The sequence below is a fragment of the Methylobacterium sp. 391_Methyba4 genome, assembly GCF_029691625.1.
Taxonomy (GTDB): Bacteria; Pseudomonadota; Alphaproteobacteria; order Rhizobiales; family Beijerinckiaceae; genus Methylobacterium; species Methylobacterium fujisawaense.
This window is the reverse complement of record NZ_CP121475.1, coordinates 6,495,321-6,552,285: the sequence shown is the minus strand read 5'-3', so window position 1 is coordinate 6,552,285 and position 56,965 is coordinate 6,495,321. Positions and strand designations below refer to the sequence as shown.

At 66.6% G+C, this 56,965-nt stretch carries 53 protein-coding genes, 2 tRNA genes and 1 pseudogene; 36 read left to right on the top strand and 20 right to left on the bottom strand.

What is annotated here, in order from left to right:
• Positions 1-441: 441 nt before the first annotated feature.
• The 3 genes from P9K36_RS30925 to P9K36_RS30915 all read left to right on the top strand — a co-directional run bounded on the left by P9K36_RS30925 (position 442) and on the right by P9K36_RS30915 (position 5,064).
• On the top strand, positions 442-2,274 hold the full coding sequence (locus P9K36_RS30925; RefSeq protein ID WP_236961677.1) for an ATP-binding protein: 1,833 nt from the start codon (positions 442-444) through the stop codon (positions 2,272-2,274).
• On the top strand, positions 2,271-3,941 hold the full coding sequence (locus P9K36_RS30920; protein WP_043760550.1) for an EAL domain-containing protein: 1,671 nt from the start codon (positions 2,271-2,273) through the stop codon (positions 3,939-3,941). Before P9K36_RS30925 ends, P9K36_RS30920 begins: the two co-directional genes overlap by 4 nt.
• A gap of 469 nt (positions 3,942-4,410) precedes the next feature.
• Entirely contained in the window at positions 4,411-5,064 is a 654-nt protein-coding gene (locus P9K36_RS30915; protein ID WP_043346135.1) for an ABC transporter ATP-binding protein, read from the top strand.
• A gap of 416 nt (positions 5,065-5,480) precedes the next feature.
• Here P9K36_RS30915 and P9K36_RS30910 read toward each other — a convergent pair.
• Positions 5,481-5,570: transfer RNA gene (locus P9K36_RS30910), tRNA-Ser, on the bottom strand.
• 174 nt (positions 5,571-5,744) lie between these two features.
• On the opposite strand from P9K36_RS30910, the gene P9K36_RS30905 reads away from it, so the two are divergent.
• Positions 5,745-5,818, top strand: a tRNA-Gln gene (locus P9K36_RS30905).
• Between the two features lie 607 nt (positions 5,819-6,425).
• On the opposite strand, the gene P9K36_RS30900 is transcribed toward P9K36_RS30905, so the two are convergent.
• From P9K36_RS30900 to P9K36_RS30875, 6 genes are all read right to left on the bottom strand, one after another.
• Positions 6,426-9,452 (bottom strand): PAS domain S-box protein, encoded by a 3,027-nt coding sequence (locus tag P9K36_RS30900; RefSeq protein WP_347568061.1) that lies wholly within the window; start codon positions 9,450-9,452, stop codon positions 6,426-6,428.
• A gap of 617 nt (positions 9,453-10,069) precedes the next feature.
• Positions 10,070-10,333 carry a hypothetical protein gene (locus tag P9K36_RS30895; protein WP_100794059.1) on the bottom strand — a complete coding sequence of 88 codons (264 nt, stop codon included), beginning with the start codon at positions 10,331-10,333 and terminating at the stop codon, positions 10,070-10,072.
• A 444-nt stretch (positions 10,334-10,777) separates the two neighbouring features.
• Positions 10,778-11,500 carry an ABC transporter ATP-binding protein gene (locus tag P9K36_RS30890; RefSeq protein ID WP_043380492.1) on the bottom strand — a complete coding sequence of 241 codons (723 nt, stop codon included), beginning with the start codon at positions 11,498-11,500 and terminating at the stop codon, positions 10,778-10,780.
• Complete coding sequence (locus tag P9K36_RS30885; protein ID WP_278306392.1) at positions 11,493-13,541, bottom strand: branched-chain amino acid ABC transporter ATP-binding protein/permease; 2,049 nt, start codon at positions 13,539-13,541, stop codon at positions 11,493-11,495. The genes P9K36_RS30890 and P9K36_RS30885 overlap by 8 nt, the downstream gene beginning before the upstream one ends.
• 38 nt (positions 13,542-13,579) lie before the next feature.
• Positions 13,580-14,452 (bottom strand): branched-chain amino acid ABC transporter permease, encoded by an 873-nt coding sequence (locus tag P9K36_RS30880; RefSeq protein WP_043345455.1) that lies wholly within the window; start codon positions 14,450-14,452, stop codon positions 13,580-13,582.
• 132 nt (positions 14,453-14,584) lie between these two features.
• Positions 14,585-15,796, bottom strand: a complete 1,212-nt coding sequence (locus P9K36_RS30875; protein WP_043345452.1) for an ABC transporter substrate-binding protein — start codon at positions 15,794-15,796, stop codon at positions 14,585-14,587.
• Positions 15,797-16,249: 453 nt separating this feature from the next.
• Between P9K36_RS30875 and P9K36_RS30870 the strand changes: the two genes are divergently transcribed.
• The 9 genes from P9K36_RS30870 (at position 16,250) to P9K36_RS30830 (ending at position 26,684) form a co-directional block, all read left to right on the top strand.
• Positions 16,250-16,561, top strand: coding sequence for a hypothetical protein (locus P9K36_RS30870; protein WP_246410720.1), 312 nt, complete (start codon positions 16,250-16,252; stop codon positions 16,559-16,561).
• Between the two features lie 39 nt (positions 16,562-16,600).
• Positions 16,601-17,983, top strand: a complete 1,383-nt coding sequence (locus P9K36_RS30865) for a PepSY domain-containing protein (protein WP_278306391.1) — start codon at positions 16,601-16,603, stop codon at positions 17,981-17,983.
• Positions 17,984-18,002: 19 nt separating this feature from the next.
• Positions 18,003-18,398 (top strand): DUF2946 domain-containing protein, encoded by a 396-nt coding sequence (locus P9K36_RS30860; protein ID WP_278306390.1) that lies wholly within the window; start codon positions 18,003-18,005, stop codon positions 18,396-18,398.
• Between the two features lie 57 nt (positions 18,399-18,455).
• Complete coding sequence (locus P9K36_RS30855) at positions 18,456-20,765, top strand: TonB-dependent receptor (protein ID WP_043760539.1); 2,310 nt, start codon at positions 18,456-18,458, stop codon at positions 20,763-20,765.
• Between the two features lie 139 nt (positions 20,766-20,904).
• The gene (locus P9K36_RS30850; RefSeq protein ID WP_043761769.1) at positions 20,905-21,876 is read left to right on the top strand and encodes an ABC transporter substrate-binding protein; all 972 of its coding nucleotides are present in this window, start codon (positions 20,905-20,907) and stop codon (positions 21,874-21,876) included.
• Positions 21,877-21,923: 47 nt separating this feature from the next.
• Complete coding sequence (locus P9K36_RS30845; RefSeq protein ID WP_236961696.1) at positions 21,924-23,900, top strand: ATP-binding protein; 1,977 nt, start codon at positions 21,924-21,926, stop codon at positions 23,898-23,900.
• Positions 23,897-24,295, top strand: coding sequence for a response regulator (locus P9K36_RS30840; protein ID WP_043760537.1), 399 nt, complete (start codon positions 23,897-23,899; stop codon positions 24,293-24,295). Before P9K36_RS30845 ends, P9K36_RS30840 begins: the two co-directional genes overlap by 4 nt.
• On the top strand, positions 24,292-25,557 hold the full coding sequence (locus P9K36_RS30835) for an adenylate/guanylate cyclase domain-containing protein (protein ID WP_043760534.1): 1,266 nt from the start codon (positions 24,292-24,294) through the stop codon (positions 25,555-25,557). The genes P9K36_RS30840 and P9K36_RS30835 overlap by 4 nt, the downstream gene beginning before the upstream one ends.
• A gap of 140 nt (positions 25,558-25,697) precedes the next feature.
• On the top strand, positions 25,698-26,684 hold the full coding sequence (locus P9K36_RS30830; RefSeq protein WP_043345432.1) for an ABC transporter substrate-binding protein: 987 nt from the start codon (positions 25,698-25,700) through the stop codon (positions 26,682-26,684).
• A gap of 63 nt (positions 26,685-26,747) precedes the next feature.
• Here the strand turns inward: P9K36_RS30830 and P9K36_RS30825 are convergent, their stop codons facing one another.
• The 5 genes from P9K36_RS30825 to P9K36_RS30805 all read right to left on the bottom strand — a co-directional run bounded on the left by P9K36_RS30825 (position 26,748) and on the right by P9K36_RS30805 (position 31,713).
• Positions 26,748-27,224, bottom strand: coding sequence for a YidB family protein (locus P9K36_RS30825; RefSeq protein ID WP_043760530.1), 477 nt, complete (start codon positions 27,222-27,224; stop codon positions 26,748-26,750).
• Positions 27,225-27,288: 64 nt separating this feature from the next.
• The gene (locus P9K36_RS30820) at positions 27,289-28,704 is read right to left on the bottom strand and encodes a TAXI family TRAP transporter solute-binding subunit (protein WP_043345428.1); all 1,416 of its coding nucleotides are present in this window, start codon (positions 28,702-28,704) and stop codon (positions 27,289-27,291) included.
• A gap of 95 nt (positions 28,705-28,799) precedes the next feature.
• Positions 28,800-29,003, bottom strand: coding sequence for a CsbD family protein (locus P9K36_RS30815; RefSeq protein ID WP_111473181.1), 204 nt, complete (start codon positions 29,001-29,003; stop codon positions 28,800-28,802).
• A gap of 106 nt (positions 29,004-29,109) precedes the next feature.
• Complete coding sequence (locus P9K36_RS30810) at positions 29,110-30,033, bottom strand: hypothetical protein (protein WP_043350219.1); 924 nt, start codon at positions 30,031-30,033, stop codon at positions 29,110-29,112.
• Between the two features lie 219 nt (positions 30,034-30,252).
• Positions 30,253-31,713 (bottom strand): helix-turn-helix transcriptional regulator, encoded by a 1,461-nt coding sequence (locus tag P9K36_RS30805; RefSeq protein WP_043759706.1) that lies wholly within the window; start codon positions 31,711-31,713, stop codon positions 30,253-30,255.
• 211 nt (positions 31,714-31,924) lie between these two features.
• On the opposite strand from P9K36_RS30805, the gene P9K36_RS30800 reads away from it, so the two are divergent.
• The gene (locus tag P9K36_RS30800; protein ID WP_111473182.1) at positions 31,925-32,599 is read left to right on the top strand and encodes a sigma-70 family RNA polymerase sigma factor; all 675 of its coding nucleotides are present in this window, start codon (positions 31,925-31,927) and stop codon (positions 32,597-32,599) included.
• Between the two features lie 663 nt (positions 32,600-33,262).
• Here P9K36_RS30800 and P9K36_RS30795 read toward each other — a convergent pair.
• Positions 33,263-33,535: a hypothetical protein gene (locus P9K36_RS30795; protein ID WP_158498483.1), complete on the bottom strand. Its 273-nt coding sequence runs from the start codon at positions 33,533-33,535 to the stop codon at positions 33,263-33,265.
• 796 nt (positions 33,536-34,331) lie between these two features.
• The gene (locus P9K36_RS30790; protein WP_052083783.1) at positions 34,332-34,676 is read right to left on the bottom strand and encodes a hypothetical protein; all 345 of its coding nucleotides are present in this window, start codon (positions 34,674-34,676) and stop codon (positions 34,332-34,334) included.
• Between the two features lie 181 nt (positions 34,677-34,857).
• On the opposite strand from P9K36_RS30790, the gene P9K36_RS30785 reads away from it, so the two are divergent.
• The 3 genes from P9K36_RS30785 to P9K36_RS30775 all read left to right on the top strand — a co-directional run bounded on the left by P9K36_RS30785 (position 34,858) and on the right by P9K36_RS30775 (position 37,110).
• On the top strand, positions 34,858-35,469 hold the full coding sequence (locus P9K36_RS30785; RefSeq protein ID WP_043761764.1) for a PAS domain-containing protein: 612 nt from the start codon (positions 34,858-34,860) through the stop codon (positions 35,467-35,469).
• A gap of 238 nt (positions 35,470-35,707) precedes the next feature.
• Positions 35,708-36,019 carry a hypothetical protein gene (locus tag P9K36_RS30780; protein WP_043350233.1) on the top strand — a complete coding sequence of 104 codons (312 nt, stop codon included), beginning with the start codon at positions 35,708-35,710 and terminating at the stop codon, positions 36,017-36,019.
• 326 nt (positions 36,020-36,345) lie between these two features.
• Complete coding sequence (locus P9K36_RS30775) at positions 36,346-37,110, top strand: BA14K family protein (protein WP_043760524.1); 765 nt, start codon at positions 36,346-36,348, stop codon at positions 37,108-37,110.
• Between the two features lie 211 nt (positions 37,111-37,321).
• Here the strand turns inward: P9K36_RS30775 and P9K36_RS30770 are convergent.
• A pseudogene (locus P9K36_RS30770) lies at positions 37,322-37,609 on the bottom strand (IS3 family transposase); the annotation flags it as partial.
• Positions 37,610-38,125: 516 nt separating this feature from the next.
• On the opposite strand from P9K36_RS30770, the gene P9K36_RS30765 reads away from it, so the two are divergent.
• The 13 genes from P9K36_RS30765 to P9K36_RS30705 all read left to right on the top strand — a co-directional run bounded on the left by P9K36_RS30765 (position 38,126) and on the right by P9K36_RS30705 (position 47,959).
• Positions 38,126-38,317: a hypothetical protein gene (locus P9K36_RS30765; protein WP_278306389.1), complete on the top strand. Its 192-nt coding sequence runs from the start codon at positions 38,126-38,128 to the stop codon at positions 38,315-38,317.
• A 3-nt stretch (positions 38,318-38,320) separates the two neighbouring features.
• Positions 38,321-39,127: a helix-turn-helix domain-containing protein gene (locus P9K36_RS30760; protein ID WP_278306388.1), complete on the top strand. Its 807-nt coding sequence runs from the start codon at positions 38,321-38,323 to the stop codon at positions 39,125-39,127.
• Entirely contained in the window at positions 39,120-39,761 is a 642-nt protein-coding gene (locus P9K36_RS30755; protein WP_278306387.1) for a hypothetical protein, read from the top strand. The genes P9K36_RS30760 and P9K36_RS30755 overlap by 8 nt, the downstream gene beginning before the upstream one ends.
• Positions 39,758-40,144 (top strand): hypothetical protein, encoded by a 387-nt coding sequence (locus P9K36_RS30750; protein ID WP_278306386.1) that lies wholly within the window; start codon positions 39,758-39,760, stop codon positions 40,142-40,144. Before P9K36_RS30755 ends, P9K36_RS30750 begins: the two co-directional genes overlap by 4 nt.
• A 61-nt stretch (positions 40,145-40,205) precedes the next feature.
• On the top strand, positions 40,206-40,412 hold the full coding sequence (locus P9K36_RS30745; RefSeq protein WP_278306385.1) for a hypothetical protein: 207 nt from the start codon (positions 40,206-40,208) through the stop codon (positions 40,410-40,412).
• Positions 40,413-40,524: 112 nt separating this feature from the next.
• Positions 40,525-41,004, top strand: a complete 480-nt coding sequence (locus P9K36_RS30740; RefSeq protein ID WP_278306384.1) for a hypothetical protein — start codon at positions 40,525-40,527, stop codon at positions 41,002-41,004.
• Positions 41,005-41,007: 3 nt separating this feature from the next.
• Entirely contained in the window at positions 41,008-41,469 is a 462-nt protein-coding gene (locus P9K36_RS30735) for a hypothetical protein (RefSeq protein WP_278306383.1), read from the top strand.
• A 211-nt stretch (positions 41,470-41,680) separates the two neighbouring features.
• Positions 41,681-42,310 (top strand): hypothetical protein, encoded by a 630-nt coding sequence (locus tag P9K36_RS30730; RefSeq protein WP_278306382.1) that lies wholly within the window; start codon positions 41,681-41,683, stop codon positions 42,308-42,310.
• A gap of 35 nt (positions 42,311-42,345) precedes the next feature.
• Positions 42,346-43,332: a hypothetical protein gene (locus tag P9K36_RS30725; RefSeq protein ID WP_278306381.1), complete on the top strand. Its 987-nt coding sequence runs from the start codon at positions 42,346-42,348 to the stop codon at positions 43,330-43,332.
• A complete protein-coding gene (locus tag P9K36_RS30720; protein WP_278306380.1) occupies positions 43,329-43,604 on the top strand; it encodes a hypothetical protein in 276 nt (91 codons plus the stop codon). The genes P9K36_RS30725 and P9K36_RS30720 overlap by 4 nt, the downstream gene beginning before the upstream one ends.
• Positions 43,601-44,017, top strand: a complete 417-nt coding sequence (locus P9K36_RS30715; RefSeq protein ID WP_278306379.1) for a hypothetical protein — start codon at positions 43,601-43,603, stop codon at positions 44,015-44,017. Before P9K36_RS30720 ends, P9K36_RS30715 begins: the two co-directional genes overlap by 4 nt.
• 12 nt (positions 44,018-44,029) lie before the next feature.
• A complete protein-coding gene (locus tag P9K36_RS30710) occupies positions 44,030-47,494 on the top strand; it encodes a phage tail tape measure protein (RefSeq protein ID WP_278306378.1) in 3,465 nt (1,154 codons plus the stop codon).
• Positions 47,495-47,539: 45 nt separating this feature from the next.
• On the top strand, positions 47,540-47,959 hold the full coding sequence (locus tag P9K36_RS30705) for a hypothetical protein (protein WP_278306377.1): 420 nt from the start codon (positions 47,540-47,542) through the stop codon (positions 47,957-47,959).
• Positions 47,960-48,210: 251 nt separating this feature from the next.
• Here the strand turns inward: P9K36_RS30705 and P9K36_RS30700 are convergent, their stop codons facing one another.
• Both P9K36_RS30700 and P9K36_RS30695 read right to left on the bottom strand, forming a co-directional pair.
• Positions 48,211-49,638, bottom strand: coding sequence for a hypothetical protein (locus tag P9K36_RS30700; RefSeq protein ID WP_278306376.1), 1,428 nt, complete (start codon positions 49,636-49,638; stop codon positions 48,211-48,213).
• Between the two features lie 146 nt (positions 49,639-49,784).
• Positions 49,785-50,504: a thermonuclease family protein gene (locus P9K36_RS30695; RefSeq protein ID WP_278306375.1), complete on the bottom strand. Its 720-nt coding sequence runs from the start codon at positions 50,502-50,504 to the stop codon at positions 49,785-49,787.
• Positions 50,505-50,573: 69 nt separating this feature from the next.
• Between P9K36_RS30695 and P9K36_RS30690 the strand changes: the two genes are divergently transcribed.
• Positions 50,574-51,101, top strand: coding sequence for a hypothetical protein (locus P9K36_RS30690; RefSeq protein ID WP_278306374.1), 528 nt, complete (start codon positions 50,574-50,576; stop codon positions 51,099-51,101).
• Positions 51,098-51,373 (top strand): hypothetical protein, encoded by a 276-nt coding sequence (locus P9K36_RS30685; RefSeq protein WP_278306373.1) that lies wholly within the window; start codon positions 51,098-51,100, stop codon positions 51,371-51,373. Before P9K36_RS30690 ends, P9K36_RS30685 begins: the two co-directional genes overlap by 4 nt.
• An 81-nt stretch (positions 51,374-51,454) precedes the next feature.
• Here P9K36_RS30685 and P9K36_RS30680 read toward each other — a convergent pair whose 3' ends face one another.
• From P9K36_RS30680 to P9K36_RS30670, 3 genes are all read right to left on the bottom strand, one after another.
• A complete protein-coding gene (locus tag P9K36_RS30680) occupies positions 51,455-52,516 on the bottom strand; it encodes a hypothetical protein (protein ID WP_278306372.1) in 1,062 nt (353 codons plus the stop codon).
• 308 nt (positions 52,517-52,824) lie between these two features.
• Entirely contained in the window at positions 52,825-53,208 is a 384-nt protein-coding gene (locus P9K36_RS30675) for a hypothetical protein (protein ID WP_278306371.1), read from the bottom strand.
• A 166-nt stretch (positions 53,209-53,374) separates the two neighbouring features.
• Positions 53,375-53,695, bottom strand: a complete 321-nt coding sequence (locus P9K36_RS30670) for a hypothetical protein (RefSeq protein ID WP_278306370.1) — start codon at positions 53,693-53,695, stop codon at positions 53,375-53,377.
• 436 nt (positions 53,696-54,131) lie between these two features.
• On the opposite strand from P9K36_RS30670, the gene P9K36_RS30665 reads away from it, so the two are divergent.
• From P9K36_RS30665 to P9K36_RS30650, 4 genes are all read left to right on the top strand, one after another.
• A complete protein-coding gene (locus tag P9K36_RS30665; RefSeq protein ID WP_278306369.1) occupies positions 54,132-54,794 on the top strand; it encodes an HNH endonuclease in 663 nt (220 codons plus the stop codon).
• 339 nt (positions 54,795-55,133) lie between these two features.
• The gene (locus tag P9K36_RS30660) at positions 55,134-55,400 is read left to right on the top strand and encodes a hypothetical protein (RefSeq protein ID WP_278306368.1); all 267 of its coding nucleotides are present in this window, start codon (positions 55,134-55,136) and stop codon (positions 55,398-55,400) included.
• A 257-nt stretch (positions 55,401-55,657) separates the two neighbouring features.
• Positions 55,658-56,605 (top strand): hypothetical protein, encoded by a 948-nt coding sequence (locus P9K36_RS30655; RefSeq protein ID WP_278306367.1) that lies wholly within the window; start codon positions 55,658-55,660, stop codon positions 56,603-56,605.
• On the top strand, positions 56,602-56,847 hold the full coding sequence (locus P9K36_RS30650; protein ID WP_278306366.1) for a hypothetical protein: 246 nt from the start codon (positions 56,602-56,604) through the stop codon (positions 56,845-56,847). The genes P9K36_RS30655 and P9K36_RS30650 overlap by 4 nt, the downstream gene beginning before the upstream one ends.
• Positions 56,848-56,965 lie beyond the last annotated feature (118 nt).

Below are 56,965 nucleotides of genomic sequence, written 5' to 3'. Positions count from 1 at the left end.
CAGGGACGATCCCCGGTGCTTCCGATGGATCATCCGCAGCCACGGCGGCACGGTCGTCGAAAAGTCGCCCTACGCCTTCGTAACGCGGAACGGAGCCCGCATTTCCGGCGAGTGCTGGATGCGTGAGCATTTCGGCGACGGGCAGGCCGCCTAGCTGCGCGCCCGACATCCGCGATCGACCGCACCGTCCGATTCTGTACTCTCGGTGAGGTGGCCCGCTTTCAGGCTGCGTCCAATACCCGGAATCCCTGAGACACCGAGATCGCGAAGGGTGGCGGCCGCCCGTATCCCGAGCCGATGCACAGGACGCACGCAACCTGGGCGATAATACTGAGACAAAAAGCATCGGTTAAGCATTACGCTTTTGCGCGAATTCCTTTGTCAGAACTTTAATGACCACCCTGCAGTATCGTGTCGATTCTGTTTCAGAGCAGGGCGCGGATGATGCTGAGCGGCGACGGGACGTTCCGGGACGACGAGTCCGCGTCGCAGATGGGGTCTGTGACTTCCATCGAGGGGTCGAAAGTTCATCTTGAGCTCGGGCTCCGGAACGGGCGACCGAGCGTGCGGGTCACGGTCGGCAATCTGGTCCGGATCCGTGCGGGCGGGGCCATCCTCGTGGGCATCGTCACGACGTTGGCCTCGGCCCACGAGCGCGGGCGAGAACCCGGGGCCTTTGCGAGCCTCGACCTGCTCGGCCAGATCATCGAGACGAACGGGGTGCCTGGATTCTGCCGGGGCGTGACCTGCTACCCGGCGATCGGCGACACGGTCGAGCTGCTGTCCCCCTCCGAACTGCGAATCGTCCACCAAGTGTCTGTGGCCAACACGGCGGCCGTCGGGGCGCTCTACCAAGACCCCGAAACCCCCGCCTGCATCAAACTCGACGACCTTCTCTCCAAGCACTTCGCCGTTCTCGGCGCCACGGGGGTCGGCAAGTCGAGCGGCGTGACCATCATCTTGGACGAGGTGATGCGCGCCAAGCCGGCAGTGCGCATCTTCCTGCTGGACGTACACAATGAATACGCCGCCAGCTTCGGCGACCGCGCGAGCGTGATCAATCCGCGGACGCTCAAGCTGCCGTTCTGGCTGTTCAACCTCGAAGAGATCGCCGACGTGATCTACGGCGGGCGTCCAGCCGTGGACGAGGAGATCGAGATCCTCGCCGAAGTCATCCCGCTCGCGAAGAGCAAGTACGCCCAGTACAAGGAGGCGAGCGACCGGCAGATCGTGAAGCGGACACTGGGCAAGGCCGGCGGCTACACGATCGACACGCCCGTGCCCTACGTGCTCCAGGACCTGATTGCCCTCATTGACGAGCGGATGGGCCGGCTGGAGAATCGCGTCTCCCGGATGCACTATCACCGTCTGATCACGCGGATCGAGGCGATCCGGAACGATCCGCGGCACGGCTTCATGTTCGACAACGCCAATGTCGGCGGCGACATGATGGGCGAGATCCTGGCGCACCTGTTCCGCCTCGATCCGGATGGGCGGCCGATGACGATCATGCAGCTCGCCGGCCTGCCGAGCGAGGTGGTGGACGCCGTCGTCTGCGTCCTGTCCCGGCTGGCGTTCGAGTTCGGCATCTGGAGCGAGGGCGCGATCCCGCTGCTGTTCGTGTGCGAGGAGGCGCATCGCTTCGCCTCGGCCGATCGCTCCGTCGGCTTCACGCCGACCCGCCGCGCCCTGTCGCGCATCGCCCGCGAGGGCCGGAAACATGGCGTCCATCTCGGCTTGGTCACGCAGCGTCCGGCCGAACTCGACGCGACCATCATGTCGCAATGCAGCACCCTGTTCGCCATGCGGATGACGAACGCGCGCGATCAGGCCTTCCTGGCCGCAGCGGTATCGGACGCCAGCAACCTGCTCACCTTCATCCCGTCGCTCGGGACGGGCGAGGTCATTGCCTTCGGTGAAGGCGTTCCGATCCCGGTCCGGATGACGTTCCGGCGCCTCCCGTCGATCCGCCAGCCGCGCAACGACACGAGCGGCGCCGCGGCGGGGGACGGCGCGGCGGTCGCCGGCGCCGGCTTCATCGGTGCCGTCGTGGAGCGGTGGCGGGGCGCGACCATGAACAAGGTCGGCGGCCAAGACCACGATCCGATCGGCGCCGTGCGCCTCGGACGCGAGACGGGTCCGGAGGGGGCTCAGGGCGCAGCGCTCGATCACGTGCATCGTCGGCTGCTCCGCCGCCCCCTCGAGGCCGGCGACACCGTCTCGCAGGCCGGACCACACGCTGCCACGCCGCTCTGGCAGCAGGGCGGAGTATGAGCGCCCCGACTTCCCCGACGCCTCAGACCCTGCTCGAAGCCGTGATCCAGACGCTCCCCGTGGGCGTCGTGGTCTTCGACGAGCAGGGAGGGTGCACCCTGGCCAATGCCGCCGCGCGCGCTCTCGGCGACAGGGCCGTCCACGCGCTCGCCGCCGCGGCGGGCTCGTCTCGGGAGGCCGCGCATGTCGAGGCCATCGGCGATCGTGTCGTCGAGGTGCGCACCCACCCGATCGCGGAGGATCACGGCAGCTTCACGCTCACCACGGTCACCGATGTCACGCGTCATCACAGGATTCAGCGGGAGCTGATCACCAAGGCCTTCATCGACGCCCTGACCGGGCTTCCCAACCGGACGATGTTCGAGCAAAGCATCGCCGAAGTCCTGGCCGGATCACGACCCGGGGACCGTTTCGCCCTGGCCTTCATCGACCTCGATAACTTCAAGCACATCAACGACTATTACAGTCACGCCGCGGGCGACGCCCTGCTGCGCAAGATGTCCGACCGGATCCGCGCGACGTTGCGCCCGAGCGACCTGCTGGCCCGCATCGGCGGCGACGAGTTCGTGCTCTTGCTCGATCCCGTCCTCGATCGGGACGACGCGCTGGCAGCCGTGCGCGCCATCTCGGAGCGGCTCAAGCAGCCGTTCTTCATCGACGGGCACGAGATCTTCGCCTCCGCCTCCATCGGCGTGAGCCTGTTCCCGGACCACGGCGACACCTATGAGGTCCTCGCCCGGCAGGCCGACAACGCCATGTACCGGGTGAAGGGCGAGTTGAAGGGCGGCGTCAGCCTATTCGACGACGCGATGAGCCAGGCGGCGACGGCCCGGATGGCTGTGGAGCAGCGGCTCCGGCTGGCGATCCGCGACCGCTGCTTCTGCTGCGCCTTTCAGCCGAAAGTCGACATGCGCACCCATGCCGTCACCGGCGTCGAGGTGCTTCTGCGCTGGCGGGACGAACTCGGCATGATCCAGGCGCCGGGCGATTTCATCGCCCTCGCCATCGAGCTCGGCCTGATCAACGAGATCACGCTCCAGGTCCTGGCCGAGACCGTTCGGTCGATGCCCGATATCGATGAGGTGTTTGGCCCGGACGTCACCGTGAGCCTCAACATCGCCGCGAAGCAAGCCTGCGATGTGCCCTTCATGACCGCCTTCTGTGCCTCCCTCGGCGAGACCGGGCTCGCGGAGCGTTTCGTCCTGGAGCTGACCGAGGAGGCCTTCTTCACGGCGGGCCGCTTTCAGCGAGACGTGCTCCCGCGGATCCGGGCGATCGGAGCGCGGGTCTCGATCGACGATTTCGGCGTCGGCTACTCGTCCCTGTCGGCCTTGGCGGACATCACCGCTGACGAGTTGAAAATCGATCGCTCCTTCATCACCGACATCGACAAGCGACCGCGCAGCCAGATCGTCCTGAAGGCGATCGAGTCGCTCGGCGCGGCGCTCGGCATGTCGGTGGTGGCCGAAGGCGTCGAGACCTACGAGGAGGTCGCCTACCTTCTCGGGGCGACGCAGATCCGCTGCGCGCAGGGCTATTACTTCGCTCGCCCGCTCCTGCTCGATCAGATCGGTCAGGTGGAGCCGCGCCTGTCCGGATCACGCCATCCTTCACCGCGCAGCCGCGCCTCGGAGTTGCGGATGCCCAGCCTGCTGCGGCGGGCGTAAAGGGCCACAGGCCGCGAAAGCCATCCTCTCCCCGTGGCCGAACGCTGCCGGGACAGACTGGGAGGACGCGACTCCGCCGCGAGACGGATTCCGGCGCATCGCCACCTGGCCCAGCGGCGATTACGATCGCCTGTCCCCGGCTACCCCCATGGGCCGCGTCGCAGGGTAGTCGCTGAAGCAGGCTGAGGCGGCCTGCGCGCTAGGTTCCGGCGCACTGGCCTCGGCGCCGGCCGAGCCAGGGCCTTTTGTCCTCTGGAGGCATCCGAACGGCCCACGCTGCCGCACGCGGTCCCCAAGCGGGCGGCCCAGACACCGGGCGCAGATCCGAATGACCGGTGTCGATCGGGGCGGCCCCAGGGGGAACGCCAACGGCTTGACCCGACCGCTGTCATTCCCAGTTTTGGCCACCTTCAGGTGCTCTACCTCCGACCCAAAGACCATCAGGCCGCTGTGCCGTACGAGCAGTCCCGTGATCCGATTCGAGAACGTCACGAAAATCTACCGCGCCAACGGCGCGCCGCGAATCGTCCTGGACCGGGCATCCTTCACCCTGAAGCAAGGTATCTGTTACGGCATCCTCGGCATCAACGGTGCCGGCAAGTCGACGACGATGCGGATCCTGGCGGGCACCGAGGAACCGACCAAGGGCAAGGTCTATAGAGGCCGGCGTGTGTCGTGGCCGCTCGGCTTCGCGGGCGGATTCCATCCCAAGATGACCGGCCGCGACAACGTCATGTTCGTAGCCCGGATCTACGGCGAGGATCCGCGGAAAGTGCTTGATTTCGTGGAGGATTTCTCGGAACTCGGGAGCTATCTGGAGCAGCCGATCTACACCTACTCATCGGGCATGGGCGCACGGCTCGCCTTCGGCATGAGTATGGCAATTCCGTTCGAGACCTACCTGATCGACGAGCTCACCTCGGTCGGCGACGCGCGCTTCTCCAAGCGGTGTGACGAAGTCTTCTCCGCCCGTCGCAAGAATGCCGACATCATCATGATTTCCCACTCGATGGAGCAGCTCCGCGAGTGGTGCACCCAAGGCATCGTGCTGCTGAACGGGCGGGCAATCGTCTACGAAGACATCAACGACGCGATTGAGGTCTACAGACGTCTCAATGCCTGAGTTTCAGCGCAGACTATGATCGGCCGACGCATAGATTTTTGAATTCAACGGGCTCGGTGCTCGAAATCCGTTTCCCGAGATCATTTTGCTGCTGACACAAAGCAGCAGCACCAAGCCATCCGATCTGGGCAAGCACACAGGGGCCAAGAGGCCGATCATCGCCCGCCTTTCTGCAGCTTGCCGGCGCGACTCGTCTGGACGTGGTCGAAGTCTCGACCCTGCGCGGACGCATCGCCCTCTGTCGCCAGATCGACGCGCGCGGTGCCGCCCCCCGGAACCAGCGCCTCGATCGGAGACGACCGCATTCCAACCGGAAGCGGCTTTTTCGTACGCCCTCGATCCCGGTCTGCGCCTCGATCCGATGACGGTACCGCCCCTCCCCGGGGAATGCGTTGGCCGCCACAACCGAAACCCGCTGGCGGAAGGGGTGGGATTCGAACCCACGGTGGAGTTGCCCCCACGGCGGTTTTCAAGACCGCTGCCTTAAACCACTCGGCCACCCTTCCGGACGGGTCTGCGGCGTTACGGTTACGGCCGCGGCGGAGGCTGCGTCAACAGGAGAACAACCGGTTGACCTTCCGAAGCATTCCGCCTATCTCACCGCCCACGCCCGGCGCCGCTCGATACGGAACGGGTTTCACCCAGCCCCATCCGGTAGGGATGCGCTCGGCTGCAGGCTTTGGGGGATAGTTTAACGGTAGAACGGTGGACTCTGACTCCTCTAGTCCTGGTTCGAATCCAGGTCCCCCAGCCACCTGTCACCGCTCCGTAGTTTCCGCTTTTGACTGAGATTGGACTGGCCCGTTGGCCGGACCGACCGGACGCATGGAGTCGTGTTTGCGCGTCCCGGTGATGGTCTCAAGCTGAGCTGTTTCTCGCCTCGGGAACACGCATCGCCAATCGAGCGTGGCCAATCGCAGGCGCAGTCGGGTCTCCCCGGCAAACGCCCCTTCTGAGCAGCCAATAGACACCGTATCCGTGACGGCGCTCTCAGGCACACTCATCAAATGGTCAGATCGCCGGTCCCGGCCGCGCAAAAGCCCTGCGCTCTGAGGAGCGGAAGCCCGGTAGAACAAGCAATGCCGACCAAGCTCGGCCTGACACCGCGGGGCCCCTCGGCCGCAGCCCGCGCGGCCGTGAGACCTATGCCGACCTGGGACGGTGCCCTGCATCCACCCCGCATTCCTCCTCTCGGCGCAGAGTGACCCCGTTGCGTTGAGCGGCGGCCCCGGCCGGGAAGATGATCGTCGGCGCTTGGCCTCCGCTTTACGGATTCAGTGGGGCCCACCTGCGAGCGACCAACCAGCAGCGCATCGAGGGTCCCCCGCAAAACCGCGCGTACCCCCTGACCGCGTTTGCCGTCAGGCCGCCGGGGCCGTGAGCTTGGACCGCACGCCGAGGACTTGGTGCAGGATGCGCCCGAGTTGCTCGGCCGAATAGGGTTTGTGCAGCAACGCGAATCCGTGGTCGCTTTCCTGGGCGAGCACGTGGCTGTACCCCGACGTGAGGACCACCGGCAGATCCGGCCACCGCTGCTGCAGCTCACGCGCCAGCGCGACGCCGCCCATGCCCGGCATGACCACGTCGGAGAAGATCAGATCGAACCCGTCACCGTCGCGACCCAGCCGGTCCAACGCTTCCTCGGCATTGCCGGCCCATGCCGTCCGGTAGCCCAGATCCTCCAGGATCTGGGTCGCGAACTGGCCGACTCCGATATTGTCCTCGACGACCAGGATGCGTTGACCCGAGCCCAGCGGGGCCAGCCCCATTTCCTGGATGCGCTCACCGGACGACAGATCGGACGCAGCCACCTCGGGTAGATAGAGCGTGAATGTGGTGCCCCGGCCGACGACGCTCCGGACATCCACGTCGCCGCCCGACTGCTTGGCGAAACCGAAGACTTGGCTCAACCCGAGACCCGTGCCTCGACCAACCTCCTTCGTGGTGAAGAAGGGCTCGAAGATCCGCTCGATCCGGTCCGGCAAAATGCCGGTCCCCGTGTCGGTCAGGGAGACCGCCACGAACGGCTTCTCGCACCCTGCATGGCCGCGAACAGCCGGCAGCGCCGCCCCCCCGGTGACCCGGAGGATGAGCGTGCCTTCACCGTCCATGGCATCGCGGGCGTTGACGGCCATGTTGACCAGGGCCGTTTCGAACTGGCTCACATCCGCCCGTACATGACAGGCGGTGTCCGGCACCTCGATCAGAACCTGCACGCGTGCGCCGGTCAGCGTGTCGAGCATGTCGGCGATCGCACTCACCCGCTGCCCGGCGCTGAACACCTCCGGCTTCAGCGCTTGACGGCGCGCGAAGGCGAGGAGCTGGCCGGTCAGCTTGGCGGCCCGGTCGACCGTCTCGGAGACCGCGTCGAGGTAGCGGCGCTTGCGGACCTCCGGCAGATCGGGCCGACGCAAAAAATCGACGGATGAGCGAATGATGGTCAGAAGGTTGTTGAAGTCGTGCGCCACTCCGCCCGTAAGCTGGCCGACCGCCTCCAGCTTTTGGGATTGGCGGAGGGCTTCCTGGGCCAGGACCAGCTCGGCCTGATCGCGCAACCGCTTTGTCACGTCCATGACGAACTGATAGCAGCCCGTGCGCTCGCCATCCGCTCCGCGCAGGGTGCGGAAACTGATCTCATAGGCGGGGCGGACGCGTCCGGGATCGCCGAACTCCTGGACGAGGGTGATCTCCTCGCCGGCCAGCCCGCGTCCCCAACCCGCTTTGACCTGGGCCTGGTGTTCAGGCTGATCGGCCAGAAGGTCGAGCATGTTGTCGCCGACCTTCGGCCGTACGCCATAGATGCGCTCGAACTCGTCCGCATTCGCCTTATTGATGGCCAGGATGTTGTAGTTGAGATCCGACGCCATCACCATGATGTCGGTTCTTTCGACGATCGTGGCCAATAGATTGCGCTCGGCCGTGCGCTCCGAGACCTGAAGTTCGAGCGTCTCGTTGAGAAGCTGTAGGCGGCGCTCGCTTTCGGCCAGCCGTTGCTCTGCCTCCCGGCGATGGCTGAGATCCGCCGTGACGACCAGCAGGTCCTTGAACCTGCCCTGCCCATCGTCGAGACGTCTGACGCTGCTGCTCGCCCAGATGGACGTGCCGTCGGGACGACGATAGAGCTTGTCGAGGGCAGAACTGTGCCCGGTCTCGAACGCCTGCGCGATCGTCGCCAAGCTCTGCGGGATATAGGCTGGATCGGTCACATCAGCGACGCCGATCGAGAGAACCTCGTCTGCGGACCGTCCGAGAATGCGGCACATCTCCGTGTTGACCCGAAGATAGCGGCCGCTCGCATCCACTTCGGACAGGCCGACGGACGCAGCCGAGAAGATCGCCGCCAGACGCTCCTCGCTCTCGCGCAGCGCCACTTCGGCACGGGCCCGCTCGGTGGCAGCCTTGACGCGCTCGCCGACCTCCCGGATCAGGTTGCCTTCCGCTGGCGTCCAGGCGCGCGGGGTCGCGCTCTGCACCGCGAGCAGGCCGACCCATTCGTCACCCCGAAACAGAACGACATCGACGAAGGCGCCGACCTGGCGTGACCGTAAGCCCGCCCGGGCTTCGACAGTGAACCGGGGATCCGAGGGCACGTCGTCGACCGCGACGACCACGCCGTCGCGGTAGGCTGCCAGCAGGTCCGGGCCGAACGCCGCCAGCGAGTGCTCGCCGATGATCGAGCCGACGCCGTGGACGTACTCACGTTCGACCGTCATCAGGCTGCCGGCGATCTCGGCGTAGAATACGCGGCTCGCACCGACCCGCTCGCCCAGACGCCGGGCGGCCACTTCGACGATGTCGGTGGGCGTGTTCAGCGGCCGAAGCGCGTCGCTCAGATCCAGCAGGAACGATTGTCGCTCCTCGTTCTCGCGGAGCGTCGCATCCGCCTCCTGCCGCTCCCCCTCGACGAACCGTTGGTCCGCGATCTCAGTGCAGGTGCCCCACAGGCCATCCACGCGCCCGGCCGGATCGCGAATGGGCACGTAGGACAACGAGAACCGGCCCCCGTCGGGCGACCTCACGACGTGTTCGAACGCGGCCGTGTCAACGGAGCGACCGGAGCAGGCCTCGTCCACGAAGGATCCAAGCTCGGCGCCGAGGTCGTGCCAGACCTGGAGATAGTCGCGACCGAGCGCGGACGGATGCGCGGCGCCGAGAAGCCCGGCAAAGGAATCGTTGTAGAGGAGCCTGCGCTCGGGCCCCCAGATGACGAAGGTCGGCTGCCTCGAACCGAGCATGACGCCTGTCAGCGTCGTCAAGGATGGCGGCCAGGTCGCGGGATCGCCGAGCGGTGAGGCGTCCCAGTCGTGCGCGCGCATGAGCGCGCCCATCGCGCCACCGTCCATCAGGCAGGCTGGGATGCACATCGTCACGTTCGAACTTCTGTGCATCACGGCGTGGCGCTGTTTCACGGGGCCTCAGGGATTGACCGAGCGGACTGCTTCCGCGGTTGAGCCCGAACGATCGCGCGTATGCGCCGCCATGACGGCGCGCCGAACGACCCTTCAGTTGCCGCCCTGAGAGAAGGCAGGCCCGTTCACCGTGTTGGCCGTGGCACGCGACAGGCGCGTGCATCCAACACCCTAGAGCGGTCTCATGGCGAGCCGAGGTTGTCAAAGCCATGGACGCCTGGCCGGCGGCGCAATCGCCAACCTTTGAGAGTCGTCGCGCGCCGGAGATCTGGCGATGCCGTTCGGCGTGGTGCGCCCGCTCCATCTCCCGATCCTGCCGCCCCCGCCAGGTCGCGGGCGCCAGCGAAGATCGTCCTTCCCGATGCGCCAGGGGAACGCCGCCCTGCGTGACCAAGCCGCTCCGACCGGCGCTTCCACAATCCTGGGAATCAGCCGAGCTTCAGACCTCTGCGCGAGGACGCGGATGCCGGGTCGCCACGCGTTTCCCGGCGGCATCGGGATGACCCCCTTCTCATCCCTGCAGGCCACGCCCGCCTGGTCACCGGCGGCCTCGGAGGCCTCATCGGCTGAGTCGTACCAGGCCGCGCTGTCTCGCCTCAGCGCGCCCGGCGCGGCAGCTCGGGGTCGTGACAATGCATCTTCGGCGGTGCCGTCGCACAATCGATGGAACAGGTCTGATCGCGCCGGCAGATCCATTGCAAGGCCCCCGTCTTCATACAGGAGCCGGAGCAATGACGGTGCGGCCCATCCCTCGGTTCGACGAAGGTGGCCGGCGCGTCCGGCGACCCCGCACTTGGCTGCACGGAGCCGGCAAAGGCGAATGCCGGAAGGATCAGGAGGGCCGACACGCGACGTCTCATCAGACCGCCCTCCCCGATCGGCAGCCACCCTAGGCTGCCGGAGCCCCACGACAGGGCGACAGAGGAGGTTACCGGCGTTCGGACATCGCGAATGCAGGGATGATCAATGACAATTCATTTCATCCGGCTCTGCGCAGGGGCAGCCATGATGCATCTCCTGGCCGGCAATGCTTGATTCGTGCTCGCGTCGGCCGGCGCGAGCCGGAGCGGCGGGGCCCTCCGGCGGTACATGCGTCCGATTCCCCACAGCGAGGCGTGGCCGGGCTGCTGGAGCACGGATGTCGTCGTTGGGCAGGCTCCGCATAGCCCTGTGCAGGACACGCCGGCCTTCACGAGGGCGACGCCCGCAGGACGCGACGGTCCAGATTAACGGCATCGCGCCCCGCCCGAAGCGTCAGCCCCCGGAACGGATCGGTCTCCGCGACCGGGGGTCTCGCGGCGGCCTCAGTGGCTGCCGCCGAGATAGGCCGCCCGGACGGCCGGATCATTGCGCATCTGCTGCGCCGGGCCCTGGAAGCGGATCCGACCGTTCTCGAGCACATAGGCGTGGTCGGCGACGCCGAGCGCCGCCATGGCGAACTGCTCAACGAGCAACATGGTGACCTGCTCGGCCTTGAGCAGGCGGATGATCCGGAACACCTCCTCCACGAGCTTCGGGGCGAGGCCCATCGAGGGCTCGTCCAGCAGGAGGATCTCCGGCCGCAGCATCAGGGCCCGGCCCATCGCGAGCATCTGCTGCTCGCCGCCCGAGAGGGTGCCGGCAAGCTGCGTACGCCGCTCCTTCAGACGGGGGAACATCTCGAAGGCGCGCTCGCGGTCGGCCGCGACGTCGCCCTTCGGCCGCGCGCCCGTCAACCGGGGGAAGGCGCCCAGGGTCAGGTTGTCCTCCACCGAGAGCGTCGGGAAGACGCGGCGGCCCTCCGGCGAGTGCGCGAGGCCGAACCGGGCGACGTCGTGGCTTTCGAGGCCGCCGATCTCGCGCCCGTTGAGGCGGATCGAACCCGCCCGCGGGCGGATCATGCCCGACAGGGCGCGCATCGTGGTGGTCTTGCCGGCGCCGTTCGAGCCGATCAGCGCCACGACCTGCCCCTTCGGGACCGCGAAATCGAGGCCGTGCAGCACCTCGACCTGACCGTAGCCGGCCGACAGACCCGTGACCTCAAGCATGGGTCAACTCCTCGTCGGCGACCGGGCTGCCGAGATAGGCCTCGATCACCTTCGGGTCCGCCTGGACCTCGCGGGCACTGCCCTCGGCAATCTTGTGGCCGAAATCGAGGACGCTGACGCGGTCGCACAGGCCCATGACCACGTCCATGTGGTGTTCGATGAGGATCACCGTGATGCCGGCGTCTCGGATCTTGCGGATGATCGCCGTCAGCTCGGCGATGTCGGGGGCGGTGAGGCCGGCGGCGGGCTCGTCGAGGAGGAGCAGGACAGGATCGAGGGCGAGCGCGCGACCGATCTCGAGGAGGCGCTGCTTGCCGTAGGGCAGGTTGCGGGCCTCCACCTGCGCCAAGGCGCCCAGGCCGACGAAGTCGAGGATCGCCATGGCGCGGGCGCGCTGCTCGCGCTCTTCCCGACGGCGGCGCGGCGTGCCGAGGATCGCGTCGAAAAGGGTGCCGCGGAACCTGTGATGGAGCCCGACCAGCACGTTCTCCAGCGCCGTCATCTCCCGGAAGAGCTGCACGTTCTGGAAGGTGCGCGCCACGCCGGCCGCCGCGATCTCGGAGGGCGTGCGCCCGTCGAGGCGCTTCGAGCCCTGGCCGCGGGCCAGGGTCACGCTGCCGCCGGTCGGCCGGTAGATACCGGTCAGCACGTTCATCATCGTGCTCTTGCCGGAACCGTTCGGCCCGATCAGGCCGTGGATCGTGCCGGGCCGGACCGTGAGGTCGACGCCGGCGAGGGCCTTGAGGCCGCCGAACTGCATCAGGGCCTGCTCGACGGTGAGCAGCGGGTCGGCACCCCGGCCGCCGCTCTGGACGCTGAGCGCCGCCCCCTCGGCGTGGAGGCTCTTGCCCTCGGCGGTGTGGGCCGGCCGGAGCGCCGGGATCTTCTCGCGGACGAAGCCGACGATCCCGTCCGGCAGGTAGTACACCACGAACAGGATCATCAGGCCGAAGACCGTCAGGCGGAAATCGGTGACGGATTCGAGCGCCAGGGTCGCCGGGAAGAAGGCGAGGCAGAGCCCGACCGGCACCAGCAGGGCGAAGCGGTCCTCCCGGCGCCGGAGGAAAGCGAGGGCGCCCACGATCAAGGCGGCAAGGGCGATGAGCCCCGCCATGATCCGCACCAGCTCGATATCGGCCAGCACGTTGGGCATCATCACGACGATCGCGGCCCCGATGATCGGCCCCGCCCGGGATTTGCGCCCGCCCATCGTCACGGCAAGCAGGAACAGCACGGTCAGCTCGAAGCCGTAGGAGTTCGGAGCCACGTAGCGCTCCGACCACGCGAACAGCGCACCGGCGAGACCGGCAAGGGCTGCCGAGATCACGAAGGCATAGACCTTGTAGCGGTAGACGCTGACGCCCATGCAGTCGCAGGCGATCGGCGAATCCCGCAGCGCCTCGAAGGCGCGGCCGTAGGGAGAGCGCACCACCCGGTTGACGACCAGGATTGTGGCCAGCAGCGCGACGCAGACGAGGTAGTAGAATTCGAGCTTGCGCCCGGCTGCGCCCCACGGGGCCTGGAGGCCGAGGAGCGAGAAGTCGAGGACGCGGGCCGGCGGCAGGGTGATGCCGAGGGGGCCGTTGGTCAGGGGCGTCAGCTCGTTGATGAAGATCTGAATGATGGTGCCGAAGGCCAGCGTCACCATGGCGAGGTAGGGACCGGTAACCCGCAGCGCCGGGACGGCCAGCAGCACGCCGAAGGCCGAGGTCACGCCGATCCCGGCGAGGATGCCCCACCACACGCCGAGCTTGAAGTGCAGGAACAGCACCGCGGCCGCGTAGGCGCCGACCCCGAACAGGCCGGCATGCCCGAGACTGACCTGTCCGGTATAGCCGACCACGATGTCGAGCCCGAGGATCAGGATCGCGTAAATGGCGATCACCACCACGAGGTGGATGTAATACGAACTCGTCACCACGTGCGGGAAGGCGGCGAGACAGACCACCAGCAGCACGGCGCCGAGGGCGCCCACGTGGCGGGACAGGCTCGGCGCGGCGGTCGGGACGGGCGCGTCGGCGGGGGCGAGGGTCTGCGCCATGGCTCAGGCTGCCGGGAGAGATGCGCGGGCGGTCACGGTCAGACCTTCTTGATGACCGCCTTGCCGAACAGGCCGACGGGGCGAATGGAGAGGACGACGAGGAGCAGGATCAGGCCCGGCACATCCTTGTAGCCGGTCGAGATGTAGAAGCCGGTCAGCGTCTCCGCGACACCGAGGATCAGGCCGCCGACGATGACGCCGAGCCCGGATTCGAGGCCGCCGATGATCGCCACCGCGAAGGCCTTCAGCGCCAGCACGGAGCCCATCGTGGCCCCGGTCAGCGTGACGGGCGCCACGAGCACGCCCGCGAAGGCCGCCGTCATGGCGCTGATCGAATAGGACAGGGTGATCACCTTCTGGGTGTTGATGCCCATCAGGCCGGCGGCGTCGATGTCGTTGGAGGTGGCGACGACCGCCTTCCCCCAGATCGACTTGCGATTGAAGATCTCGACCGCGAGCATCATCAGCAGCGCCCCCGCGACGATCAGCAGTTCCATCGGCAGGATGCGGACGCCGCCCACTTCGAGGGCAGTCTCGGGGAGCGGCGAGGGAAATTTCAGGTCGTCGCGGCCCCAGACATTCTCGGCGACGTTCTTGAAGATGATGCCGAGGGCGATGGTCGCCATGATCCATCCGTATTCGGACTTGATCTTCACGGCCGGGCGTACGCCCAGGCGCTCGACCACGGCCCCGAGGGCGAAGCCGAAGACGAGGACCAGGGGGATCATCAGCCAGTAGCCGACGAAGGGCACCAGGGTCAGGCCGAACAGGGCCCCGAGCGCCAGCGCCTCGCCCTGGCCGAAATTGAGCGTCTTCGAGGTCGCGAAGGTGAGCTGATAGCCGAACGCGATGGCGGCGTAGATCATGCCGACCGCGACGCCTGAGGCGATGAGCTGAAGCAGGATGGCCATGGATGCGTTGTCACCGGAGGGTCGTCCGGCCGCGCGGCGCGCGCCGCGGGACCGATATGCGACGTGCCGGCAGGCTGGAGTGCCGCCGGACTCTGGGGCACCCGCGCCCGGGTGGGCGCGGGCGTCGGGACCTCAGTTCGAGGACTTCTCCTTGACGCGGACGACACCGGCGTTCTTGGCGTCCTCATCTTTGGCGTAGACGATCTTGCCGTCCTGCACCTTCCCGAACACGACCATGTTGCGCGAGATGGCGTTGTGGTCCTTGGCGGTGAAGGGCTTGTCGTAAGTGGTGACGACGCCCTCGACCTTCTCGTTCAGGTTCTCAAGGGCGGTGCGGATCTTCGCGCCGTCGGTGCTGCCCGCCTGCTTGATCGCCGCGGCGAGGAGGTAGATCGAATCGTAGCCCTGGGCGCCGGCCACGGGGGTCGGGATCTTCGTGACGCCGTAGGTCTTGTAGTAGTTCTCAAGGAAAGCCTTGCGCTTCGGCAGCGTCTGGTCCTCGATGAACGTCTGGGGCATGACCACGCCGTTGCCGTTCGCGCCGGCGATGTCGATGAAGCTCTGCATCGAGGACGGCCAGCTGGTGATCATCGGCACCTTCCAGCCGAGCTTGGCCATGCCGTTGGCGATCTGGGCCAGCTCCGGCCCGATCCCGTAGGCGAGGATCACCTCGGCACCGGCCTGCTGCGCCTTGAGCAGCTGGGCCGTCATATCGACGTCCTTGATGTTAAACTTCTCGACCGCGACCGGCTTCACGCCCTTCGTGCCGAGATACTTCTCGATATCCTCACGGCCGAGCTGGCCGTAATTGGTCGAGTCTGCGAGGATCGCGATCTTCTTATGGCCCTGCGCGAGGGCTTCGTCGACCATCAGGCCCGCCTGCAGCACGTCGTAGGCCGAGTTCCGGAAGACGTAGTTCGAGTCGTAATCCGGCTCTTTGAACTGATTGGTGATGATCGTCCCGGTGGCAACGTTGTTGAACACCGGGATTTCGGCTTCTTGGTAGAAGCGTTGGGCCGCGAGCGCGACGCCGGTGTTGATGAACCCGACCGTCGCGACCACCTTCTCCTTATTGATAAGCTCTTGCGCGACTTGCGCACCGACCTCGTTCTTGGCCTCGTCGTCGCGCTCGACGAGCTGGATCGGCCGACCGAGGACACCGCCGGCCTTGTTGATTTCGGCAGCGGCGAGCTTGGCGCCGTCGCGCATTGAGACGCCCATCGAAGACGATCCCCCGGTATAGGGACCGCTCAGCCCGATCTTGATCGGATCCGCAGCCCATGCGGGGGCCGACAACATCGATAAGAACAGCACCGCAGCTGCTGCGCGACCTGCGAAGACCATCGTTCCCTCTCCAAGCTCCCGCTCGCGCGGCATGCCCTTCACCGTGGCACTCTGCCGACGACGTCTCATTGACTCAGGTCGGGCCGTCAAGCTGATGCTCTGATGAATCCAGAACGAATAATAAAGATTGTACCGATCTCTCCGCAGGATGAGCAACACAGGAGAAGAATCCAGCCCTGCCGACCGGGCGAGCGGATTAAAGGGCGACCGGGCTCGTAGGACTCCGACATCCGGCACGGCGCGCTCTGCGGCGTCCGCAGGGCCTCGAAACCAACGGCGTCAGGGCGGATGCGGCGCGGTCTCATCAGGGCGCGCCCCTCCCGGTCGTCGCCGATGCACAGGGCGTCCAGCGCCGTATGAGAACCGCGCATTGACGCGCCGCAGCCCGGCCGCCTAGATCGCCCCATGCGCCGGCGGCAGCCTCGAACGGGTAGAGGGCGCGCGATCATTGGCTTGGTCGCGCTCTACGCGCTGCTGCTTCAAGCCTTTCTGGGACTCGCCACACCGAGCCGCGCCCTGGACGGTCCGGGCGAGGTGCTCTGCGCCGGGCATTCGTCGGGCGAGCCTGCGAGCAAGGGCGTTCATGTCCATGCGTGCTGCACGGTCGTGCAGGCCGGGACGCTGACGCTGCCCCCCATCGATCCGGAGGCGGCGGCCTGGCCCTCCGCGCCCACCTCGTTGTGTGCGTGGCGCCCGGAAGCCGAGATCCCGACGACGGGACCTCCGGCCTATAACGGAACCGCGCGAGGTCCGCCCGCGGCCTGACGATCCCGATCCCGATCGCTCAGGCCCGGACCTCTCCTCATGTCGATTGTTCTGCACGGCAGCGCCCCCGCGTACGGGGCGGCTGCCACTGGACGACTGTCCAGCGACGCCATCTACCGGGCCGTCTGGCGCTGGCACTTCTACGCGGGCCTTCTGTGCCTGCCCTTCCTGATCAGCCTGTCGGCGACCGGCGCGCTCTACCTGTTCAAGGATGAGATCAACGGCAGCCTGTTCGCGTACCGGACCAAGGTCGCCCCCCAGGCGATGGCGCCGCTCGGCCCGGATCGCCTGATCTTCAATGCGCTGCAGACGGTGCCGGACGGCGCGCCCGTCACCTACGTCGATCCCGCCGCCCCGGATGCCGCCGCGCGCGTCACGGTCGCGGTGGGCGATCGCCGCATCCAAGTCTACCTGAACCCCTACACCGGCGACGTGCTCGACCGCGTCGGCTCCGATCGAGAGTTCATGGCGGTGGTTCGGGGGCTGCACAGCCTCGCCCTGCTCGGCCCGCTGGCGAATGCCGTGATCGAGATCGTCGCGGGCTTCGCGGTCATCCTGGTGGTGACGGGCACGTATCTCTGGTGGCCCCGCGGTCGGACCGGCGGCGTCGTCACCGTTCGCGCCACGCCCCGCCGGCGCGTGTGGTGGCGCGATCTCCACGCCGTCACCGGATTCGTGGCCGGCGGCGGTCTGCTCTTCCTCGCGCTCACCGGGTTGCCCTGGTCGATCTGGTGGGGGCAGCAGCTCCGCGCATGGTCGAATGCCGCCGGCCTCGGCCAACCGGCCGCGCTCTGGGCGAACCGGCCGGTCTCCACGATACCCCTGCGCGACAGGCTCGAGGATGCGGGCTGGACCCTGCAGGACGCGCCCATACCGCGCTCTACACCGCCTGCCGCAGCGGGCGCGGGCATTGGAATCGACGAGGCCGTCGCGAGTCTCGGACGCATGGGGATGCCCCACGGCTTCGAGCTGGCGCTGCCCGTCGGCGCCGACGGGGTCTACGCCGCCGCCATCTACCCGCGCGACGTCACCCGGCAGCGGGTGATCACCCTCGATCAGTATTCCGGGCGGCCGCTGGTCGACGTCCGCTTCGCCGATCTCGGCCCGGTCGGCCGGGCGATCCAATACGGCATCGGGATCCACAAAGGTGAGCATTGGGGCCGCGCGAACCAGTTCGCGATGCTGGCCTTCTGCCTCGCCACCATCCTGCTCGCCGTGACGGCCGGAACGATGTGGTGGAAGCGGCGCCCGGCCGGCAGCCTCGGGGTGCCGCCGTGGCCGCCTAACCGGCGGGTGCGGGTCACCGTGACCCTGATGATCCTCGGGCTCGGGATCCTCTTCCCGCTGACCGGCCTCGCGATCGCCGGGATGCTCGGTCTCGATCTCGGCGTGGATCGGCTCCGAAGGCGCGGGATGAGCTGATCCGGAGCGGACGGGCGCCATGCCCGTGCGGACCCGTTCTCGTCTGACGCGCCGGCGCCCGGGCCTTCTGGGTGCGGGGCTGATCGTGTGCGCGCTCTGGATCCAGGCGCTGGCACCGGCCGTGGCCCTCCGGATGGCGCAGGCGCCGTGGGCGCTGCCCGGCCAGATCCTGTGCGGGCACGGGCCGGATCAGGCGACGGAAGTCGCCATCGGTCCGCACGCGCCGGCACTGACGGGCTGCGGCCTCTGCGGGCTGTGTCGGGCCGGCGCCGTCCCGCCGCTTCTTCCGACGGTGGTCGGTCTCGCCCGTCGCCTGCGCTGGCATGCGGTGACGTGGCCGATCCCGCCCCCAAAGCCCATCGTCTCGGTCCACCGCATCCCTGGCCAACCGCGAGGGCCGCCCCGTTTCGCCTGATCGCCTGCCCATGCCCGCGGCCCCGCCGCTTGCCCCACCGATCAGACGAGTCCTCCGATGCCCCCCGACCAGACCGCCCTGCGCGGCCGCGCCCTCGCGCTTCTGCTTGCCGGTACCCCCCTCCCCGCCCTCGGCCAGACCGCGGTGACGCTGGACGAACTCTCCGTGGAGGGCGAAGCGGCGCCGTCTGCGGGCCGGACCACGGCCCCGCCTTTCGGCGTGGCCGCACCCCCCGGCGCGGCCCCCTCGGTCATCGAGCATCCGGTGGGGGAGATCGTCACCGGCATCGGCCGGGACGGCACCATCGCGAACCGGCCGGCGACCAGCATCGGATCGGTCCTGGTGAACAGCCCGGGCGTCACGGTCCGGCAGGGCAATGGCGGCCGGGACGTGGTGATCTCGATCCGCGGCAACAACGCCCGCTCCACCGGCGTGATCAAGAACACCGTCGTTCTGGAGGACGGCTTCATCCTGACCCAACCGGACGGGGCGTCGCGCTTCGACCTCACGGACCCGCGGGCCTACAGCCGGATCGACGTGTTCCGCGGGCCGCAATCGCCCCTCTTCGGCAATTACGCCACCGGGGGCGCGCTCGCGTTCCGGACGAGGACCGGGCGGGAGATCGACGGCTACGAGATCGGGGTGGATGCCGGCAGCTTCGGCTACCTCAGCAATTACTTTACCGTCGGAGGCGTCAGCGGCCCGTTCGAGATCAGCCTGTTCGCGAGCGACGTCCGCGCCAACGGCTATCAGGACCATGCGAGCTATGACACGCAGACCATCAATCTGCTCGCGAGCTACACCCCGACCCCGGACAACCGCTTCACCCTCAAGGTGATCAACAACACCCTCGACGCAAACCTTCCCGCCCGCTCGTCCCTGGCCCAGTACCGGATCAACCCGTACCAGCGCGGCTGCGCCGCCGCCGCAAGCGCGGCGGCCGGCTGCACCACCTTCAACCTGTTCCGGAACGGAGCCTTCGGCGCGACCGTGCCGGTGACGGCGGATGAAGGCGGCTTCGGGCGCAACGACCGCCGGACCATCGTGGCGGCCCGCTGGGAGCACGACATCGACGCCTTCACCACGTGGCGCACGCAGCTCGGCTTCGACGAGCGCAACTTCGATCAGCCCTTCTACCAGACATCGTCGCGTGGCTCGTATCCGTCCTGGAATTTCCTGACGGACCTGACCCGGCGGGGGGATCTGTTCGGTCTGCCGGCGACCGGCTACGTCGCGCTGGCCTACAACACGATCGACAACCACATCACGACGTTCAACCGGGCGCCCTATGATGGCCCGCGCCTGGGGGCGCTGATCGGCGATCAGACGGCGGTGCAGTCGAATCTCGGCGGCCGGGCGCGGCTCGAACTCGCCCTGTCGGACCAATGGACCGGCGTTCTCGGCCTCAGCGCCGAGAGCACGTCCATCACCGGCCGCAACCTGGCCTACAGCTACGCGGCGAGCGGCGCGACGCGGACAGTGGCGGACGCGAACCGCTCCTTTCTCAACGTCGCCCCGGAACTGGCGCTAGTCTACCGGCCGGATCCGGCCTGGGCGCTGCGCGGCCGGGTCGCCACCGGCTATACGACGCCGGCCGCGAGCAACCTGTTCATCACCCCCGCCGGACTTCCGGGCAACAACACCCAGCTCCAGACGCAGGAAAATCTGGGCTTCGATCTCGGCGCAGAGTGGAGTCCGGTGACGGATCTTCGCTTCAGCGTCACCGGCTTCTACGAGTTCTTCCGCAACGAGCTGGTCACGCAATCGCCAGGGGCGGGCCTCCTCGCCTACACGTTCAACGCGCCCGCCTCGGAGCATCGGGGGATCGAGGTCGGCGCCGACTGGGCCTTCGCGCCCGGCTGGCGCGGAACCCTAGCCTACACGTTCGACGACCAGATCTACACCCGCTACACCGAGCAGCTCAGCGCGGGCAGCCTGAGCCGTCGGTTCGACCGGGCGGGGAACCGGATCCCCGGCGTTCCGGCCCACCAGCTGCTGGCCCGCCTGGGCTACGACGTGCCGAGCGGGCCGCTCGCCGGTCTCGGAGCCTTCGTGGAAACGGTGGTTCAGGGCGACTTCTACCTCGACAATGCCAATTCGCTGAAGGCGCCGGGCTATGCGATCGTCAACGCCAACCTGCACTACGCCACGGACCTGACCGGCGGATACGCCAAGCGGCTCAGCGTCTATCTCGAAGTGCGCAACCTGTTCGATACGACCTACGTGGCCTCCGCGCAGAATCTCGCCAATGGGATCAGCGCCACGACCGGCCTCCAGAACGGGGCGGCGGTGCTGGCGACGACGACCGGCTCGATCTTCGCGGGGGCTCCACGGAACATCGTCGGCGGGATGCGGCTGGCATTTTGAGCGTTGCCGGCGGGCCGGCGCGTGGTGTCAATGCCGAGCTTGCACTATGCTCCGGCGATCGATCGCGGGGGCCGGGCCGATGCGCGCGGTCCGGGCCGCGCGGCGCGGGCCGTGGGCGGAGACTTGGCGCGATGGTCGGATGAGGCGGCGCACCGTAATCGCTGGATTGGCGCTGGCCGGATGGCCACGCATCGCCGGAGCGCAGACGCAGGCCCACGTGGCGGCGCTCTGGCCGTTCACGGAAAGCGATGACGAAGGTCGCGCGCTCGCGGAGGCGTTCAATGCCGCCCTGCGCGACCAGGGGCATCCGGATCAGCCCGTCGATCACCGCTGGGGCGGTGCCGACCCCGAGCGGACGCGGATCCTGGCGACCGAACTCGTCGCCGCAAGGCCGCCGGTCATCTTCGCTTATCTGAATGCGCAACTCTCGGCCGTCGCGACGGCGACCCGAACGATTCCGATCGTGTTCGTCGGCGCCTCCGATCCGGTCGGGTTCGGGTACGTGGAGAGCCTCCAACGCCCGGGGGGCAACATCACGGGCTTCACGCTCTACGAGGCGCCCCTGGGTGGAAAATGGGTGGCGGCCCTCAAGGAAGCCGTGCCGAGCATCCGACGCGTCACGCTCCTGTCGAATCCGAGCACCGAGATCCGGGGCAAGAACCTCTACGCCGAGCCGTTCCGCAGCACCGCGGCCGCGCTGGGAATCGAACCTACGGTCGTGAAGGTCGAGAAGACTGCCGACATCGATCCTGTCATCGCAGATCTCGCGCGACAGGGGCACGGGGGGCTGATCGTCGCGCCCGGGACATTCAGCGAGGCCAACGGCGATCGCATCGTCGCGCTGACGACGCGCAACACGATCCCGACGGTCTTCGCCATCCGGCGCTTCGCCTATCGCGGCGGCCTGATGTCGTACGGTCCCGATCCGACCGAGGCGGTCCGTCGGGCGGCGGCCTATGTCGGTCGCATTCTCCGCGGCGAGAACCCGGCAACCCTGCCGGTCCAGGCGCCCACGAAGTTCGACTTCATCGTGAATCTCAAATCCGCGCGCGGCATGGGCGTGGACATCTCGTCGGCGCTCCTCGCCCAAGCCGATGAGATCGTCGAGTGACGGCGCTTCCCCCACCGACCGGAAATACGGTCCCGCGGTGGCTCCGCGTGCCGCTGTCGGTCAAGTTCGCGGTGGCCTTCGTGGGCCTCGTCAGCTTGGTCCTGCTCATCAACGGGGCCGTCGACCTGACCCTAAACTATCAGGACGCCAAGCGGACGGCGATCGAGACGCAGCGCACCAAGGCGCGGGCGGCCGCGGAACGCGTCGATGCCTTCCTGTCCGGAATCGAGAGCCAGATCGGCTGGACGACCCGCGCCGAGTGGCGGCGGATCCCCCCCGAGCAGCAGCGTTACGACTTCATTCGCCTGCTGCGCCAGGCGCCGGCGATAACGGAGGTCGCCTATCTCGATCCGGCCGGAAAGGAACAGCTGCGGGTGTCGCGGCTCGAACCCGACGCCGTAGGCAGCGGCAAGGATTTCTCGACCTCTCCGCGGTTCACCCAGGCCCTCGCCCAGAAGACCTGGTTCGGCCCGGTCTATTTCCGGCGCGGTTCCGAGCCTTACATGACGGTCTCGGTCGCCCATGCCGGCCGCGACCCGGGCGTGACCGTCGCGGAAGTCAATCTGAAGCTGATCTGGGATGTGGTCAGCGCGATCAACGTCGGCGAGCACGGCTACGCCTTCGTGACGACCGCGACCGGACGCCTGATCGCGCACCCGGATCTGAGTCTGGTCCTGCGTGACACCGACCTGTCCGGTCTGTCGGAGGTCGCGGCGGCGCTGCCCGGATCCCGGATGGCGGGACAGGATTACGAGATCACCACCGGCCTCGACGGCGGCTGGGTGCTGGCGGCCCATGCCACCATCCCGCGGGTCGACTGGATCGTGTTCGTGCAGGAATCGCTGCGCGACGCGATGGGGCCGGCTCTGGAATCCGTCATCCAGACCACCTCCCTGATGGGCCTCGGCGTGCTGCTGGCGGCCGTGGCGGGGACCTTTCTGGCGCGGCGCATGGTCGTTCCCATCCGACAGCTGGAGGATGGCGCAGAACGCTTCGGATCCGGAGACCTCTCGGAACGCATCGTGATCCGCACCGGCGACGAGATCGAGACCCTTGCGCACCGGTTCAACACGATGGCAGGCCGCGTCCAGGAATCCTACGAGACCCTGGAAGCCAAGGTCGAGGAGCGAACCCGCGACCTCAATCAATCACTCGATGACCTTCAGAGAGCCCAGAGCCGTCTCGTGCAATCGGAGAAGCTCGCGTCTTTGGGCCAACTCACCGCCGGCATCGCCCACGAGATCAAGAATCCGCTGAACTTCGTCAACAACTTCGCATCGCTCTCGAACGAGCTGGTGGACGAGTTGCGGGACACGCTCGAACCCGCCTCGCTCGATCCGAGCACGCGGGAGGAGGTCGAGGAGATCACCGGCCTTCTCAAGGGCAATCTCGAAAAGGTCGTCCAGCACGGCAAGCGTGCCGATTCGATCGTCAAGAATATGCTGCTGCACTCGCGCACTGGGTCCGGGGAGCATCGCCCGGTGGACGTCAACGCTCTGGTCGAGGAGAGCCTGAATCTTGCCTATCACGGAGCCCGTGCGGCGAAACCCAGCTTCAACGTGACCCTCGTGCGCGATTACGATCCGGCCGCCGGCACGGCCGACCTCTTTCCCCAGGAGATCACCCGGGTCCTCCTCAACCTGATGTCGAACGGATTCTACGCCACCGAGAAGAAGGCCAACGGCGCGGAGCCGGGCTACGAACCGACGCTGTCGATCGCCACCCGGGATCGGGGCGACAGCATCGAGATCCGCGTGCGCGACAACGGCACCGGTATCCCCGACAGCGTCAAGGCCAAGATGTTCGATCCGTTCTTCACCACGAAGCCGGCCGGCGAGGGAACGGGGCTCGGGCTCTCGTTGAGCCACGACATCCTCGTCAAGCAACACGGCGGGACGGTGGACGTCGCCACGGAGCCGGGCGCCTTCACCGAGTTCACCATCACCCTGCCGCGCCAGAGCGTCACGACGACCGCGCCCGCTGCGCCTCCACAGCCGGCGAGCGAGACCGAGAGCCAGCCATGAACGTCCTGATCCTCGTCGTCGATGACGAACCCGACGTGACCGACCTGTTTCGGCAGCAGTTCCGCCGCGAGCTGCGCGCCGGACGGTTCGCGATGGGCTTCGCGCATTCGGCGGCGGAGGCCCTGGACCGGATCAACGGGTCCAACGATCCGAGCCTGATTCTGATGCTCTCCGACATCAACATGCCCGGGATGACCGGCCTCGAATTGCTGCCGCGGGTGCGCGCCGCCCGGCCCGACGTGCCGGTGATCATGATCACGGCCTACGGCGATGCCGAGACGCGCGAGAAGGTCATCGCCGCCGGCGCGGTGGGCCTGATCACCAAGCCGATCGATTTCCCCGTCCTGAAGGCCGAGATCGACCGCCGCCTCTCCGCGCTCTCGGGGGCCGAATGACGCCCGGCATGCCGAGCGCCAAGATCCTCGTCGTCGATGACGAGCCGGATCTCGAGGCGCTGATCACCCAGAAGTTCCGCCGCCAGATCCGCCAGGGCCTCGTCACGTTCCTGTTCGCCCATGACGGACAGGAGGCCCTGGACCGCCTCTCGGACAACCGCGACGTCGATCTGGTCGTGTCCGACATCAACATGCCGCGCATGGACGGGCTGACGCTGCTCGCCAAGCTGCAGGACCTTGCCGAGCGCCCCTCGACCATCATCGTCTCGGCCTATGGCGACATGGCAAACATCCGCACGGCGATGAACCGGGGTGCCTTCGACTTCCTGACGAAGCCGATCGACTTCGTGGATCTCGAGACGACGATCGAGCGGACGCTGAGGCATGTCGAGGCTCTGCGCGAGGGCCGGCGGCGGCAATCGCTGGCCGAGCGGGCGCATGCCTCTCTGGCCCGGTACTTCTCGCCCAACCTCGCCGAGCGGCTCGCGGGGGATGCATCGGGCCTGGAACTCGGCGGCCACCGGCGCGACGTGGCCTCCCTGTTCACCGACATCGCCGGCTTCACCAGCCTGGTGGAGAGTCTCGACCCGGCGCAGCTCGCCGAGATCCTCAACGGCTACTTCGCCGAGATGACCGACGTGGTCTTCGCCCACGAGGGGACGGTGGCCAAGATCGTCGGCGACGCCCTGCACGTGCTGTTCGGGGCGCCGGGGGACCAACCGGACCACGCGGCCCGGGCGGTGGATTGCGCGCTGGCCCTCGACCAGGTGGCCGAGGGGTTCCGCGCGCGCTGGCGGGAGCGGGGGATCGAGATCGGCGTGACGCGGATCGGCGTCCATGCCGGGCCGGCGATCGTGGGCAATTTCGGCGGCGGCCGATACTTCGACTACACGGCCTACGGCGACACCATCAACACGGCGGCACGCCTGGAGAACGCCAACAAGGCGTTCGGAACGCGGATCTGCGTCAGCGAGGCGGTGGTGATCCGGGCCGGGCAGTTCCGCGGCCGGCCCCTCGGCGACCTCCTCCTGCGCGGCAAGCAGACGGCTCTGCGCGCCTACGAACCCCTGACGGAGGCGGTCTACGGCGACGCGCCGCTCGCCCAGTATCAGGACGCCTACGCGAAGCTCGATGCCGGGGAGGCCGGCGCCCTCGCGGCCTTCGCGGCCCTGGTCGGGCTGCGTCCCGACGACGGGGTCGCGGCCTTCCACCTGAAGCGCCTCCTGAACGGCGGCAGCGGCAGCCGGGTCGAGGTCCGCTGAGTTCCGCGCCCCGCCGGGATCCCCATCGGTACCCGCGATAGCCCCGCCTTAAGGCAGCGCCTATTACCATCCCCGGGCGCGCGATCGGACCCCCTCCCGATCGGCGCGGCTCGGAACGGGTGAAGGCGGGAGACCGGCGCATGAGACGGCGCGACGTCATCGCGGGCCTCGGCGGCGCGGCCGCGTGGCCGGCCCTCGCCGCCGGGCCGGCGAAGGGTCAGCGTCGCCTGGGGATCCTGCTGGTCTACGGCGAAGCGCATCCCGACAGTCCCGTCATCGTCGACACGCTCAAGGAAAGCCTCAATCGGGCCGGCTGGATCTGGGGCCAGAACCTCGCCGTCGACCTGCAGTACGGCAACGGCGAAGCCGAGCGGATGCGCGGTCAGGCCGAGGAGATTCTGGCGCGCAAGCCCGACGTGGTGCTCGCGCAGGGCGTCGTCGGCGCGACGGCGCTCCAGCGGGCGACCACGACGGTTCCGGTCGTCTTCATGATGCTGCAGGATCCGGTCGGCGGCGGCTTCGTATCCAACCTGTCGCGGCCCGGCGGCAATCTCACCGGCTTCACCAACTTCGACTTCATTCTCGTCGGCAAGTGGCTGCAACTCCTGAAGGAACTCAGTCCCGGCGTCACGCGGGCCCTCGCCCTGATCAACCCGGATTACCGGGCGCGCCTCGCGGGCTACACGGCCGAGATGGCCCGGATTGGCCCCGAACTCGGGATCGACGCCCGGATCGCCGGCGTGCACGACGCCGCCGAGATCGAGGCGGCGATCACGGGCTTCGCCGCCCAGCCGAAGGGCGGCCTCATCGCGCTGCCGGACGCGGTGACCGGCGTGTACAGCCAGCGGATCGTCGATCTGGCGGCCGCCTACCGTCTCCCGGCCGTCTACGCCTATGCGGCGCCGGTCCGCCTCGGTGGCCTCGCCGCCTACACGACCAGCGTCGAGCAGGATGTGCAGCGGGCGGCGGGCTACCTCGACCGGATCCTGCGCGGCGCGGTGGTCGGCGACCTGCCGGTGCAGGCGAGCGAGCGCTTCATCACCCTGCTCAACCTGAAGACGGCCGCCACCCTGGGTCTGACCATCTCGCCCTCGCTGATGGCGAAGGTGGACGAGTTGGTCGAGTAGCGGCTGCCGGAATCGTCGGCGGAGGTCGTCGCGGCGTCGCCGCGACGACCTCCGCGAAGCGGATCAGCTGAAGGCCGGCAGTCGTCCTTCGGGCGAGTAGCGATCGATGGCCGAGGGCAGGTCGCGCGAGAGGCGCTCCAACAGCTCGCTCTTGCTCAGGCCCGTGCGCTGCTCCAGGGCCGCCAACGTGTCCGGCCCGATGGCGCGCTCCAGATCCGCGGCCGGGATGTCGCGGTTCGGGCCGTGATTGATCCAGGATTGCGCCGTCTCGGCATGGCCGCCCTTGGTGAAATGATCGACCAGCTCGGTCAGGCCGCCGGCGATGAGGCCGCCGACGCCCCCCGCGCTGGCGCCGCCGAGGAGGCGATCCAGGTTCGCCGGGATCGTCGACCCCGTCGCGGGCGGGACCTGCGGTGCCGGCGACCGCGCCGGATCCTTGGCGTGGCCGCCAAGCCACTCGGCGATCCGGTCGCGGTTCTGGTAGCCGGCCACCGCCAGCAGTCCCAGCAGGGCGGTCATCGAGGGATATCCCTTACTCATGGCGTCGTCCTTCCTTAGTGCGGGCCGAAGCCCGGGTGGTACGGCGGTGGGCCGCCGCATCGGGTCATGCCGGCGTCTGGGCCGCGTCTGCCGCGACGGCTCTGCCGGCCAGGCCCAAGCCGTCATCCGCGCTCCGGCCAGCCGTGATGGCGCGCTTCACCGTCGAACGGGCCGCGTCGATGGCGATGGTCGCCGCCGACATCGTCCGGGCCTCGGTCGGGCGCTCCAGGGCATGCTTGGCGATGTCGCCCGCGAGATCGTCGATCTCCCGGGCCAGGATCTCGAGACGTCCGGAATCCGGTGTCTCCTGCGCCTCCTGACGGATCTGCAGCAGGCGGTCGGTCGCCTCCTCGACGCGCTCGCGGCGGAGGCGCGACAGGCGCTGGCCGATCCACGCGAGCGCCGAGCCGATGCCGCCGCCCAGGAAGGCGAGCAGGTAGATCCAAGTCTCATAGCGCTCGATGAAGCTCTGCTGCTCGCGCTCGTAATAGTCGACGGCGCCGGGATGGATGGGCAGCCTCGCGCTGGTCGCGCCGACGGTGCCGTCATAGGCGGGGGCCTGAACGTAGTCGGCGGCCGGCGTGACGTTCGCCATCGCGCTGCGCAGCTCGAACAGGTGCTGCGTGACGTCGGCCGCCACGGAGCGTGCGAGGCTCGACCGCGCCATCAGCCGGTACGAAGCGCCGACCGTGTGAACGTCGTCGGCCGGCACCTTGGGGCTGCCGCCGAAGGTCTCGGCCGGCATGGTGACCACCTGCAGACGCGGCAGCCGCGCGACGATCGCCTCGGCATTCTCGACATCCACGAAGGAGATCTTGCGGTTGCGGCTGGCCGCCTGGACGAGGCCGACGATCCGCTGGGCCGTCGGCGCGGTCGGCGCGATGACCGAGATCACTGCGTCGACCCGCTTGCGGGCGAAGGCCGCTCCCAGGTCGCTCTCGGCCATCTCGACCAGGGCGACGTGGCGCGGCGGCAGACCGCCTTCCGGCTCGGTGGTGACCAGCGTCAAACCATAGTGATCCAGCATGGCGCGGATGAGCGCCTCGTCGGCGTCCCGATGGGCCAGGATCGCGAGGCGCTTGCGATCGAGATCGGGGAAGCGGTCGATCCCGGCGGCTTCCGGCGAGGCGATGATCATCGCTTGGTCGCGTAGGATCGCCAACGTCAGGCCGTTGTCGGGGAGTTCGACGTCCGGGCGTACGATCGCCAGATCGACCCGCCCGTCACGCAGCGCCTCGGCACTGTCGCGCACGTCGTCGAAGGGTATGATCTTGAGTCGAATCTCCTTGTGGCGCTTGGCCAGGGCATCCGCGTAGGCCTGGATCAGCGCCGGCTCCGTCCCGTCCTTGGGAGCGACCGCGATGGTCAGGACGGTGGCGCGCGACACCCAGTAGGCCACGCCGGCGCCGACGCTCAGCAGGATGGCGAGCACCAGGAAGACGAATTCCTGACGCAGGAAGAGGCTGGCGAAGTGCCGCATCGGCTCTGCTCCCGCGCGTTGAGCGGTTCGGCCCGGCACCGTACCGGACATGGGCCGAGGGGCGGCGCCGGTGGCCCGGCGCCGCGGGATGAGGATCAGTGCTTGCCGGTGATCTTGTCGGCGAGGGTCTTGGCGCCGTCCTTGACGTCGCCGACGGTCTTCTGGGCCTCGCCCTTGAGCTCCTGCGCCTTGCCCTCGGCCACCAGCTTGTCGTTGCCCGTGGCCTTGCCGGCCGCCTGCTTGACGTTGCCGATCGCCTCGTTGGCCAGGCCCTTGATCTTGTCGGTGGTGCTGCTCATCGCGTGTGCTCCGTGCGGTTGGAGGGGGGTCGGGGATCCCGGCCGGGCGCGTTCCGCCCGTCGGGGATGGGCGGCGCCCGCATGGAGGCGCGGGCGCCGAGGGCGGTCAGACGCGCCGGGTCTCGTAGGCGCCGAGCAGGGTCGCGGGCTTCGGCGCGCCCAGGCGGCCGCCGAGGAAGGCCGCCAGGGCCCCGAGGATCAGCGCCAGCGCCGCGTAGAAGGCGCCCTGCGTGGCCGCCGACTTGGCCGTCACGGCCGCGGCCTCGGCCTTCTGCTTGGCGGTGGCCACCGCCTGGTCGTACTGCGTCTCGTAGTCCTGGATCTGCTGGCGGGCCTGATCGACCGGGATGTTCTGCGCCTTGGCCAGGGCGTCGGCCGCGCGGGCCTCGGCCTGCTGCTTCTGCGACGCGTCACCCGTGAACAGCGCCTTGATCGCCGCCACCGCCGCGTCGCGGGCCGCCTGCGGGTCCTGGCCGGCGGTCTGCTGGCGGACCTTCTGCTCGATGCCGTCCAGCGGGTTCGAGATCTTCGCCAGCGACGGCGCCGCCGCCTGGGCCGCCGTCTGCACGGTGCCGCCCACGAGGTTGCCCGCGCCGCCGAGCGCCCCCGAGACCGTGCTCAGCGTGCCGCCGACCAGGCCGCTGGCGGCCGAGGTCAGCAGGTAGAGCACGACCAGCGTCGTCACCGCCCAGGACACGAGACCGTGCAGGGCGGCCGCGCCCGGCAGGGGCTTGCCCGAGAGCCGGCCGGCGATCAGGCCGCCGGCCAGCGAGGCGACGATGCCCGAGGCCACGAACCAGATGCCGGCGCCCATCGAGGCGGTCGAGGCGGAGGGATTGTCGGCCGCCGTCGTGCCCACCGAGGCCAGGCCCACCCCGACGCCGACGAGGTTGACGATCACCTGGGTCACCAGGGCGGTGACGGCGCCGGCGAAGATCGCCCCCCAGGACACTTGGTTGAGCAGGACGGCGCGCGTGTCGGCGTGCGCGTCCGGCGCGAGGGGCGTTGCTACGGTCTGGATGGTGGTCACGCTGTCACTCCGGTGGTGGTGGTCGTCGTGGTTCGTCGCGAGGGGGGATCGCGACGGGGCGTCGCCGGGGGGCGTCGCCAGGGGGCGTCGCGGTGGGGCGGCGCCGGCGAGGGGGCTCAGTCGCGGGCGCCTCATCCTGCGCGGAAGAGCCCTGGCCGCGCGGAAGATGAGGGCGGACATCGCCCGATCAATGGTCCGTCCATACCGGTACGGCGGTATTCATCCGTCAGGCCTGCTCAGCGGAAAGCCGTTCTCGCGCCCCCACACCACCGCCTCGCTGCGCTTGTGGATGCCGATCTTGCGGTACAAGGCGGCGCCGTGATTGCGCACCGTGTTGCGCGACAGGCCGAGCTTGCGCGCGATCGCGTCGTCGCCGAGGCCCGAGCAGATCAGGTTGAGGATCTGGCGCTCGCGCACCGTCAGGTTCGGCGCCGCCCCCTCGGCGGCCTCCCGGCCGGGGCGGCGCAGGGTCGCGAGCTTCTCGATCAGCCCGCGGCTGAACCACGACGTGTCGGCCATCACGGTCTCGATCGCGTCGAACAGCTCCCGCTCGGTGTGCTTGCGCTCGGTGATGTCCTGCAGGACCAGCAGGGCGAACTCGGCATCGTTGATGGTCACGCGCTCGGCCGAGACCAGGCAGTCCAGGTTCGTCCCGCTCTCGTGGCGCAGGCACACCTCGACCCCGAGGACGTAGCCGTGCCGGTCGAGGGCGGCCTCGACCTGCAGGCGCTGCTTGTCGGCGACCCACAGCCCGGCCTCGTCGAGGCTGCGCCCGACGATCCGGTCCTCGCCGTGGCCGAAGACCCGGCTGAACGCCTCGTTGATGCCGGTGACCTGGAACGTGTCCGCCCGCACCAGCACGGTCGGCACCGGCGTCATCCGGAACGCCTTGGCGAAGCGCTCCTCGCTCTGGCGCAGGGCCGTCTCGGCCTTCCGGCGCAGTTCGAGGTCGGCGAAGGTGAACAGCATGCACGGCTCGTCGCCCATCGCGATCGGCTGGCCGGCGACGATCACGAACCGGCTGCCGCCGTCGGGCAGGTCGAGGCAGGCCTCCATCTGGGGGATCGTGCCGCCGGACTCGAGGCGCGCGACCGCGAGGTCGCGGTTGCGGGCGCCGGCCAGGACGTCGACCTCGTAGACGCTGCGGCCGATCACGGCGTCGCGGGTGAAGCCGGTCATCTCCAGGAAGCCGGTGTTGACCTTGACGTGGCGCAGGTCGGACAGCCGGGTGATCACCGCCGGAGCCGGGTTGGCGTTGAAGGTCCGCTCGAACCGCTCCTCGGCCTCGAACTGGTCGGAGACGTCCTTGAGGATCAGCGCGAGGCAGCTCGGCTTGCCGTCGCGGTCCGTGGCCACGAGGCTGCGCAGCGAGTGGACGAAATCCATCTCGGGCTTGTCGGCCCGGCGCACCTCGACCACGACATCGTGGAAGCGCTCGCCGGCGACGACGCGCTCGATCGGATACTGGTTGGGCGCGACGTTGTTGCGGTAGCGCAGGCAGAACCGGTCCCGGTACGCGTCCACGGTCGGCCCGAGCTCGTCGAGGCTCTCGGCGCCGTGCATCGCCAGGGCGGCGGCGTTGGCGTACGCGATGGTCTGGTCGGGCTCGACCAGGATCACGCCCTCGCTCAGGCCGGCGATGATCTGCCGGAGTTCATGCCTGTCGACGCCCGCCGTCACCGCTCTCGCACCCCATGCCGCGCGCGCCGCCCCTCCGGCAGCCGGGCACAAACGGGTTGCGCACAAGCAGGTTCCACTGCGCTCGCGTTTTACACTGGTATACCTGCATCATTGACGCTGTCGTTATCGACCAGAGATAAGTCCGCGCCCTTCCGCCGGACGTGTCGTCCGCTGCGACAATGTTTCCATCCTATCGACACGAGAGCTTCCCGTGCAGCCCGCCGACGAAAAGCGGGATCTGGCCGACGCGTCCGATCCCGTCATCTCGTATGTCCATGCGCAGCTCGGTCATCGGCTGCGGCAATACTACTCAGAGGTCGTGGCGGTTGATGTCGGCTCGCGGCTCGCCGCCGTGCTGGATCGATTGTCCGCGGCCCTCGATGCAGCCGAAGCCGGCGGGCAGGTTCCCGATGCATTCAAGGACGACCTGATCGCGCTGGTGCCGCGTCTCAGGCGGTACGCCCTGTCGCTGACCTTCGATGGAGCCGAAGCGGATGATCTCGTACAGTTCACGCTGCTCAAGGCCTGGGAGCATCGCGAGCGATACGAGCCAGGCACTCGATTGGTCGCTTGGTTATTCACCATCCTGCGCAACGGCTTCATCAACGGGCGGCGCAAGAGGCGCCTCGAGATCGCGGATCCTGACGGCCTCCACGCTGCCACCGTTTCCGAACCGGCCGCGCAGGATCACGCCCTCGGACTGAAGGAGGTTCAGGCCGCCATCGACCGCCTCGAGCCGGCCTATCGCGAAGCGCTCCTCCTCGTCGCCATCGACGGCCTCCCCTACGAGGCCGCCGCCGCGGTGATCGGGTGCCCCGCTGGCACGGTGAAGAGCCGCGTCAGCCGCGCGCGCGACAGACTCCTGCGGGATCTCGGAGAAGCGTGATCGGGGCGCGCTGCCCTTGCCCAGCGACGTGTCGGACCTGGCTCATTCTTCCAAAGCCGGGACCTTGGGCCGCGGGAAAGGCCAACGTTCCGGAACAGCCGTGCCGCATGCAATGACGTCGCTCGACGGTCGCGCGGACGCCTGTCCGCGAGGCGTGGCGATCATTTGAGGAGTGCAACAAGCGACAGGAGGCCGCCCGACGATCCGCCGACAGGGGACCGACTGGCCCGGGCGGCGCGCTGCGCAATGGCCGGCGCGGCGGCCTAAGGCTAAGCCTGCGCAGGGAATGCGGGGCCAAACTCCGCCACCGTCGTCCCGGAACGTCCCCGATATTCCCGCCAATCGCAGACGGAAGACCCGGCGGTGATCGCGGATGCGTGCGCCGTGCGCAATCCGACACCGGCCACCGCGGCGTCAATCCATCTTTTGATGAGGACGCGGGGGTTTGGTTTTGCTGGTAAGGCGCCTTTGTTGCTGACCGCATCCACCGGACATTCCGTCTTCCGCGCGAGGAACCTCGATGCATGCGATCGGTACGAGGCCCGAACACGCCATACCCATGGACCAGATCGCTCCCGTCGCGTCCTCTCGCACCCGCAAGAAGCCTCATCCGGCTCTCGTCGTCGCGTCGATTGCTCTGGCTGTCGGGCTCTGGTTCGTCATCTACGCGGTATCCGGCCGCGTCATCTGGTTTTGGTAACGGCGCCGCCTTGGAGCCGGACGTCCATGGTCGCCCGCCCATTCGGAACAGGGCAGCGATAACCGGATCGCCTTCTCCAGCGCCGCAAATTCCGTGATGCCGTTTGAAGATGCGGCGCGGCTGGCTCGGATCGGCCAGTCAATCGGATACCTCGAACGACGCCTTCCTTGAACGGCGGCCTGGTGAGCCCCTTGCTGGGTCAGCCCGGGTTCCTCGATCCGGATGATCGCGATCATCGCTTTTCCGAGGCAGTTGATCCATTGCTGATGCGGGCGTCTCTGACTGAGTTCGAGGCCTTCCGACCAAAGCTGGCGCGCGCGACATCGGCCGACGGATCGTAGGGCGGCTGGCGTTGGCCTGAAGGGGGGTCGGAGGGAACTCTTGGCTCCTCACGACGCCCAACAACGGACACGCCGAGTCCAACAAAGCTGCCACCGTCCTCCTGTTACCCGATGAATCGATCCGTCATGCAGGTCTTCGGAGTATCCGAAAGGTTGCTGAAACCTGTGGCGCCCACATGATCGATATGAGCCTAACGCAAAATTTTGAAAACCGATCTATAATCCCGAATGACCGGGCGACAGAGGTGCGGCACTGTATTCTCTGAAACAGCGCCGCCATGCATCCGGCACCTCCTGGAATCCTCCAATACGACCGCCAAGACATTATGGTCGCCACGAAACCCATCACCGCAGGCAATCGATATTCATACGACTACAAAGTCATTGATTTTACGCCTAAAACTGCTTTGCGACCACAAAGATGGGATTAATTGGCCCTATACTGCGGAGTCGAATCGCATGACAGTCCGCAATACGTTCTAGCGATGCGTCGAGATAGGTTACGCGGCCTCTCGTCCTCGTCCTTCCTGTCGCCTTCCCCACACCGGACAACTAGGGCGATCATTGCGCGAGGCTTGTATCTGAGTGGTCCGGTCTCGAGACCGGGACACGCCTCGCATCTCTCGGCGCGTGCCGTCAGTTCAACCTATTCATGAGCGAAAACCGGCCGCTCGGCCCCGCGCGAGTCTGCTCACGAGGCGGAAGAGCGTCCGATCAGAGCCTCGGTCTCCTCAGCCGCATCCTGGACGAGCAGCAGGAGCCGAAGGCGTTCCTCGGGATCTCGGATACGCCTGTAGGCGTGCAGCAGCGCCTCGCACTGCTGATCAAGGTCGGCGCCATCCGTGGCGCTGTGAGTTCGCACATTGGCTGCGTCGGGAGCGTAAAGGACGTCCGGTTGAACCTGAAGCGCCCCCGCGATGCGGGTCACGAGACGCCTTGCGTCATCGCCGGCCGAGGCTGCGGAGCGGCTGTCGCTGCGATTTTCCCAGGAACCATCCGACCCGGCCTTCGCTTGAAGCGGCATCTTCTGTCCCATCGCTCGCTCCGCGCTGGCGCGAAAAACGCCAGTTCGGCTGCTTCTTACCACAATCCGTGCCGTATCCGGCACCAATTACACGCTCCGGTTGATATTGTTCTCGATATCTCTTGAAGCCGGAGTGAGTGCTTTTATACATTCGCAACTGAAGGTTGGTCCCGCAGCAATCGTGAGCGTCTCGGTGCCGAAGCTCAAGCTCGTTGACATCCAGACTCGCCCCACTGCATTGCAGCAGGCATTGGACGCCGTCGAGGTGGCCGGCACCTGGGACTGGGACATCGTCTCGGACTCGGTGCGTGCAGACACGTTCGTGGCATTGATGTTCAACGTCGATCCGGACGCCGCAGCCACAGGCGTTCCGCTATCGGCGTTTGTGGACGGCATGCATCCGGATGATCAGGAGCATGTCCACGCCTTGATCCGCCGCAGCATCGACGAAGACACCCCTTTCGTTGCCGAGTACAGGGTGCTTTCGGCTGACGGTGTTACGCGATGGGTTCTCGACCGTGGCTACACCGTTCGCGACGCATCGGGGCGTCCGATCCGGGGACGGGGCATCATCATCGATCTGACGCGGTCGCGCACCGGCACGAGAGCGGCGACGGGCGGTGAGTTGCACCCACTCTGCATGCCACCTTTAGAACGAGCAGCCGAACTCCTTTTGGCCGCGCAGCAGTCTCTCGTGCAGTTGCAGGATCCGAATCTGAAAGCACGCGCCGATGCGCTGCTGTTGGAGGTCGGACGCAAGCTCGCTCAGCAGGAGGTTCAGGCTCGGCGCCGGCACATGAATTAAGTGCGCGTCTGATGGCTTGCTTGGGTCAGGATACTTGAACCCACAAGCGGTGAGCCGACAGCAACGCGGCTCGGGATGGGATCGCAGGGGGTGGTTACGCCGGGGCGCCGGACTCGGACGCACGGGCGTCCCGAACCGGCAGCACACACGCACACCAGCCTCCGCCGGGTGAGCCTTGAAGCGACCAATGGCCGGCTCACGCGTTGTCCGGGACAACCGCCGTATCCCGGATTGCCCCATGCTCGCCCGATCCGCACTGCTCTTCATCGTCATGACGACGGGCGCGCAAGCCGCCGCCTTCGACGACCTGAAAGGCTACCTGGCATCCTGCCTGCGGTTCGAGATGAGCGGCGCCGGCGCGCACCGCGGCGGTCCCCTCGCGTCGAAGGTGAGGGATGCGTTAGATCGATGCTCCGACGATGTCGCGCGCCTCGAACGAGCGGATGGGCGTCGTCTGCGTGGCGATGGTGGGATCAGCCCGTCGACCAAGGAGGTGATCCGGAGCGTCGTGGGTGGCGGTGGCGGCGGTATCCGCACCGTCCGGTACTGAGGGAACGGGTCTCGGTGAAAAGACTGCCGACGTGCGTGAGAGGCCCGCGCCGGTGAACCGGGTGGGTCTTTCCAGACCCGAAGCTCAGGTGTCGAGAACACGCGGATCCGCGATCAAAGCTATCACGATACAGCGCAAGAGAATGCCCGGCGCGGCCAGGCCTGCAGGGCTTAAGTGGCGAAGGGTATCCGGGCCGGGACAATCGCACGCCCCCGATCATCGGTCGGATCGACCAGCGATCTGGTCGCAGGACAAAAGGAAGCGGGATTGGCCGCCGCTGGCGCGACGTTGATCCAGATAGACTCAACACAGCGAGCGTGGCGACCATGAACCAGACGGTCACAGCGATTGCATCGGCAATCCTCGCCGGCGCCCTCTTGGCGGCACCCACCGGTGCCCGGGCACAGGCCGGCGGCAGTTTCGCCAACCAAGGCTTCGGCAGCCACAACTTCGGGGCCGCAGCCGCCGGTGGCGGCGGCTTCAGCAATCAGGGCTTCGGCAATCACAACTTCGGAGCTGCAGCGGGTGGCGGCGGCTTCGCCAATCGGGGCTTTGGGAACCACAATTTCGGAGCTGCGGCGGGCGGCGGAGGCTTCGTCAACCAGGGCTTCGGCAATCACAATTTCGGAGCCGCGGCGGCCGGTGGTGGTGGGTTTGCCCACCGGGGCTTCGGCAACCCTCATATCGGCAGGCCAGGCGTCGGCCACGGGTTCCCCAATCGCGGGCTCGCCCATGACCTCAGCGCCCACCGCGGTTACGGCCTGTATCGGCATTACGGCGTGAACCGAGGCTTCTACGGACGTCCCTACGGATACGGCTACGGCTACGGACGACGCGGATATGGGCTCGGCGGGCTCGGTCTTGGAGTGGCCGTGGGAGGCCTCTACGGCGGATACGGTTATCCGGGATACGGCTACGGCTATGACGTCGGATATGGCGGCGGCTACGCTCCGGTCACCTATGGATACGACGACGTCGATTCGGATCGCACCATCGGTGATGACCGCTACTGCGCGCGTCGTTTCCGGTCCTACGATCCGCAGACCGGGACCTATCTCGGCCGGGATGGACGGCGCCATCGCTGCCGCTGATCAGGGGAGCACGCGCGAGGAACGGAACCGTCTGTGCCGTGCAGACAGGGCACGGTTCCGTTTTCGAGCTTTCATTCGAGGATGACGGGTCGGACGAGCACGTCCTGATCAAACGCAAGCTGCGACCGAGCGAAAGCCCTGCACAGCCATTCACCGCGGGGTCCACGGTGGTCTGGCACGGGAGTGTTCACCCGGAAGCGTTTGCACCGCCCAGCCGCATGCGCAGCGCCGCCTGTGGACCCGAACGCTTACGCTCGCACTGGGACGAATGGCCGAAGCCGCTGGCTAATGCGGCCACGCGCTTGCTGATGCCGCAGGCCACCTGCAGGGAGCCAGCGATCGCGCGGCGAGCGGCGGGCCTTCACCCCTCCCGCTTGCGCACGTCCTGCAACATGGAGCGATCGCGCGTCAGGTCGGCGACCAGCCGCCCGACTCGCCGGATTTCCGGCATATCCCTGACGACGAACTGCGTCTTTCAGCGGCGAAAGGTCGGCACGGCCGCTAGGCCTTGAACAGGCGACCGCCCCCCCCTCGCCGAGCGCGGCCACACGCGCGAGGCGCAGCGAGCACGGCTTGTTGACAGCGCTTGGAAAGGCTTCGGCGCAGCGCGGCCCTATGGGGTTAAGGGCTCGGGCATCCACCCCCCAGGGGTGAAATGCCGCCAACATTTATAAAAAATGCGCCGGTGGCGCTCCCAAGGGAAGCGCAGAAATTCAGGTCAGTACAGACACTTAGCTGAAGGTTTGGGCGGAATTCGCCCCGTTGATTCTCAAGACGTTTCAGACCGCCCGCCCAACCCGACAAACCATTCCAGGAACGAAAACGCCGTCGCGGGGGTGAAGGCCCGCAACGGCGCTAAGCAGATCGGCTCCCGCAAAGAAACCGAACGCAGAGATAGGGCGGTCCGCCCGGTTCTGGCAAGCGCCCTGACGGCCGTGCTGGACAGCCGGGGCATGGTCGTCGGCGTGCTCGCCGGCCGCACCGCGGCGCGGGCCTTCCTGCGGGGAGGCTGCGCATGATCCGACGCGATCTCGCACCCATCATCGCTCGCGTCTTGGTCGAGAACCCGCCCGAGCTGATGAGCACCAGGGGAACGCTCCTCTGGATCTTCCTAACGTGGCCCGATTGCTCCGGGGAGGAAGCCCTGCGCGCGATCGAAATCGCCGACGAGCTTCACGCGGTCGACTGCATGGCGCGGGAGGCCTGAGACATGGCCGGTGACGCCTTCACACGCGATCTAATCGCTTGGCAAAACCAAGTCGTCGCCGACCGTGAGCTGACGCTACTCGCCTTCCACGTGGCCTACGTGATCGGGCAGCACCTCAACCGGGAGAGCGGCGACGCCTGGCCATCCCAGGTGCGCCTCGCAGAAATCCTCCAGGTCAACGAGCGGTCGGTCCGCAACGCGGTCGATCAACTCCGCTCCCGGGGTCACCTCAGCGTCGCGGTTCGGCACGGCCGAGGCGACTCCAACAGATATCGAATCATCCTGAGAAACCGGAACGAGGATTCCGCTTTCGGCTCAGAAAACCGGAATACAGCTTCCGGTATCAGGCCAGAAAAGCGGAACGCAGATGCCGGTTTTGAGCAAAGAAACCGGAACGGCGGTTCCAAAGAAACCGGAACGAGCGTTCCTACTAACCATCTGAAAGAACCATCTGAGAGGGGATATATCCCCCCTACCCCCCAACATGCCTTTGATCGATTCTGGCGTGCCTTCCCGAAACACGAGGCGGAGGACGGTGCGCGTCGAGCGTTCGATCGGCTGATGCGGGACGGACAGGTCGACCCCGAGCAACTCGTCGAGGCAGCCTGCCGGTACGCCGTCGAGGTCGAGGGCAAGCATCCCGACCACATCGCGAGCGCCAAGAATTGGCTGCTGGATGGGCGCTGGAAGGATCCGGCCCGTCCCCGTAGTCCCGGCAGCGCCGGTCCCACCCTCAAGCAGAACTCCAACCCTCAGAGTGCCACGGCCTACCTGACGGAGCGCCGGGCCCGGAGACTTGGCCATGCCTAGCGATCAACGATCCACCACGATAGTACCGCTGAAGCGCGGACCGGCCGCACCAGCAGATCCGAAGAATCTGCTGCAGGTTGATCGACTGCTGCGCGAACACGGCAGATCGATCGCCAGAACCTACCTGCCGACGCTGCGAGCAATAGGCTTGAGCCTTACTCCGGAGCGGCGGGCACTTCAGCAGGCCGAGCATCGCGAAGCCCTGGAGAGCATGCTCAGTAACGCAGCTTCCGTTCCAACGCTTGTGGCGGTCAGCGAGGCACTTGACGTTGCCCTGAGTGCTGGGCCCGACGAGGGAGCTGTTGAGGCAAGTCTTGCGGCGCTGGTCGATAGCCGGATGAGGCTGCCGCACAATCTGCCGATCTTCCTCGAGGCCGCGATTTTCGATCTGGTGGATCTAGGCTTCCAGCCCTGTGTGGTCGCTGCGGCCTGCCAGAAGCTCAGGCGCGAGAGCAAGTTCTTCCCGGAGATCTCCGAGATCGTTGCGGCCTGCAGCGAGATCCTCGCGCGCTACCAGGATCAGCGGCGACGCGTCGAGCAGGCTCTCGCCGATCGCCGGCAGGCAGAACGGTGGCTGGCGCAGCTGAGCGGTCCAGAAGCGACCGAGGTGGCCGCGAAGGATTCGGGGCCATGACGTTCGCTGCGCAGCACCGCATCCATCCGGCGAACAGGATGGCGGGAACAACCCGCGGCGCCTCTCGCTGTCTGATCCCTTTCGATCGCCGAGAGGGTTGCTCTGTCGAGGAAGCCGCGGAGCTCGCGGGTAAGTCGATCCGGACGATGCGCATGTGGTGTGAGCAGTATCACATCGGTCGCCGCGTCGGTGGCGGGCCGTGGGTGGTGAGCCGCGTTGCGCTCGGGATGCTGCTCGAGGACGATGCAGCTGCCCTGGAAGCCTATTGCGCTGGCGATCGCCAGAGCTTCGCAGTGGTTGGCTACTTCGAGCGCATCGGCCTCGCGGATCTGATCAGCCGTTGGCGGCATGCCGGAGCGGCAATATCGGCAATGACGACGTAGCCCTTTGGTCCTCACGTCGGGCACCTTCGGCACACTCCAGCCGTAGCCCGAGGACAGCGCCATGAAGATCGCCGAACGCTCCATGACCTATCCGGAGTTCGTCCGGTTCCGGGCGGAGGACGGCATCTCGGACGCGATCGTCCAGGCCGCCCGCCAGCACCGCATCACCACCAGCGAGTTCCTGCGCCAAGCCGTCCGGGCGAAGCTGACCGCAGACGGTGTGCAACTGCCCGACCTCGGGCTGGCCGGACGCCGCGAGGCCGCCTGATCCCAGTTCGCCGGGCGGCCGTCCGACCGCCTGGCGAGGCACCTGCGGCGCTCGGTACTCAGGCCCCGAGCGTCGTGGGTGCCACCCCTCCAAGCAGCAGGACGTATCGCCGATGCCCGGGTACTCCGACACCGAACTCATCCGAGCGCGTCGTACGCTGACCGACAGTTTCGAACGAGGCCAGGCGTATTGCACCCTCGGCCACCTGGAGGCGGAGCAGCGTGAAGCTGCCACCTCCGAGCGGGCAGAGATTATCCGCCAGATCCAGGCCAACATCGCGACGTTCGATGGCGTCGAGCCGGAGGCCGAGGACGCCCCGACGAGTCCCGCGCCCGCGCCCGCGCCTGAGCCGGCGGCTGGCAGCCCGACACCCGCACCGATGCCGCCGGCGCCGCCCGCGCCCGCCCCCGCCGCCATCGACACCCGTGCGCTCGGCGCGGCCAGCATGCGCCGAACCCTGGCCCGATCCGGCATCACACCAGTGGGCGAGCAGCCGGCCCCGGCAGGTTCGTCCGACTGCATCAGGACCTCGACGACGAGCATGCAGCGGACGCTCGCGCGGATGGGTGTGCGGCCCAGCGGGAACGCCTGACCTATGCCGCGCACCGCCAAGCAGCCCGAGCAGCAGCCGGCCCCGCAGGACCCACAGCCGTGGAGCGACGACAATCGCGCGGAGGCCGCACAGATCGCAGCCCACTGCGTCGCCAACGGCTCTCCCGAATTGGCCGCCGAGTTCATCGCACAGGGTACGCCCCTGGCCGAGGTGAAGGAGCGGGTCAGCCTCATCGCCAAGGTCACGGAGATGTCGATGTTGGCCTGCTCGGTGGACCGAAGCCTCCCGGTCGGCCTTGGACGGCAGCTGCTCGCCGAGGGCCGCAGCCTGCAGGAGATCCGCAGCGAGTTCTTCGCGCGGATGGTGGCGAAGCAGGACGAGACGGCGATCTCGTCCCACGTGCCGATGAACGGGGGCAACGCAGGCGTCTCCGCATCCCGGGCGTCAATGGAGCGGACGCTGAAGGCGGCAGGCGTGGCCCCGATCGCGGACGGCAGGCCATGACCGCGCTCGCCCGCTACCCCTGGGATGGTGGACGGGTCTCCGGGGATGGCCGCGGGCATGCCGATGCCCTGCCACCCTCCCAAACCGTGACATCTGAGCAACAACCGAGGGACCCTACCGACCCTGATCGACCACGGGTGGTAGAGGCGCGAGACCCTGCTAGCGCCAGGGGTCAAAAAGCACTTAACACCGCCCGTCCTTGGGGGTCGGCATGACGATCATCACCAAGGCTGCTCTTGCGGACGAGCTGTCGATTTCTCGGGCGCGCGTCTCGCAATACGTGAAGCGGGGCCTGCCTGTACGGTCGGACGGTCGCCTTAACCGCGCCGACGCCCTTAACTGGCTTAAGTCGAACGCCCTCGGACTTAACAGCTTCGAGGACCGCGGAGTTAACCGGGCCGGTCGCCTCGCAAAGGTCGCGAAGGCCAAGCCGGAGCGCCGGCCCGAGCGCAAGCCGCAGCCGGAGCCGACCGCCAGCGATCTCGACCTCAGAGACGTGCTGGTCGCGATGCTCGATCGCATCGAGGCCGTGGTCGCCTTCGCCGTCCTGGCGGCGGAGGGCCCGCCGGAGACGGCCTACGCCGCCGCCGGCATCGCCCGGGCCGAGATGTTTGATGCCGCCAGCGATCTCGCTCTGACGATGGGCGCGCCGGACGGGGTCGACGGCCCCCTCGGTATCGTCAAGCCGACAGGCTTTCCGCCGGACTGGGCGGCCCTCGCCGACCTCGCCGGCCACCCTCTCGAACTGGACGCCTGGCGGGAGGCCGAACGCCGGCTGCCCTACTGGGCGGACGCTGATCCGGTCGACGCACCTCACCCGTGGAAATCGACGTCGCCCTGACGCCACCCGCAGCCCCTCATCCGAAAGGCACGCCCGTGAAGACACCCGCCCGGAAGACCGCTAAGCCCGCCACCGACCTCGTGGCGCTCGCCCGTACCGGCACCGACCTCGACGCCCTGGACGCCGGCCTCGCCGAGGCCCGCGGCCAGATCGAGACCGCCACCCGAGACCGGGACGCCGCCGAGGCCAGCTATCGGGAGCGGATCCTCGACGCCTCGCCCGCCGAGCTGGAGCAGATCCAGGCGACCAAGGCCCGAGCCGTCGTTGACCTCGACCGCGCCGAGGCTCTGACCGCAGCGCTCACCCGCCGCATCGCCAGCGTCCGGGACGATCGGGAGCGGGACGCGCGCCGCGCCCAGCACGCCGACGCCGTGGCGAAGTGCGACGCCATCCGCCAGCGCCTCCCGGCCGAGTACCGCCGGCACGCCCTGGCGCTGCGAGGCCTGCTCCGGGACCTCGCCGAGGCAGAGGTGGCCCGCGAGTTGGCCGAGTCCCTGCAGGCGGAGTTCGGCGCTATCCCGCCGGTCGAGGACGAGTTGCGCCGCCTCGTTCACGTCCCCGAGGAGATCGTCAGCCAGGAGCCGATCACACTGTGGGTGATCGACGGCCGCGCCGAACCGCTGCCGGCCGAGAAGCAGGCAGAGGTCCAGGCCGGCAATCGTCCGAACCAGGGCTACCTCTACACCGGAGATGCCGGGAAGGTCGCGGGGCGCGGTGGCCAGCTGAACTGCACGCGCCGTCGCTTCACCCGGACCCGCTACCGCGCGGCGATAGCGACGCCGTGGACCGCGGCCTCGCTCCTGAACACCGTGAGCCTGCCGGCCTTTGACGTCCACAGCGAGGACTTCGTGACCGCCGAGCAGTTCCGCAGCCCCCACACCGTCCTCGCGCACCTCGAGCGTGACTTGCCCGAGCCTGCCGAGCTCGCCCGGCCGGTGCTGGAGCGGTTCGAGATGGTGGCCGACACCCCGCGCGACGATGGCCCCGCCCAAGTCGCGCAGCATCTGCGGAGCGTGGCGTGACCCTGGCCGAACTCGACGACCTCGACGCCGTGGACCGTGCGGAGGCCTACCGCCTCCGCCGGGACACCCGGCTAGATGCGATCATGGGTGCGCCGGAGGCTGAGGCCGAGGAGCGTCGCCTCGTAGCCTTTGCCCTGGCCCTGCGCCTCGATCTCTCGCCCGACGCAGCGGTGCTGCTGCTTCGCCAGGCGCCGGAGCTGCGCACGATCGACGCGGTGTCCTCCTGGGTCGGAGCGATCCCAGTCCAGCCTCATCCGGAGACACGACATTGACCGATTCCCCCGCACCCGCACCGCAGGCTGAGGCGAGCCCGCCGCCGGCCGAGACCTGGGACCACCTCGCTGTGGTCGTGCTCGCAGGCGACCGCGCCGTGTTCTCGATCGACGAGGCCGGCAACATCCAGGTGCCCGCCACCTACGCCCTGCGGTCCGAGGTCGGCGTGGCCCTGGCCCGCGCCGCCGCCGTGCTCGCGGCCCAGCCCGAGCCGAGCTCGTCGCAGCAGATCCTGAACACGGTGTTCCGGCAGCTCGGCGAGATCGACACCGATGCGGCGCGGGATGCATCCGCCAAGCTCGAAGCCGCCGTGAACGGCCAGACGGCAGCACTGGCGGCGGCGGCCGTCGCCATGGAGACCGCCACCGTCGAGATCGGCGCCTCGATCCCGACCGCCCCCGGAACGCACTGAGGAGGACCCGCCATGGCGTCCAAGACCCTTGAGGCAAAGCTCCTCATCACCGCCGAGTCGCGGGTCGAGGCCGAGATGGCGAAGGTCGCCAAGGCGATCCAGCAAGGCCTCGACGTGACCAAGTACACGGCCGAGGCCGCGAAGCTGAGCAAGGCCTGGGAGCAGCAGGCGAAGGCGGCCAAGGCGGCGGCGGCCGTGATGGATGCCCGTAAGCCGCTGGAGGCGACGGTGCAGGGGATGCAGCGAGTCGGCGCGCAGGCGACGCGGCTGGCCCGGGAGTACGACGTGGCGAAGAAGGCGGCGGCCGAGTACGGCAAGGCCCAGACCTTCATCAAGGGCAGCGAACAGGCAGCGCAGGCCGCGCGGCTCGCCGCCGAGGTCCGGCGCCTCGGCGATGCGCATCGTGCGGCCGTCAACGACACCAAGGCCCTGACGGCGGCCTTCAGCGCCGAAACGGCGGCGCTCAGGGCGGCCGAGAGCGCGGCCTCCCGCTATGGTGTGGACTTGGCACGGGTCGAGCAGCAGCAGCGCACGCTGGCGCGGAGCACCGATCAGGCCGCCGCCGCCTTCCGGCGCCAGGTCGCCGCTGAGGACCTCGCGGCCAAGCGGGCCGTGGTCAATCAGGAGCGGTCGGCGGCCCGCCGCGGCTTGGTCTCCGCCGGGGCCGTCGTGGCCGGCGGCAAGATCGACGCGACGGCCAAGGCGGCCGAGCACACCTACGCCGAGTTCGACATGGAGATCCGCCGGCAGGTCGCCATGGCGGGGCTCACGAAGGAGGAGCGGTCGAGCCGGATCAACCAGGCCGTGCGGCTCGGCGGCGCCTCGACCTTCAACGACATCCAGGTGCTGCACGCCCAGCGGACGCTCGCCGGCCGGGGCGTGCGCAAGGATCTGGTCGAGCCCTTCGTGGAGGAGATCCTGAACTACGCCCAGGCGATGAACGTCGAGCTTCCGAGCGCGGCCAAGACGCTCGAAGGCATCGTGTTCTCGACCAACCAGCACATCGAGGACGCGGCCACGGCTACGAAGGTCATGCGCCGCAACGTCGATCTGGCGGTGAAGACGGCCAAGGTCGGCGGCCTCGAGGATCACGACATCCAGGCCGCGTTCAAGATGGGCGGCGCGACCTCGACCGGCGCCGGGTTCTCGATCGAGACCATGGACACGATCTTCGCGCTGCTGCGGAAGTCCGGCTACTCCGGCGAGGAGGCCGGCACCGCGGCGCGCGGCATCTCCTCGAAGTTCATCGCCCCCTCGAAGCAGGGACTGACCGCCCTCGACGCCATGGGCGTGAAGTACAAGAACTTCGTGCGCATGCCGGACGCGCTGAACGCCGACCGGCTCGGCAGCTCGGTGAAGCGCACGTTCGGCAAGGACATGTCGCCCCGGCAGATGCAGCGCCTGCAGGCGCTGATGAACGATCCCGACGCCCTGCTGGACCGGGACAAATTCACCGCCAGCGCGACTGGGATCATCGGGCAGAGCTTCGACAAGAACAAGAAGGGGCAGCTCAAGGCGGCCGACGCCCACGCCATCGCGAAGACGGTCGGCGACTTCTACAAAATGGCGGCCGAGTCGGTGGACACCGAGGGCCTGCTGCGGGCCGTCATCAACGCCCACCCGACCCAGGCGCAGCTGAACGCCCTGGTCACCCGGGAGCATGGCGGCAAGCTCGGATCGATCGCACAGAAGCCCGAGCTGTTCGACGAGTACCGCAAGAAGATCGCGGACACCCCCGAGGGGTTCGCCAAGTCGATCGGCGATGCGGTCATGGGCGGGTTCTACGGCGCCCAGAAGCGCATCGAGAACACCCGCCTGAACGTCGAGACCGCCATGGGCCGGTCGCTCGACAACAACGGCGAGGGCGGCGGCCTACTGACCCGGGCGGCCACGGCCATCGCCGACTTCCAGCAGCACATCGCCGAGCTGGATCCCAAGATCGTCGCGCTCGGGACCTCGGTCACCGTGGCCGGCGGAAAGATCGCGGAGGCGGCCGGCACGCTCGGCCTGATGGGTTCGGCCCTGGCGCTCACGAAGTCGGCGGCCTCTCTGGAACTGGCGGCCGCGAAGCTGGCCATGAACGGCGGCGGGGCCCTGCCGGATGCGGCCAAGAAGGGCGGCAGGCTGGCCGGGCTGGCGAAGGGGGCGCTGGGCATCACGGCGATCGGCGGGCTGGCCGAGCTCGCGAAGCAGTACGACACCCTGCAGATGCCCGAGTTCACCAAAGGCGGGATCGGCCGCGGGCTCCTCGGCGCCCTCGACCCGAACCTGCCCGACATGGTGCTGGGCAAGAAGGCGGACGAGGTCGGCAAGGAGGCCGGCACCAAGGTCGGTAAGGGCATCGCGGACGGCGTGAAGGAGAAGGCCCCCGAGGTCGAGGCCGAGGGCAAAACGCTGTTCCAGCGCCTCAACGAGCAGTTCCGCCAGGGCATCTTCGTGCCGATCCACTTCATGCCGGGCGAGGGCATGGGCGGCGGTGCCGGCGGCGGAGGCTCAGGTCTGATCCAGAAGGCCAGCTTCGGCGGGGGGGCCGCGGGCGGAGCCCTGGAGGGCACGATCCGCAAGTCGAGCATCGCCGGTGCGGGCGGCGGTGCTGGCGTCACCAGCGGGAGCGCGGTGCCGTATTCCGGCGGTGGCCGCGGGATCTCCGCCCGTGACATGCGCAACATCGATCCGGAGTTCGCAGCCCACATCCGCGCCTCGGCGCTGTCGCAGGGTATCGACCCGGACATCGCGCTGCGCATCGCCAACAGCGAGGGCCTGCGCGGATCGAACCCGAACCGGCTCACCCCGGGCGATTACGAGAACGGCAAGCCGGCCAGCTTCGGCCCGTTTCAGCTCCACTACGGCCGCTCGGGCGGCCTGGGCAACCGCTACACGGCGGAGACCGGGCACCACGCGAGCGACCCGCGGTACTGGAAGGAGCAGATCGACTTCGCACTTCGGACCGCCCGCAAGGAGGGTTGGGGCGCGTGGTACGGCCGGAGGGGCGCCGGCATCGGCTTGCGGGACGGCATCGGGACGGTGAAGCCGGTTCCGATGGCGAAGGACGGGGCGGTCGCGGCCAAGGGAGCGGACGGCGAGCCCCGACTGGTCCGCGGCCTCGACGGCAAAGAGGGCTTGGATCTGGGCGATGGGACGATGCGGATGCCCGATGGCGCTATCTGGTCGATTCCCCGGGGCAGCGCCCTGGAAATTCCGGATGCGCCGGCTGGCGGCATCGGCGCGGCAGGTAGCGGCCGCGGCAGCATCGGCGCGCACGTCGAGGAGTTCGGCCGCCACGTGGATCGGCTCCAGGACATGGGCTTCCACGGTCAGATCAGCCTCGCGGTGACCGGCAGCGGTCGCCAGCAGGTCCGGGCCACCGCGCTCAAGATGCGTGGCCGCGGCGGCATGACGGCGGACATGGGCATCACGCTGCCGGACCTAGAGCGGGACTGGTATACCCCGCCTCCACGCGGTCTCACGGACGTGTAGCCTCGACGCGGTGACGACGGCGAGGCAGGTTGCAGCATGCGCCTCATGATCCTCGCCGTCCTCGCTCTATCGGCATCCCAGGCCGCCGCTGACCAATGCGACACTGTGGCGGCGCGCATTGCCGCCCAGGTCGGTGGATCGGTCCGCACCCGCATAGGCCCGGCGATCAAGATGCAGCACCCGGAAGCTGCCAACTTCTCCGTCGACTGCAAGGGTGCGACCATCTCCCGGGTGTCCGGCAGCAAGGACGATCCGGGCTCGGTCGCTGGGTTCGCTCAACTCATCGCTCGCACGTCCAGCCTCGCCCTCGGCACGACCGAGGATCAGGCCGCAGGAGTGATGCTCTCCTGCGTTCGCGCTGCCTCGCGAGCTGCGGGCACCCTGAAGGAGGCGAGGGCCAGCGGCTTGAAGGTCGAGTGCTTCGTGAAGGGGGACTACGTGGCCCTGGAGGTCACGCGCCCGTAGGCGATGGGTCATCCCCGGCCCTCGCCGCCGTTGCGGGCTGTAGAGGCGCGGCCCTTCACACCATTCAGATCGCCTATAGGGGCTTCCGCCTCCAGGAGGGGACGATGGAGCCGGCTCGAACCGTGCGCACGAGTACGAACAGAGGATCGCAGACGGAAGCACGCTACGAATTCAGCGAGGGCATCCCCAGTGTCTAATTGCGCGAAAAGAACGAACACCCACGGCAAGATGCTGCGCCGCGTGATCTTCCATCATTCCGCATTCACTTCTCGCCAAACCGCGTTGGCTGTGAGGCGATACAGAAAGCTCATCAGAAATGGGCCGTCTTCCGATAAGGCTATAGCTAGAATCTCCTCGGGCGACGGCTGAGCAGACCTAGTGGCATGTCCGGTGTGCGCCACCTTGTTGCGGATACTATAGACCGCACCAAGCGCGTCCCAGAGCAAGATCTTGGTTTGCCCTGCCCCAGGCGTTACGGGCTGCGCCCCCTCAACGAGAGGAGGCATTCCACTCGCGTCAGGCTTAAGCAGGCTCATTTCTGGCCATGCAGTGTCGATCAGGTATTTGTAAACCTTACCCCGCGCGCCCGCAGTTTTCGCAGGCTTGCCTGCGTTATTAAGTATCTGCGAACCGTCAGGATGTGTCAGAACTAATGCATCTGACGTGACGTGCTTCTTGCTGATTTGCTCGATGATAAGCCAGCAGCGCCAGTACTGAAATGAAGGCACGCGCTCGCCGACTGCCTCATTCAGTAGCGTCAACAGAAGCTTCGCATACTCTGATCGCTCGATGATTGGTTGATATTGCAAAACACGGGCGGCGTGTTCGTCTGAGAACATCGGAGCTGCCATGTTCCCACGATAGCCGTCGAAAAGCGGATAGAAGGCGTAGCTGCGCCCGTCACTTATGAACGTTCCGCAGTGTTTTGCCTTCTCGCCACGCTCAAGCGAGATTAGCATTGCTATCTGCTCGGCCCGATCCTCGGCGTATTTTTTCGCCAGATCCATCGATGCAGCTTTCAAACTGAAGAATTTTACGCCAAAAACCCTATTATCTGATTTATATTCGTCCCTGATCGCGTCAGCAAACGCGACATCAACACCCAATGTTGACCTGAGATCTGACGACAAAGGCTGCTCTATACCCTCTGGTCCAAGAGGCTCTTGGATCGGGTAGATATTCACACCTGGCAGCACAAAAGGATGGTCCAATCGGATGCCTGAGAAATAGATCACCGTTGTGAAGATTGGCGATCGCTGCGGCGGTGTCCCTACCGCAATCTCCTGAGTTACAATAGCGGCACGTGCCGCTTGTATTCTATCTATCTCACGAGAAGCCAGTTCGTCCGACTTAGTGATTGGGTAATCGAAATGTAATTGACCTGATAATTCGTGCTCTACAAGCCGAGTCGGATCTTGCATCATCCGAGTGCCGGCTCGAACGATTTTGTACAACCCCGGCTCCATATCACTTATGCTTAGTGTACTTGGCTGAAATCCCGGACCAACAGCTCCAAGGCTGAAAGTAGCGGACCAGTGATCGCGAAGCTCTAGTATCCTGTAGATTTGAATCTCAGTCGAGCCATTGGCATAAGCCGCATCCAAATCGGTGCAATTGTACTCGATTTCCAAATCACCAGCATTGACACCGTTCCGTACACTGACAATCTCAAATCTCACCAGGGCATGCCTTCTTTAACCAACCTGCAAGCAGGCCGATGGACGATCTTCAAGCCACCAGAGATTGCCGCCGTCGCGCTGTGGTTGTCCAGGCACGCGCCGGCTGTAACCGGGGATAGCGCTCCGCCGCCGCTGATCGGATCCGATCAGCCTCGCGCTGCCCGCCAACCCGCTGCCTTCGCCTCATCCTCGCTGCAGAACATGCGCTCGCCGGAGCTCGTGTCGATCACGGTCCGGTCGTAGTCCCGGGTCCCGGGCAGGTGGTAGATCTTGTCGCCCTTGCGCGAGATGTTGCCCTTGTTCGCGCAGGCGGTCTGTACGGGGGCTGGAGCGGTCGCCGGTGACTTCTCCATCTCCGGCCGGGTCTCGACGCCGCTGGCCCGCTTGGCGCGGCGCCAATCCGACGGCGGATCGAAGGTGCCGGCCCAGAGGCCGCGCTTCAGCGCTCTCGCGGTGGTCTCGGCCCCGACATAGTCGCGGGAGTAGCGCTGGTAGGCCGTCGCATAGCCCTGGCTCACCATCCAGGCGTTCAGATCCTCCTCGCCCTTCCGGCACACAGCGACCGTGCGGCCGTACCGGTCGGTGTCGTGCGGCTCGCACGAGATGTTCGCCGCGCCGATCCGGTCCGCCAGCGCGAGCGCCGCCACTTGCCCACAGCGGTAGGACTTGCCGGCAGCGTTCTGGCACAACTGTGCGCTCTCCGGCGCGTCGATGCCGTGGAGGCGGATGCGGGTCCCGCGGATAACCACCGTGTCACCATCGATGACGGAGGGCCGTCCCACGATCGGCTCTGCAGCTAGGGCCGGGCTGGTGAGGAGGATGAGGGCGGCCAGGGTTGTGCGCATGGTGGTAGCATAGCTGGGCATGCCGCGATTGCGCGACTGCAACATGCGCTGCTGCAAACGGAGTGCTATATCTCAGGCCGGAGAACCGCCTTGCCTGATCCCGCGCTCCTCGACCTTATGCATCATCTAACGTGGCAACCGCCTGCCATTTTCGGCGCGCCGCCAGCCGCCGCTGGCAGCGGAGCCTTCGAGCAGTCTTACGACGCGTTCCTCGATCAGAGCGAGCGTGACCTCTCAGAATGGGTCAAACGCGGTGAAGCGCTGCGCACGCTGCTGTGGCGAGCGGCTCACGAAGAAAACTCTTGGTTCAAGCTTCGCGACGCTAACATGCTCGTTGATCTTTATGAGAAGAAGCTCAAGGACGAAATCCGTAGTGCTGAAAAGATCAAGAAGGAAATTGATCGCGCACGTAAAGGCATGTCGGCAGCAGATCAGGCCGCATTTAGCAAGCGACAAGGCAAATTCACCGAACTAGGCAATCGGTTTCGTGAGAACGGCAAAGAGTTCTCACTGTTCTTGCGTGCGTTGCGTGCGGAGCTTGATCCCGATGCGCGCGGCGGTCAGTCTTTTGACGACCCTGAAGCTCTGGAGGCGTACCTGCTCGGCGCCGTGGCGTGACCGTTCGCATCACGCCGACTCAAGCCTTCAAGAAGGCGTTGGACCGTCTGCCGCCACATCGGAAGAGGGGCGCAGTGCGAGCGCTCGCTAAGTTCTCTGCCACTCCGGATTTGCCGAGCCTGGACTTCCGTTCGCTTGCTGGCGCGCCTGGCTATCATATCATTGACCCGCAAAGCGGCGACCGGATCATCCTCCGAAAGGTCGAGGACGATCACTTCGAGGCAGTCGACGTTGGACCGCATGACAACATCTATCGCCGCTGGAACCGCTGAAATGAGCGACCGCGTATAGGACCATCTCGGCAGAATGGCCGCCGGGAACGCGTTGTCGAGTCCGACGAAAATCTAATCGCGTCACATGTATATCGGAACTGCCACTGTGCCTTCGGGGTATTTTATCGCATTAAAAACTAAATTTCCGATTTGTATTTCCCCGCGATCGTCGTACTTAATGATCATATTGAATTTCTTCAGAGCGATGCCATCGAAGGCAAGCCAGCGCAGAACTTCATCGGATCCTTCTTTCACAAGTACGTTTCCATCTGTGCTGCGACGCAGGCGTGTCAGGTAATGCTCCATAGAGCTGGCTGTCACGTCTGCAACGCTTAGCAAATCTGTTGTCTTAACATCACGAACCGAAAACGGCCGAGCCCCCCCGACTCTAGGAAAGCTCTTCTTTCCGTCTGCATACAGAGTAAGCACTTGATTGAAAACGTGCAGGAGCCGTTTATGCGCATCTGTGTCCGGACAGATATCATCGTTGTCAGTCATCCAAAAGACCTTTTGACCGTCTTTGCTTAGTAAGGCAACAAAGAAGGCCGAGGCGTGCACGATTCGCATAAGTTTTTCGGCCGCCGGAGGTTTCCAGCTGCCGAAACCAGTTTCTATTAGCGTGCGCGAGATCGACTTAGGTCCATCTTTCTTGTTCTCATGGATCACCGAGGTTATGCGCTTATCGATAACAAGCGTGAAAACGAGACCCGGAAGCTTGTTGTTTAACTCTCGGAGATAGTGCGGCAGAGCCGCCCTCATCTGCCCCATACGGAAATCTTTGAAAGCAATTTCTTTCGTGCCCAATCCATAACGGGCGCGGATGATTGCCATTTCCTGATGGAAGAAATCTTGTAAGTTCCATGCACATATCAAAAATGAATAAGTATAGTAATCTCCAGACCCCTCTCCCGCATAATCCGAGAAGACTGCTACTGTTTCGTTAGCGAAGGCGGACAGATTTGGAAGCATAAGCTTCCCAGCGTCTTGACTGGTAATCAGCAGCGCTTCGATGTTTCTGACGAGAGCGACATAATTATTTGATAAACTCGGATCCAGCAATCGGACATTTGGGCGTTTGAGAGTGATGATATTCGCCAAAGAGGTGGCGCGGATAAGCTCCTCGACGTTCGGTGATCCGCTCATCGCGTCCCCGGCGTCAGTCCTTGGATGCTTCGCCGGTAGTGCTCCATGCCCTTCTCGTCCGGCATCGGACCTTCGTGGTCGCACTCCTGCTTGTGGTGCTCAAAGACGCACTTCGAAGTCGGAGGCGATCCACACACCTTGTCAAGCTGCTTGTAGCTGACGCACCGGCCGTTTGGCCCTCGAAAGCCCGGACCGCCCTTGCAGCCGCAGCCGGTGCACTGGCATGCCGCGGCTGCGGTAGCGCTGGAGATCAGCAGAACGGTCGCAGCCAGGATGCGGCTCGGCCTCATCGTTCAGGGCTCTTCGCTTTATACGACGCGGGGCTGAGCCGTTGCCTCGTACCATTCGACGATCGCGGCCATGATGGCTTGGTCGCCACTCACCTCTTCGGGTTGCTCCTCGGACAAGACGCGGCTCCCGAACTCCTCCGACGATTGCTGATAGCCAAACGTTGAACGATCTCGGACCGTGACAAGCATCCGCCGTCCATCGCTTGTCTGCATCGTGACAGTCGGGAATTCACTCTCGACAGAGCACCGCTTTCCATTGCGGTGCACGTAGTTTCCGGCCTCCCGAGACAGCTCGACCCACGTCAAATGGATTTGATGCTGCTTGTCGCGCTCAGCCTTTTTCTTGCGCTCGATGGCATCATCTCGTTGTTGAAGGTAGCCAGTGAAATCAAATCTTGCCACGCTCGACTGCCTCCACGAACGTTCCCACGATACGAGATAACCTAGCGTCCGCAGACGAGCTCGACCATGCGGTCACGCCTATCGTGGTCGAGCCAGATGCAGTGCTGTCCGAGCGCACGATCCTAAGCGATTGTGCGCTCGAAGCCGCAGAGTTTGAGGTGCGGACCTAAGCAACAACCGGCGGCTCGCCGGCTTCGGGCCAGGCCCTTGCCGCTCCTGCTGAACTAGCATCATCGAGTGTAAATTCGACAGACGATATGCCGGATAGTGGGATGATGGCCGCAGTCAGATCGCTTTCAGTTTGCGGATCGCCGTGGCTCACCACGCAATAATGAGACGTCACTTGAACGATTCGCCCCTCGAACGTCCTTCCGTTGATCGTGGTGACACGCAGATGCCGCGTCTCTTTTGCGTTCTCATAGAACCAGCTAAGCAACCCAACGAGTTCGTTATTTTGGAAAAGGTTCAGAGCGCGAGTGGTCTGCAAGGCGAATGCTCCTTTGATCCAAGTTTACGTACCGTAACCGTCCGCCTCTTCCGGACTTTCGCGCCGCCGCAAGCAGCCTGGCCGGTGAGACGATCAGGCCTCGGAGTGCTCTCGCGCCAACCGCATCGCTCGCAGCTTTGCGGTCCGCTCGTCGACAGCTCGGCGCTCTGCTGCCACCTCCGCCCAGATTTCGTTCGCTCGGTCGTACCTCTCGGCAGCCTTCGCCGCCTTGGTCTCACGGTAGCCTTGAACGTGGCTGGGGTTCTCGGACATCAACGCTCCTCTCAACCTGTGGGCGAGAGATCTAGGGCGCGTTTCGCCAACGTCACTAGGCATGCTCCCCTGAGTTGCATAGATCCATTGCGCGGGGCGGAGCATCGAAATTCTGTCGGCATAGCTGGCTGGCTCGGGCCTAGCTTCGGAGTAGTTTACTGCCATGTCTAAGTTAGACTATTTTGTCTTCAGGCCTACCTTCGAATATCTTGATGGACTTTTAAATAATGCAACTGATTCGAATTCTGAGATCAAACTAGGAAAAATGGGGACAGGAGAGCGGCCTAACTATCAGATCAAATTTTCCGACGGATCGTCGAAAGCATACAGGAACAATCATGAGCTGTACTGGCCTGATGATCCGGCGCGGCTCTTTGAAGAGGCAAATCTGTTCCCAGCAATGAGACGAGATCGTTTTGCTGATCTTAGGACGACCGGCAAATCAACCGTCATCTCTGATGACAAAAACCAGACGGCTGAGGTAGAAAATTTCGAGTTTTCTGAGGGCGAGGTCAAAAGGGTGCTGACAAAGCAGATCGAGCGCAGCAAGAAAGCAGTGGCGGCTTGCCTAAAACATCATGGCTATACTTGCAAAGCTTGTGATTTTGATTTCGAGCAAACTTATGGAGAAATTGGTATCAATTTCATACATGTTCACCATATTATTCCTATCAGTCTGACATCTGGAAAATATACAGTAAACGCTAAATCAGATCTTGTTCCAGTCTGTCCCAATTGTCATGCCATGATTCACAGAAACGGCAAGAAGCCGCTCAGTATCACAGAGCTGAAGGAATTTCTCGAATTGGCAGCCGGCAATAGATAGGCGCCATGTGAACGAAATCAGTTCAATTAGCTTCTTCGGGATCTTCACGGTGCCGAACGTACCCCTGACCGGTGAGCCAATCCGCGAGGGCATAGCGGATCGCTTCGGGCCTCGAGGGCTTCGGGTCCGGCTGATCTGCAATCCAGGCGTCTAAAGGGACGGCGTGCTCAGGCTGTAAGCGCACCGTCACCGGTTCGCCTTTGCCGGTCGCCGGTCGACCTCGCCTTTTTATGCCATCACTAATTGACATCGCATTTTTATGATGGCACAAAATGCAGGCCGGGACAAGGTTGCAGCCTCGTTCCCGGCCCTGACCACGCCCGTCCTCTGGAGACGATCATGGCTACCCGTCATTCTACAGCACCGGCACGCGCCGGTGAACGCTCTCGCTCGCCTGCGGCCCATTACAATCGCGCCAAGCCGCTACTGGAGGCCGACGAGGCCGTCCCGGGCACGGTTGAAGCCTGGGAGGCGGTTGCGCCCGTACGGCCCGACACCGAGCACGTCCGCGCCCCGCGCTTCCTGGACATGGCCGGCGAGCTCGTGACGGCCACCCTCATCATCGCCGGGGGCGTGTTCGCCTACGGCTACATCCCTCTCGCGTGAGGGAGAGGGCTGTGAGGAAGTCAAACGCAGCTCGGACCGTTGAGCCGAGCTCCGACCTCCGCCAGCGCGCTGCCCGAGCCCGGGACGCCGCCGGGCGGTTCATCAAGCGCCCAGCCCCCGCGGGGCCGACGGCCGCCGATCCTGACCCCACGCTCGCGGCGATCGAGGCGCACCGGTCCGCCTTCGAGGAGTACGAGCGGCTCGCCGCAGTCGCGGGTGGCCTGCCGTCCGGCCACCCGGACTACAGAGCCGCCAACTTGGCCACCGACGAGCCCTGCCGGCGGGAGATCGCGACCTACGAGGCGCTCTTCGACGCCAAGCCCACGACGCTCGCCGGCGCGGCCTCTCTCGCCGCCTACATGTGCGATGCCGTCCGTACGGCGCAGGTCGAAGACAAGCTCTCGGACGGCGAGCGGGCTCTCCGCACGATCGCGGATGCGCTACGAGGCTTGGGCCCTGCTGCTGATGCTTCCCTGCATCCCGACGCTGCGCTGTTCGCCCTCGGCTATGAGTTCATCTCGGCCTGGGTGTCCGAAGAGGCAGTCGGCAATGAGGCCGCGTATCGGGAATGCACGCACGAGGCCGAGCGGATCGCTCAGACGCCAGCCACCACGGTTGCAGGCCTCGGGATCAAGGCCCTGTTGCTGGCCCGGCTCGACAGCGACGACTCTGGCCCGAACAAGCCGATCGCGGCGCAAGGCCCGCTCGCGAGCCACTGGAACGTGCTCAGGCAGATCCAGGAGGGCGCGGCGCGGCTCGCAGCGGCGCCCGATATGGGGATCCCCATGTCGGCGGCCGCGGGTCCCGAAACGGATTTCCCCGCACCGGGATCAGATGCTGGGGATCGTCTTCCCGCTCCACGGCACGATCTGTCCGCGCTCTCGATTGCGGAACTCGCGCGGCTGCACTCCGCGATCGTCCATGCGGAGGAGGCGTTGGGCAGCGCCGAGAACCGGCCCTGCTTCTCCGGAGACAGCCGTTTCGGCCTCACTCCGGCAGGCTGGATCATCAATCGAGAGGCTGCTCGGCTGTCGCAGTTCCTCGCAGCTATCGCTGAAGAAGTCGGCCGGAGAACGCCTGTCGAAGACGACGAGCGCGAGGAGCGGCTCAACACCCTCGTCGCGCATGCAGTTCTAGCCGGCGGCCTGGGTGAGCACCCTAAGCTCATCGCCGAGATCAACGCCACGTGGGGTTCCGCTCGATGAGCAACGTCATCCCGTTCCGCCGCCGTCAGCGGCCGAGGATCCCTGACACCCGGGCCCGCATCGAGGGCGCGCTGGCCCTGGCACTCGACGCCGTCGACCACCTTGTGGCGGCGCTCGATGAGATGGATGAGGATCCTGATCTCGAGGACGGCACTGATGCGGAGCCCAGCCTTGGGGCGCCCGACGAGCACGACTCGCAGGTCGTGTGGCTGCGCGGCGGCGATCGTGATCTGGAGGAATGATGCGGGCATCCACGCCCGTCCTCGACAGCTGAGGGGCAAATCTGCGGACGAGCGTGGATGGCCAACGAGACGGTCGAAAACTCGCCGGCAAATTGATGGCTAGCCCGCCCACCTTGCT

Bases quoted from the DNA above. Each gene is read 5' to 3' on its own strand.
- P9K36_RS30890 (WP_043380492.1), bottom strand. From the start codon at position 11,500: ATGCTTGAGGTCACGGGTCTGTCGGCCGGCTACGGTCAGGTCGAGGTG.
- P9K36_RS30895 (WP_100794059.1), bottom strand. From the start codon at position 10,333: ATGAGACGTCGCGTGTCGGCCCTCCTGATCCTTCCGGCATTCGCCTTT.
- P9K36_RS30825 (WP_043760530.1), bottom strand. From the start codon at position 27,224: ATGAGTAAGGGATATCCCTCGATGACCGCCCTGCTGGGACTGCTGGCG.
- P9K36_RS30755 (WP_278306387.1), top strand. From the start codon at position 39,120: ATGCCTAGCGATCAACGATCCACCACGATAGTACCGCTGAAGCGCGGA.
- P9K36_RS30855 (WP_043760539.1), top strand. From the start codon at position 18,456: ATGCCCCCCGACCAGACCGCCCTGCGCGGCCGCGCCCTCGCGCTTCTG.
- P9K36_RS30850 (WP_043761769.1), top strand. From the start codon at position 20,905: ATGAGGCGGCGCACCGTAATCGCTGGATTGGCGCTGGCCGGATGGCCA.
- P9K36_RS30775 (WP_043760524.1), top strand. From the start codon at position 36,346: ATGAACCAGACGGTCACAGCGATTGCATCGGCAATCCTCGCCGGCGCC.
- P9K36_RS30710 (WP_278306378.1), top strand. From the start codon at position 44,030: ATGGCGTCCAAGACCCTTGAGGCAAAGCTCCTCATCACCGCCGAGTCG.
- P9K36_RS30790 (WP_052083783.1), bottom strand. From the start codon at position 34,676: ATGGGACAGAAGATGCCGCTTCAAGCGAAGGCCGGGTCGGATGGTTCC.
- P9K36_RS30925 (WP_236961677.1), top strand. From the start codon at position 442: ATGATGCTGAGCGGCGACGGGACGTTCCGGGACGACGAGTCCGCGTCG.
- P9K36_RS30730 (WP_278306382.1), top strand. From the start codon at position 41,681: ATGACGATCATCACCAAGGCTGCTCTTGCGGACGAGCTGTCGATTTCT.
- P9K36_RS30860 (WP_278306390.1), top strand. From the start codon at position 18,003: ATGCCCGTGCGGACCCGTTCTCGTCTGACGCGCCGGCGCCCGGGCCTT.
- P9K36_RS30815 (WP_111473181.1), bottom strand. From the start codon at position 29,003: ATGAGCAGCACCACCGACAAGATCAAGGGCCTGGCCAACGAGGCGATC.
- P9K36_RS30740 (WP_278306384.1), top strand. From the start codon at position 40,525: ATGCCCGGGTACTCCGACACCGAACTCATCCGAGCGCGTCGTACGCTG.
- P9K36_RS30765 (WP_278306389.1), top strand. From the start codon at position 38,126: ATGATCCGACGCGATCTCGCACCCATCATCGCTCGCGTCTTGGTCGAG.
- P9K36_RS30875 (WP_043345452.1), bottom strand. From the start codon at position 15,796: ATGGTCTTCGCAGGTCGCGCAGCAGCTGCGGTGCTGTTCTTATCGATG.
- P9K36_RS30680 (WP_278306372.1), bottom strand. From the start codon at position 52,516: ATGAGCGGATCACCGAACGTCGAGGAGCTTATCCGCGCCACCTCTTTG.
- P9K36_RS30650 (WP_278306366.1), top strand. From the start codon at position 56,602: ATGAGCAACGTCATCCCGTTCCGCCGCCGTCAGCGGCCGAGGATCCCT.
- P9K36_RS30880 (WP_043345455.1), bottom strand. From the start codon at position 14,452: ATGGCCATCCTGCTTCAGCTCATCGCCTCAGGCGTCGCGGTCGGCATG.
- P9K36_RS30865 (WP_278306391.1), top strand. From the start codon at position 16,601: ATGTCGATTGTTCTGCACGGCAGCGCCCCCGCGTACGGGGCGGCTGCC.
- P9K36_RS30780 (WP_043350233.1), top strand. From the start codon at position 35,708: ATGCTCGCCCGATCCGCACTGCTCTTCATCGTCATGACGACGGGCGCG.
- P9K36_RS30750 (WP_278306386.1), top strand. From the start codon at position 39,758: ATGACGTTCGCTGCGCAGCACCGCATCCATCCGGCGAACAGGATGGCG.
- P9K36_RS30760 (WP_278306388.1), top strand. From the start codon at position 38,321: ATGGCCGGTGACGCCTTCACACGCGATCTAATCGCTTGGCAAAACCAA.
- P9K36_RS30840 (WP_043760537.1), top strand. From the start codon at position 23,897: ATGAACGTCCTGATCCTCGTCGTCGATGACGAACCCGACGTGACCGAC.
- P9K36_RS30900 (WP_347568061.1), bottom strand. From the start codon at position 9,452: ATGCACAGAAGTTCGAACGTGACGATGTGCATCCCAGCCTGCCTGATG.
- P9K36_RS30660 (WP_278306368.1), top strand. From the start codon at position 55,134: ATGGCTACCCGTCATTCTACAGCACCGGCACGCGCCGGTGAACGCTCT.
- P9K36_RS30695 (WP_278306375.1), bottom strand. From the start codon at position 50,504: ATGCCCAGCTATGCTACCACCATGCGCACAACCCTGGCCGCCCTCATC.
- P9K36_RS30745 (WP_278306385.1), top strand. From the start codon at position 40,206: ATGAAGATCGCCGAACGCTCCATGACCTATCCGGAGTTCGTCCGGTTC.
- P9K36_RS30885 (WP_278306392.1), bottom strand. From the start codon at position 13,541: ATGGCGCAGACCCTCGCCCCCGCCGACGCGCCCGTCCCGACCGCCGCG.
- P9K36_RS30735 (WP_278306383.1), top strand. From the start codon at position 41,008: ATGCCGCGCACCGCCAAGCAGCCCGAGCAGCAGCCGGCCCCGCAGGAC.
- P9K36_RS30835 (WP_043760534.1), top strand. From the start codon at position 24,292: ATGACGCCCGGCATGCCGAGCGCCAAGATCCTCGTCGTCGATGACGAG.
- P9K36_RS30830 (WP_043345432.1), top strand. From the start codon at position 25,698: ATGAGACGGCGCGACGTCATCGCGGGCCTCGGCGGCGCGGCCGCGTGG.
- P9K36_RS30820 (WP_043345428.1), bottom strand. From the start codon at position 28,704: ATGCGGCACTTCGCCAGCCTCTTCCTGCGTCAGGAATTCGTCTTCCTG.
- P9K36_RS30665 (WP_278306369.1), top strand. From the start codon at position 54,132: ATGTCTAAGTTAGACTATTTTGTCTTCAGGCCTACCTTCGAATATCTT.
- P9K36_RS30795 (WP_158498483.1), bottom strand. From the start codon at position 33,535: ATGATCGCGATCATCCGGATCGAGGAACCCGGGCTGACCCAGCAAGGG.
- P9K36_RS30920 (WP_043760550.1), top strand. From the start codon at position 2,271: ATGAGCGCCCCGACTTCCCCGACGCCTCAGACCCTGCTCGAAGCCGTG.
- P9K36_RS30705 (WP_278306377.1), top strand. From the start codon at position 47,540: ATGATCCTCGCCGTCCTCGCTCTATCGGCATCCCAGGCCGCCGCTGAC.